The sequence below is a fragment of the Streptomyces sp. NPDC015131 genome, from assembly GCF_043079975.1.
GTDB lineage: Bacteria > Actinomycetota > Actinomycetes > Streptomycetales > Streptomycetaceae > Streptomyces.
Genome location: NZ_JBIBVB010000004.1, coordinates 855775 through 900251, shown reverse-complemented (window position 1 = coordinate 900251; position 44477 = coordinate 855775). Strand labels below are relative to the sequence as shown.

Annotated in this window: 42 protein-coding genes, 1 rRNA gene and 1 riboswitch (1 of these 44 running past the window's edge); of the genes, 29 read left to right on the top strand and 14 right to left on the bottom strand. The window is 72.8% G+C overall.

Translation table 11 applies throughout. The features are described from left to right. Positions 1-10: 10 nt before the first annotated feature. The 11 genes from rrf (at position 11) to ACF08D_RS20120 (ending at position 10600) form a co-directional block, all read left to right on the top strand. Positions 11-127, top strand: a 5S ribosomal RNA gene (gene rrf, locus ACF08D_RS20170). Between the two features lie 148 nt (positions 128-275). Beyond that, entirely contained in the window at positions 276-884 is a 609-nt protein-coding gene (locus ACF08D_RS20165; protein WP_073755560.1) for a CDP-alcohol phosphatidyltransferase family protein, read from the top strand. Between the two features lie 117 nt (positions 885-1001). Continuing rightward, entirely contained in the window at positions 1002-3497 is a 2496-nt protein-coding gene (locus ACF08D_RS20160) for a sugar phosphate nucleotidyltransferase (RefSeq protein WP_392224072.1), read from the top strand. Positions 3498-3607: 110 nt separating this feature from the next. Then, a complete protein-coding gene (locus ACF08D_RS20155) occupies positions 3608-4537 on the top strand; it encodes a DUF881 domain-containing protein (RefSeq protein WP_392224071.1) in 930 nt (309 codons plus the stop codon). Further along, positions 4534-4866: a small basic family protein gene (locus tag ACF08D_RS20150; RefSeq protein ID WP_064068997.1), complete on the top strand. Its 333-nt coding sequence runs from the start codon at positions 4534-4536 to the stop codon at positions 4864-4866. Before ACF08D_RS20155 ends, ACF08D_RS20150 begins: the two co-directional genes overlap by 4 nt. A gap of 5 nt (positions 4867-4871) precedes the next feature. Continuing rightward, on the top strand, positions 4872-5711 hold the full coding sequence (locus ACF08D_RS20145; protein WP_392224070.1) for a DUF881 domain-containing protein: 840 nt from the start codon (positions 4872-4874) through the stop codon (positions 5709-5711). A 166-nt stretch (positions 5712-5877) separates the two neighbouring features. Beyond that, positions 5878-6807, top strand: a complete 930-nt coding sequence (locus tag ACF08D_RS20140) for an FHA domain-containing protein (protein WP_392224111.1) — start codon at positions 5878-5880, stop codon at positions 6805-6807. A 17-nt stretch (positions 6808-6824) separates the two neighbouring features. Beyond that, positions 6825-7577, top strand: coding sequence for a MerR family transcriptional regulator (locus ACF08D_RS20135; RefSeq protein ID WP_392224069.1), 753 nt, complete (start codon positions 6825-6827; stop codon positions 7575-7577). Between the two features lie 54 nt (positions 7578-7631). Beyond that, positions 7632-8105, top strand: coding sequence for a bifunctional nuclease family protein (locus tag ACF08D_RS20130; protein WP_004002801.1), 474 nt, complete (start codon positions 7632-7634; stop codon positions 8103-8105). A 212-nt stretch (positions 8106-8317) separates the two neighbouring features. Then, positions 8318-8971 carry a MerR family transcriptional regulator gene (locus ACF08D_RS20125; RefSeq protein WP_392224068.1) on the top strand — a complete coding sequence of 218 codons (654 nt, stop codon included), beginning with the start codon at positions 8318-8320 and terminating at the stop codon, positions 8969-8971. 108 nt (positions 8972-9079) lie between these two features. Beyond that, positions 9080-10600, top strand: coding sequence for a DNA polymerase IV (locus ACF08D_RS20120; RefSeq protein ID WP_392224067.1), 1521 nt, complete (start codon positions 9080-9082; stop codon positions 10598-10600). 243 nt (positions 10601-10843) lie between these two features. On the opposite strand, the gene ACF08D_RS20115 is transcribed toward ACF08D_RS20120, so the two are convergent. Next, on the bottom strand, positions 10844-11209 hold the full coding sequence (locus ACF08D_RS20115) for a PRC-barrel domain-containing protein (RefSeq protein ID WP_392224066.1): 366 nt from the start codon (positions 11207-11209) through the stop codon (positions 10844-10846). A 114-nt stretch (positions 11210-11323) separates the two neighbouring features. After that, positions 11324-11423: riboswitch (glycine riboswitch) on the top strand. Between the two features lie 179 nt (positions 11424-11602). Between ACF08D_RS20115 and gcvP the strand changes: the two genes are divergently transcribed. Further along, positions 11603-14488, top strand: a complete 2886-nt coding sequence (gene gcvP / locus ACF08D_RS20110) for an aminomethyl-transferring glycine dehydrogenase (protein ID WP_392224065.1) — start codon at positions 11603-11605, stop codon at positions 14486-14488. Positions 14489-14768: 280 nt separating this feature from the next. On the opposite strand, the gene ACF08D_RS20105 is transcribed toward gcvP, so the two are convergent. Both ACF08D_RS20105 and ACF08D_RS20100 read right to left on the bottom strand, forming a co-directional pair. Further along, positions 14769-14975 carry a DUF5999 family protein gene (locus tag ACF08D_RS20105; protein WP_392224064.1) on the bottom strand — a complete coding sequence of 69 codons (207 nt, stop codon included), beginning with the start codon at positions 14973-14975 and terminating at the stop codon, positions 14769-14771. A gap of 248 nt (positions 14976-15223) precedes the next feature. Then, a complete protein-coding gene (locus tag ACF08D_RS20100) occupies positions 15224-15838 on the bottom strand; it encodes a hypothetical protein (protein WP_392224110.1) in 615 nt (204 codons plus the stop codon). Between the two features lie 546 nt (positions 15839-16384). Between ACF08D_RS20100 and ACF08D_RS20095 the strand changes: the two genes are divergently transcribed. After that, a complete protein-coding gene (locus ACF08D_RS20095) occupies positions 16385-17908 on the top strand; it encodes a glutamate-cysteine ligase family protein (protein ID WP_392224063.1) in 1524 nt (507 codons plus the stop codon). Between the two features lie 267 nt (positions 17909-18175). Continuing rightward, positions 18176-18976: a CPBP family intramembrane glutamic endopeptidase gene (locus tag ACF08D_RS20090; RefSeq protein ID WP_392224062.1), complete on the top strand. Its 801-nt coding sequence runs from the start codon at positions 18176-18178 to the stop codon at positions 18974-18976. A 120-nt stretch (positions 18977-19096) separates the two neighbouring features. Here ACF08D_RS20090 and ACF08D_RS20085 read toward each other — a convergent pair whose 3' ends face one another. Beyond that, positions 19097-19906, bottom strand: coding sequence for a PhzF family phenazine biosynthesis protein (locus ACF08D_RS20085; protein WP_392224061.1), 810 nt, complete (start codon positions 19904-19906; stop codon positions 19097-19099). Between the two features lie 321 nt (positions 19907-20227). Between ACF08D_RS20085 and ACF08D_RS20080 the strand changes: the two genes are divergently transcribed. Together ACF08D_RS20080 and ACF08D_RS20075 are read left to right on the top strand one after the other, a co-directional pair. After that, positions 20228-20854, top strand: coding sequence for a PadR family transcriptional regulator (locus ACF08D_RS20080; protein WP_392224060.1), 627 nt, complete (start codon positions 20228-20230; stop codon positions 20852-20854). Between the two features lie 156 nt (positions 20855-21010). Then, positions 21011-21994 carry a DMT family transporter gene (locus ACF08D_RS20075; RefSeq protein WP_392224059.1) on the top strand — a complete coding sequence of 328 codons (984 nt, stop codon included), beginning with the start codon at positions 21011-21013 and terminating at the stop codon, positions 21992-21994. A gap of 30 nt (positions 21995-22024) precedes the next feature. Here ACF08D_RS20075 and ACF08D_RS20070 read toward each other — a convergent pair whose 3' ends face one another. Further along, positions 22025-22720: a pyridoxamine 5'-phosphate oxidase family protein gene (locus ACF08D_RS20070; protein WP_392224058.1), complete on the bottom strand. Its 696-nt coding sequence runs from the start codon at positions 22718-22720 to the stop codon at positions 22025-22027. 62 nt (positions 22721-22782) lie between these two features. Between ACF08D_RS20070 and ACF08D_RS20065 the strand changes: the two genes are divergently transcribed. Beyond that, complete coding sequence (locus tag ACF08D_RS20065; protein ID WP_392224057.1) at positions 22783-24117, top strand: aminotransferase class I/II-fold pyridoxal phosphate-dependent enzyme; 1335 nt, start codon at positions 22783-22785, stop codon at positions 24115-24117. Between the two features lie 142 nt (positions 24118-24259). On the opposite strand, the gene ACF08D_RS20060 is transcribed toward ACF08D_RS20065, so the two are convergent. Beyond that, positions 24260-25306 (bottom strand): DMT family transporter, encoded by a 1047-nt coding sequence (locus tag ACF08D_RS20060; RefSeq protein WP_392224109.1) that lies wholly within the window; start codon positions 25304-25306, stop codon positions 24260-24262. Between the two features lie 74 nt (positions 25307-25380). Between ACF08D_RS20060 and ACF08D_RS20055 the strand changes: the two genes are divergently transcribed. Then, positions 25381-26286, top strand: a complete 906-nt coding sequence (locus ACF08D_RS20055) for a LysR family transcriptional regulator (protein WP_392224056.1) — start codon at positions 25381-25383, stop codon at positions 26284-26286. 210 nt (positions 26287-26496) lie between these two features. Next, the gene (locus tag ACF08D_RS20050) at positions 26497-27840 is read left to right on the top strand and encodes an MFS transporter (RefSeq protein ID WP_392224055.1); all 1344 of its coding nucleotides are present in this window, start codon (positions 26497-26499) and stop codon (positions 27838-27840) included. Between the two features lie 267 nt (positions 27841-28107). Here the strand turns inward: ACF08D_RS20050 and ACF08D_RS20045 are convergent, their stop codons facing one another. Then, on the bottom strand, positions 28108-28599 hold the full coding sequence (locus tag ACF08D_RS20045; RefSeq protein ID WP_392224054.1) for a Rieske (2Fe-2S) protein: 492 nt from the start codon (positions 28597-28599) through the stop codon (positions 28108-28110). Positions 28600-28731: 132 nt separating this feature from the next. Between ACF08D_RS20045 and ACF08D_RS20040 the strand changes: the two genes are divergently transcribed. Further along, a complete protein-coding gene (locus ACF08D_RS20040; RefSeq protein ID WP_392224053.1) occupies positions 28732-29367 on the top strand; it encodes a class I SAM-dependent methyltransferase in 636 nt (211 codons plus the stop codon). Positions 29368-29415: 48 nt separating this feature from the next. Here ACF08D_RS20040 and ACF08D_RS20035 read toward each other — a convergent pair whose 3' ends face one another. The 4 genes from ACF08D_RS20035 to ACF08D_RS20020 all read right to left on the bottom strand — a co-directional run bounded on the left by ACF08D_RS20035 (position 29416) and on the right by ACF08D_RS20020 (position 33574). After that, positions 29416-31569 (bottom strand): prolyl oligopeptidase family serine peptidase, encoded by a 2154-nt coding sequence (locus ACF08D_RS20035; RefSeq protein ID WP_392224052.1) that lies wholly within the window; start codon positions 31567-31569, stop codon positions 29416-29418. 57 nt (positions 31570-31626) lie between these two features. Then, complete coding sequence (locus tag ACF08D_RS20030) at positions 31627-32118, bottom strand: hypothetical protein (protein ID WP_392224051.1); 492 nt, start codon at positions 32116-32118, stop codon at positions 31627-31629. 359 nt (positions 32119-32477) lie between these two features. Then, a complete protein-coding gene (locus tag ACF08D_RS20025) occupies positions 32478-32972 on the bottom strand; it encodes a hypothetical protein (RefSeq protein ID WP_392224050.1) in 495 nt (164 codons plus the stop codon). A 56-nt stretch (positions 32973-33028) separates the two neighbouring features. Beyond that, positions 33029-33574, bottom strand: coding sequence for a hypothetical protein (locus ACF08D_RS20020; RefSeq protein WP_392224049.1), 546 nt, complete (start codon positions 33572-33574; stop codon positions 33029-33031). A gap of 365 nt (positions 33575-33939) precedes the next feature. Here ACF08D_RS20020 and ACF08D_RS20015 point away from each other — a divergent pair, with 365 nt between their 5' ends. The 7 genes from ACF08D_RS20015 to ACF08D_RS19985 all read left to right on the top strand — a co-directional run bounded on the left by ACF08D_RS20015 (position 33940) and on the right by ACF08D_RS19985 (position 40073). Continuing rightward, positions 33940-34809 carry a HipA family kinase gene (locus ACF08D_RS20015; RefSeq protein ID WP_392224048.1) on the top strand — a complete coding sequence of 290 codons (870 nt, stop codon included), beginning with the start codon at positions 33940-33942 and terminating at the stop codon, positions 34807-34809. Beyond that, positions 34806-35189, top strand: a complete 384-nt coding sequence (locus ACF08D_RS20010) for a DUF3037 domain-containing protein (RefSeq protein ID WP_392224047.1) — start codon at positions 34806-34808, stop codon at positions 35187-35189. The genes ACF08D_RS20015 and ACF08D_RS20010 overlap by 4 nt, the downstream gene beginning before the upstream one ends. Positions 35190-35333: 144 nt before the next feature. Next, entirely contained in the window at positions 35334-36095 is a 762-nt protein-coding gene (gene fabG / locus ACF08D_RS20005; protein WP_392224046.1) for a 3-oxoacyl-ACP reductase FabG, read from the top strand. A 17-nt stretch (positions 36096-36112) separates the two neighbouring features. Beyond that, positions 36113-36880 carry an SDR family oxidoreductase gene (locus ACF08D_RS20000; RefSeq protein ID WP_392224045.1) on the top strand — a complete coding sequence of 256 codons (768 nt, stop codon included), beginning with the start codon at positions 36113-36115 and terminating at the stop codon, positions 36878-36880. A 119-nt stretch (positions 36881-36999) separates the two neighbouring features. After that, a complete protein-coding gene (locus ACF08D_RS19995; RefSeq protein ID WP_392224044.1) occupies positions 37000-38580 on the top strand; it encodes an ABC transporter substrate-binding protein in 1581 nt (526 codons plus the stop codon). Between the two features lie 71 nt (positions 38581-38651). Then, a complete protein-coding gene (gene ung, locus ACF08D_RS19990; RefSeq protein ID WP_392224043.1) occupies positions 38652-39335 on the top strand; it encodes a uracil-DNA glycosylase in 684 nt (227 codons plus the stop codon). A 342-nt stretch (positions 39336-39677) separates the two neighbouring features. Next, entirely contained in the window at positions 39678-40073 is a 396-nt protein-coding gene (locus ACF08D_RS19985; protein ID WP_392224108.1) for a hypothetical protein, read from the top strand. Positions 40074-40233: 160 nt separating this feature from the next. Here ACF08D_RS19985 and ACF08D_RS19980 read toward each other — a convergent pair whose 3' ends face one another. Then, a complete protein-coding gene (locus tag ACF08D_RS19980) occupies positions 40234-40749 on the bottom strand; it encodes a hypothetical protein (RefSeq protein WP_392224042.1) in 516 nt (171 codons plus the stop codon). Between the two features lie 106 nt (positions 40750-40855). Beyond that, positions 40856-41521: a TetR/AcrR family transcriptional regulator gene (locus ACF08D_RS19975; RefSeq protein WP_392224041.1), complete on the bottom strand. Its 666-nt coding sequence runs from the start codon at positions 41519-41521 to the stop codon at positions 40856-40858. Between the two features lie 83 nt (positions 41522-41604). Here ACF08D_RS19975 and ACF08D_RS19970 point away from each other — a divergent pair, with 83 nt between their 5' ends. Both ACF08D_RS19970 and ACF08D_RS19965 read left to right on the top strand, forming a co-directional pair. Next, positions 41605-42846 (top strand): FAD-dependent monooxygenase, encoded by a 1242-nt coding sequence (locus tag ACF08D_RS19970; protein WP_392224040.1) that lies wholly within the window; start codon positions 41605-41607, stop codon positions 42844-42846. Next, positions 42843-43751: a Gfo/Idh/MocA family protein gene (locus tag ACF08D_RS19965; RefSeq protein WP_392224039.1), complete on the top strand. Its 909-nt coding sequence runs from the start codon at positions 42843-42845 to the stop codon at positions 43749-43751. The genes ACF08D_RS19970 and ACF08D_RS19965 overlap by 4 nt, the downstream gene beginning before the upstream one ends. Here the strand turns inward: ACF08D_RS19965 and lnt are convergent. Further along, on the bottom strand, positions 43672-44477 hold the 3' portion of the coding sequence (gene lnt, locus ACF08D_RS19960) for an apolipoprotein N-acyltransferase (RefSeq protein ID WP_392224038.1). The gene runs 865 nt beyond the window's last position; 806 of the gene's 1671 nt are visible here — the last part of the coding sequence; its start codon lies off the right edge, out of view; the stop codon is at positions 43672-43674. The genes ACF08D_RS19965 and lnt overlap by 80 nt on opposite strands.

Below are 44477 nucleotides of genomic sequence, written 5' to 3'. Positions count from 1 at the left end.
TTCATAGTGTTTCGGTGGTCATAGCGTTAGGGAAACGCCCGGTTACATTCCGAACCCGGAAGCTAAGCCTTTCAGCGCCGATGGTACTGCAGGGGAGACCCTGTGGGAGAGTAGGACGCCGCCGAACAATCATTGTGGGAAAGCCCCGCACCATAAGGTGCGGGGCTTTCCTGCGTTATGGGTCGTCGAGCCGGCGGGACCCCTGTGTCCGGGGCCCTCATGGCTGACGGTAAAGTCGGGGGGCATCGTCGGCACGTTCCCCAGGAGGCCCCCGGGTGGAGGTACAGGAGACTCGCGTTCAGACGGACCGGGTCCTCACCATCCCGAACATCCTCAGCATGGCCCGCCTGGCGGGTGTGCCGCTGTTCCTGTGGTTGATTCTTCGTCCGGAGTTCGGCGGGCCGAAGAGTGACGGCTGGGCCCTGCTCGTCCTGATGCTCAGCGGTGTCAGCGACTATCTGGACGGCAAGCTCGCCCGGCGCTGGAACCAGATCAGCAGCCTGGGCCGGCTGCTCGACCCGGCGGCCGACCGGCTCTACATCCTGTCGACCCTGCTCGGCCTGACATGGCGTGAGATCCTGCCGCTCTGGCTGACGGTGGCGCTTTTGGCTCGTGAGCTGATGCTGCTGGTGATGGTGGGAATCCTCCGCCGGCACGGCTATCCGCCGCCGCAGGTGAACTTCCTCGGCAAGGCGGCGACCTTCAACTTGATGTACGCGTTCCCGTTGCTGCTGCTCAGTGACGGAACGGGCTGGCTTTCGTCACTCGCTGAAGTTTTCGGGTGGGCCTTCGCCGGATGGGGTACAACTCTGTATTGGTGGGCAGGGATCCTGTATGTGGTCCAGGTCCGCCGACTGGTCAAGGCGGATACCGTGGCCGATTGACCCCGTCTTTCCGGCGCAGCGCAGTGATTGCCCGTGCCTGCTCGACGCAAGAGGATCGCTGTCCCGGACGGGTGAAGTCGGCTTGACCGTCATCTCTGCAAGGAGGACGCTTCCGACATGAAGGCCGTCGTTATGGCCGGTGGCGAAGGAACCCGCCTTCGCCCCATGACCTCGAGCATGCCCAAGCCGCTCCTGCCGGTGGCCAACCGGCCGATCATGGAGCATGTGCTGCGGCTGCTCAAGCGGCATGGGCTCAATGAGACCGTTGTTACCGTTCAGTTCCTCGCCTCGCTGGTGAAGAACTACTTCGGTGACGGCGAAGAGCTCGGCATGGAGCTCACCTATGCCAACGAGGAGAAGCCACTCGGGACCGCGGGGAGCGTCAAGAATGCCGAGGAGGCACTCAAGGACGACGCCTTCCTCGTGATTTCCGGTGACGCGCTCACGGACTTCGACCTGACCGACCTCATCGCGTTCCACAAGGAAAAGGGCGCGATGGTCACGGTGTGCCTCACCAGGGTGCCCAACCCCCTGGAATTCGGTATCACGATCGTGGACGAAGAGGGCAAGGTCGAGCGCTTCCTCGAGAAGCCCACCTGGGGTCAGGTCTTCTCCGACACGGTCAACACGGGCATCTATGTGATGGAGCCCGAGGTCTTCGACTATGTCGAGGCGGATGTGCCGGTGGACTGGTCCGGTGACGTCTTCCCTCAGCTCATGAAGGAGGGCAAGCCGATCTACGGCTATGTCGCCGAGGGCTACTGGGAGGACGTCGGCACCCACGAGAGCTACGTCAAGGCCCAGGCCGACGTCCTCGAGGGCAAGGTCGACGTCGAACTCGACGGCTTCGAGATCTCGCCCGGTGTGTGGGTCGCCGAGGGTGCGGAGGTCCACCCGGACGCCGTGCTGCGCGGGCCCCTCTACATCGGCGACTACGCCAAGGTCGAGGCCGGCGTGGAGATCCGCGAGCACACCGTCGTCGGGTCCAACGTGGTCGTAAAGAACGGGGCCTTCCTCCACAAGGCGGTGGTCCACGACAACGTCTACATCGGCCAGCACAGCAACCTTCGCGGCTGTGTGATCGGCAAGAACACCGATGTGATGCGGGCGGCGCGGATCGAGGAAGGCGCCGTCATCGGCGACGAGTGCCTCGTCGGCGAGGAAGCGATCGTCCAGGGCAATGTGCGGGTCTACCCGTTCAAGACGATCGAGGCCGGCGCCTTCGTCAACACCTCGGTGATCTGGGAGTCCCGCGGGCAGGCCCACCTGTTCGGCGCGCGTGGTGTCACCGGCATCCTCAATGTCGAGATCACCCCGGAGCTGGCGGTCCGGCTCGCCGGCGCGTACGCGACCACCCTGAAGAAGGGCGCCACGGTCACCACCGCGCGCGACCACTCCCGGGGTGCGCGTGCGCTGAAGCGGGCGGTGATCTCCGCGCTCCAGGCCAGCGCCATCGACGTACGGGACCTGGAGAACGTGCCTCTGCCCGTCGCCCGTCAGCAGACGGCCCGGGGAAGCGCCGGCGGCATCATGATCCGGACGACGCCCGGTGTGCCCGACTCGGTGGACATCATGTTTTTCGACGAGCGGGGCGCCGACCTGTCGCAGGCGGGGCAGCGGAAGCTGGACCGGGTGTACGCGCGCCAGGAGTACCGGCGGGCGTTCCCGGGCGAGATCGGCGACCTGTCCTTCCCGTCCAGCGTCTTCGACTCGTACACCGGATCGCTGCTGAAGAACGTCGACACGACGGGGATCGCCGACGCCGGCCTCAAGGTCGTCGTCGACGCGTCCAACGGCAGCGCGGGTCTGGTGCTGCCGAGCCTCCTGGGCCGGCTCGGGGTGGACTCGCTGACGATCAACCCGGGTCTGGACGAGTCGCGGCCGACCGAGTCCGCCGAGTCCCGGCGCGCCGGTCTGGTGCGGCTGGGCGAGATAGTGGCGTCGGCGCGCGCGGCGTTCGGCGTGCGGTTCGACACGGTCGGCGAGCGGCTGTCGCTGGTGGACGAGCGTGGCCGGATCATCGAGGACGACCGGGCGCTGCTGGTGCTGCTCGACCTGGTGGCGGCCGAGCGGCGCAGCGGGCGGGTGGCGCTGCCGGTGACGACGACGAGGATCGCCGAGCAGGTCGCCGCGTACCACGGTACGCAGGTGGACTGGACGACGACCTCGCCGGACGACCTGACCCGGGTCGGGCGCGAGGAGTCGACCATCTTCGGCGGTGACGGCCGCGGTGGGTTCATCGTGCCGGAGTTCAGCAGCGTCTTCGACGGTACGGCGGCGTTCGTGCGGCTGCTCGGACTGGTGGCGCGTACCCAGCTCACGCTGAGCCAGATCGACGCGCGGATTCCGCGGGCGCATGTGCTGAAGCGGGACCTGGCCACTCCGTGGGCGGTCAAGGGCCTGGTGATGCGCCGGGTCGTGGAGGCCGCCGGGGACCGGCACGTGGACACGACCGACGGTGTGCGGGTCGTGGAGGCGGACGGCCGGTGGGTGATGGTGCTGCCCGACCCGGCCGAGGCCGTCACCCATCTGTGGGCCGAGGGGCCGGACGACGCTTCGGCGGAGGCCCTGCTGGACGAGTGGGCCGGGGTGGTCGACAGCGCCGGCCGCTGACACCACCGGGCCGTGTGCACGGCCGAGCCGGGAGGCGCGTTCGTCGCGCCTCCCGGCTTTGCGGTGGGGCCATTCGGCGCAAGCCGTTCCGACGTGCGACGATGTGCGGCATGTCGCAGCAGCCCCCCGTTCGGAGCACCGGCTCCCCGCCTCCGCGTCCCGACGCGTCGATGTCGCTGCTGACCAATGTGATGGACCACGCGCTGGACGACGGGTACGCCGAGGCGTCGGCCCGCCGTGAGGCCGAGGGCGGTGGTCTGCCCCGTACGCTCCGGGCCAAACTGGGGCTGGCGGCGGGTCTGGTGCTGGCCGCGCTGGTGGTGACCCTCGGGGCGGCGCAGGCGCGGATATCGGCTCCGGTGGTGGCCAAGGAGCGGGAGGAGCTGATCGACCGCATCGGGTCGGAGACCTCCGGCGCCGACCGCCTGGAGAAGGAGATCGAGGCGCTCCGGGCCGAGGTGGGGGAGCGGCAGCGCAAGGCGCTGGAGCAGCACGGAGGGGACCAGGGGCAGCTTGTCGCGCTGCTCTCGGGGGCGACGCCGGTGCGCGGGCCGGGCGTCAAGCTGGTCGTCGACGACGCCAAGGGCACCGGCGGGGGTGGGGACGGGCCGCGCGAGAGCAGTGGCTTCGCCGACACCGGCCGGGTCAGGGACCGGGACATGCAGCGCGTGGTGAACGGGCTGTGGCAGGCGGGCGCGGAGGCGGTCTCCATCAACGGGCAGCGGCTGACCGCCCTGTCGGCGATCCGTGCGGCCGGTGACGCCATACTGGTCGACAACAAGCCGCTGGTACCGCCGTACACGGTGCTGGCGGTCGGGGACGGAAAGAAGCTGCGTACGACCTTCCAGGACAGTGCCGACGGACAGTACCTGCACGTGCTGCAGGAGAACTTCGGTATCCGCACCAGCATTTCGGACCAGGGCGAGGTGCGCCTGCCGGCCGCGCCGAGCCTGATCGTACGTACAGCACAGCCGAGCAGTGCCACGGCCGCAGAGGGAGACGGGCCGGGCACGGCCGACACAGGGAAGGGCACATCGTGATCGCCGTACTGGGCCTCGTCGTGGGAGTCGTGGTCGGACTGTTCATTCGGCCCGAGGTGCCGGCGGTGGTCGAGCCCTACCTGCCGATCGCCGTGGTGGCCGCGCTGGACGCCGTCTTCGGTGGTCTGCGGGCCATGCTCGACGGGATCTTCGTCGACAAGGTCTTCGTGGTCTCCTTCCTGTCGAACGTCGTCGTGGCCGCGTTGATCGTGTTCCTCGGCGACAAGCTGGGTGTCGGCGCGCAGCTGTCCACGGGTGTGGTCGTGGTGCTCGGCATCCGGATCTTCTCCAACGCCGCCGCCATCAGGCGGCACGTGTTCCGGGCGTGAGGCCGATGAGCGAGAACGAGCAGACCCCGCATCCCGAGAGCGGCTCCCAGAGCGGCCCCGAGCAGCGGCCCGGGCCGGGCGGCGACCGTCCGGCCGCGCCGGAGGGGCCGTCGGCGCCGGCGGCGCCCACCGGGCGGCAGCGGCTGATCGCCGGACTGTGGCCGCCGCGCGTCACCCGGGCGCAACTCATCGTGGCCCTGCTGCTGTTCGGCCTGGGCCTCGGCCTGGCCATCCAGGTCCGCTCGACCAGCGACACCGGTGCCCTGCGCGGCGCGCGCCAGGAGGATCTGGTGCGCATCCTGGACGAGCTGGACGACCGCACCCAGCGCCTGGAGGACGAGAAGGCCCGCCTGGAGGACCAGCGCACCGAGCTGGAGAACAGCTCGGACCAGGCGGAGGAGGCGCGCCGGCAGACGCTGGAGAAGGAGCGGCAGCTCGGCATCCTCGCCGGTACGGTGGCGGCCCAGGGTCCCGGGATCACGCTGACCATCGACGACGGCGCGGGGGCCGTCGAGTCGGACATGCTCCTCGACGCGATCCAGGAGCTGCGGGCGGCCGGCGCGGAGGCGATCCAGGTCAACGGGGTGCGGGTGGTCGCCGACTCGTACTTCTCCGGCGACCCGGGCGGCATCGAGGTCGACGGCCGGAAGATCAAGGCCCCGTACCGCTTCAAGGTCATCGGCAAGCCGCAGGATCTCGAGCCGGCGCTGAACATCCCCGGCGGCGTGGTGCAGACGCTGGAGAAGGAGCAGGCCACCGCCACGGTCGCCCGGTCGGAGAAGATCGTTGTGGACGCCTTGCGACCGGTGGAGCGGCCTGACTACGCTCGGTCGTCATCCCAGTGAATCGGGGGTACATGGGGGTCAGGCGTCCAGGGCGCGCCGGCGGCGGCGGGCCGAGCAGGGGAGCGGGGTCCGGCGTGCGCACAGGGATGGCGGCAACCGGAATACCGGCGCCGGGCCGGGAGGTTGCGGGGGGTCGGCGCATCACAGAGGTGGTGCGTGATGGAAACTGTCCGGAGGTCACGGACGTTGTGATGGTGTCCGGGTCGGCAGGTGTGTTCATTCAGGATGTGTCCTGCCCCACGGGCGGGTCTGTTTCGTTCAAGGGGAATCGCCCGTGAAGTTGTTTGCGAAGTTGTTCGGCAAGAGCGCACGCGAGGACGGCGGCAACGCCCGGCACCGCGCGCCGCGCCATGGCCAGAGTGAGGAGCAGGGCGGCGAGCGCCCCCTCTTCCGTGACGAGGTGGCCGGTGACATTCCGGGGGGTCAGGGCGCGTCTGTTGACCCTGCCGGTTCCGGCCGCATAGGTTTCGGGGAACCATCAACCTCGGGTACGGGTGGAGGGTTTGCGCCCGACCCGTACGCGACGAACGCCCACGCGGGCCAGCCGCGGCAGGAGGATTCGTCCATGCCGGTGTGTACGAGGTGCGGGCACCGCAACGCCGAGGCGAGCCGGTTCTGCTCCAATTGCGGTGCGCCGCTGCGTGGCGGGGTGCCGGCGGAGCGCGCGTCCGAGACGACGTCCACGATCTCGATCTCCGGCCTGGAGGCGTACGACTCCGAGGTCACCGGCCAGACGCAGCTGCCGTCGCTGTCCCCCGAGGCCCAGGCGGCCGTGGAGGCCCTGCCGCTCGGCTCGGCGCTCCTGGTGGTGCGCCGCGGTCCGAACTCGGGCAGCCGCTTCCTGCTGGACGGTGATCTGACGACCGCCGGGCGGCATCCGCAGAGCGACATCTTCCTGGACGACGTGACGGTGTCGCGTCGCCATGTGGAGTTCCGCAGGTCGCCCGACGGCAGCTTCACCGTCTCGGACGTGGGCAGCCTCAACGGCACCTATGTCAACCGTGAGCGCATCGACTCGGTGCCGCTGGCGAACGGTGACGAGGTGCAGATCGGCAAGTACCGGCTGGTCTTCTACGCGAGCCAGCGGGGCGTGTGATCCGGCAGGGGAGGCCCATGCTGCGAACCACCGGCGGCGGTGCCGGCAACGGCACCGCCGGCGCGTCCGACCAGCTGGTGAGCATCGGGACGGTGCTCAACCAGCTGCGCGAGGAGTTTCCCGAGGTCACCATCTCCAAGATCAGGTTCCTGGAGGCGGAGGGCCTGGTCGAGCCGCAGCGGACGGCGTCCGGTTACCGGAAGTTCTCGCCGCGCGACGTCGAGCGGCTGGCGAGGATCCTGCGCATGCAGCGGGACCACTATCTGCCGCTGAAGGTCATCCGGGAGCACCTGGACGCGGTGGAGCGCGGCGAGCAGGTGGAACTTCCGTCCGGGCCCCCGCCGCAGCGGGAGGCCCTGGACGGCGAGCCCTGGGAGGTGCCGGAGCAGGACCGGCCCACCGCCGCCCGGGTCGGCCGGGCCGAGCTTCTGGCGGCGGCGGGCGCCGGTGAGGACGAGCTGGCCGAGTGGGAGTCGTACGGCCTGGTCGTCCAGGGTGTGGACGGCGGGTACGACGCGGAGGCGGTGACGGTCGCCCGGCTCGTCGCCGAGATGGGCAGATTCGGCCTCGAACCGCGGCACCTGCGGGCGGTGAAAGCCGCCGCGGAACGCGAGGCGGGGCTGGTCGAACAGGTGGTCGCACCGCTGCGCCGGCACCGGAATCCGCAGACCAGGGCCCATGCCGAGGCCACCGCGAAGGAGCTGGCGGCGCTGTCCGTCCGGCTGCACGCGGCGCTGGTGCAGACGGCTCTCGGCGTCCGATTGCACTGATCTTGACAGGGGCCCGACTATCCAAACCGGTCCGGCACGTCCTAGGGTTGCAATGTGAACGAGCTCGATGTTGTCGGTGTCCGGGTGGAAATGCCGTCCAACCAGCCGATCGTGCTCCTGCGTGAAGTGGGAGGCGACCGGTACCTCCCGATTTGGATCGGACCGGGTGAGGCCACGGCGATCGCCTTCGCGCAGCAGGGGATGGCCCCCGCTCGGCCGCTCACTCATGACCTTTTCAAGGACGTGCTCGAGGCCGTGGGCCAGGAGCTGACCGAGGTCCGCATCACGGACCTCCGGGAAGGCGTCTTCTACGCGGAGCTGGTCTTCGCCAGTGGCGTGGAGGTGAGCGCGAGGCCGTCCGACGCCATAGCGCTGGCCCTGCGCACCGGGACGCCGATCTACGGCAGCGACGGCGTGCTGGACGACGCCGGGATCGCGATTCCGGACGAGCAGGAGGACGAGGTGGAGAAGTTCCGCGAGTTCCTCGACCAGATCTCGCCCGAGGACTTCGGCACCAGCAGCCAGTGAGCCGTACGGCCCGCCGCTGACCCCCCTGCCGCTCTGCCAGGAGCCCCCTGGCGGCGTCTGAAGCCCAATCGGCTTGACCTACCCGCTTTCGGGATACGGGAAACCACTCTCAGGGTGATTATCACTCGGCGTGCCGAGTGTGGCGATCGTTGACGCACCCCTGGTGACTGCCTACCGTCGACATGGCAGGTCAAGGACGGAGGGTCGGCGTGATGAGCAGCGGCGACGGTGCGACTGGGGGCCTCCCCGGACGAAGTCTGGGGAAGAGCGGGCCGTATCCGCTTCACGGGGGTGCGGCCGGACCGGCGCGCATGCACGAGGCCGATCGGGTGCGTGACGAGGGGGCTTCCGGCGACGCCGAGGAGGCCGGCGAGACGGTCGGCTACCGGGGACCCACCGCGTGCGCCGCGGCGGGGATCACCTACCGGCAGCTCGACTACTGGGCCCGTACCGGGCTGGTCGAGCCGAGCGTGCGGCCCGCCTACGGGTCGGGGACGCAGCGGCTGTACAGCTTCCGCGACGTCGTGGTCCTCAAGATCGTCAAGCGCTTCCTCGACACGGGTGTCGCCCTGCAGAACATCCGCGCGGCCGTGCAGCACCTCCGGGCGCGCGGCTTTCGCGACCTGGAGCGCATGACGCTGATGAGCGACGGCGCGACCGTCTACGAGTGCTCCTCGCCCGACGAGGTCGTCGACCTGCTCCAGGGTGGCCAGGGGGTCTTCGGGATCGCCGTGGGCGTGGTCTGGCGGGACGTGGAGGCGGCGCTGTCGCAGCTCCACGGGGAGCGCGTGGACACCGGGGAGACCCTGGTCGGGCACAACCCGACGGACGAGCTGGCGCGCCGGCGCCGTGACCGGGCCGTCTGAGCCCGCCGTGCCCGTCCTCGGACCGCGTGCGCGGCTGTCGGCCGCCCGAGGCCGGGGTCCGCACGTCTGTGCGAGCGATTGTCAGTGGCGTAGGGCAGCATCGGTGATGTGAGACCAGCGCCGACGATCCTGCATCTGGACATGGATGCCTTCTTCGCCGCCGCCGAGCAGGCGACGAAGCCGAGTCTGCGCGGAAAGCCGGTGGTCGTGGGCGGCCTGGGCCCGCGTGGTGTGGTCGCCACCGCCTCGTACGAGGCCCGGCGGTTCGGGGTGCACTCGGCGATGCCGATGGCCCAGGCGCGCCGGCTGGCGCCGAACGCCGCGTATCTGGTGCCGCGCTTCTCGCTCTACCGCTCGGTGAGCGACCGGGTCATGGAGCTGCTGCGGGAGCTGTCGCCGCTCGTGGAGCCGCTGAGCCTCGACGAGGCGTTCGTCGACCTGGAGGCCGGAGGGTGCGCCTTCGACGCGGCGGGCGCGCGGGCGGCCGGGGAGCGGCTGCGCGCCGACATCCGGGCGGTGACGGGGCTGACCGGCTCGGTGGGGCTCGCCGGCTCCAAGATGATCGCCAAGATCGCGTCCGAGGAGGCCAAGCCCGACGGCCTGGTGATGATCGCACCGGGCACGGAGCGGGAGCTGCTGGGGCCCAAGTCGGTGCGCATTCTGCCGGGCGTGGGGCCCGCCACCGGGGAGCATCTGCGGCGCGCCGGCATGACGACGGTCGCGGACCTGGCGGCGGCGGGGGAGGACGAGCTGGTCCGGCTCCTGGGGAAGGCCCATGGCGAGTCCCTGTACCGGATGGCGCTGGGGTACGACGACCGGCCGGTCGTCGCGGAGCGGGATGCCAAGTCGGTGTCGGTGGAGGACACCTTCGACGTGGACCTGCACGACCGGGTGCGGGTGCGGACCGAGGTGGAGCGGCTGGCCGAGCGGTGTGTGCAGCGCCTGCGGAGCGCGGGACGCTCGGGGCGGACGGTGGTGCTGAAGGTGCGGAGGTACGACTTCTCGACGCTGACGCGCTCCGAGACGCTGCGTGGCCCGACGGACGACCCGGTGGTGGTGCGGGAGGCCGCGGCGCGGCTGCTGGAGGCGGTGGACACCACGGGCGGTGTCCGGCTGCTGGGCGTGGGGGTGTCGGGGCTCGCGGACTACACCCAGGAGGACCTGTTCGCCCAGGCCGCCGCGGAGAAGGCGCCCCCCGCCGCTCCGGGGCCGTCGGCGGAGGCGGCGGGTGGCCTGGGTGCGGGCAAGCCGGGTGCGGGCGGCCGGGCGCTGGTCGTGGCGTCCGGCGGTGGCACGGAGGCCCCTGGCGCGGACGGTCCGCCGGTGGGCGTCGCGGGTGCGGCCGGGCCCGGCCGGGAGCCGCCGACTGGGGCGGCCGTGGGCGCGGAGGGCGCGGCCGGTCCCGGGGGGCCGGGCGCGGAGGGGGGCGGGCGGAGATGGGCCGCCGGACAGGACGTACGGCACACCGAGTACGGCCCCGGGTGGGTGCAGGGGAGCGGGCTGGGGCGGGTGACCGTGCGGTTCGAGGAGCCGGGGTCGCCCCCGGGGCGGGTGCGGACCTTCCGGGCGGACGACCCGGAGCTGGCCCCGTCGGACCCGCTGCCCCTGGTACCGGGTCGGTCGTCGTGACGGGTGGCGCCCGCGGTTGGTCGTCGTGACCGGTGGTGCCCGCGGTTGGTCGTCGTGGCCGGTCGTACCGGCGGTTGGTCATCGTGGCCGGTGGTGCCCGCGGTTGGTGGGCGTGGCCGGTGGTGCCCGCGGTGGGTCGTCGTGGCCGGTCGTACCGGCGGCTGGTCGTGGTGACCGGTCGTACCGGGTCCGTCGTCCTGGCCGTCGTCCCGCGGTTGGTCGTCGTGGCCGTCGTACCTGTGGTCAGTCGTCGTGACCGGCTATCGTCCCGAAGTCGCGGTCGGCGGCGGGCGGGGGCGGAAGCGCGATGCCGTAGTGGTGGTAGAGCTGGACCTCCTGCTCGGGCGACAGATGGCGGCCGACGCCGAAGTCGGGGGCGTCCTTGATCAGGGCGCGCTCGTATGGGACGTGCAGGCCGTCGTCCGCGAGGTCGCTGGGCTCCAGGGGGACGAAGGCGTCACGGCTGAACAGGCCCGTGCGGACGGCGGCCCACTCCGGGACGCCGGTCGCGTCGTCCAGGTACACCTCGTCGATGGTGCCGATCTTGTTGCCGTCGCGGTCGAACGCCTTGCGGCCGATCAGGCTGCGCGGGTCGATGTCGGTCTGCACGGTCCCTCCAACGGGTCGCAACCGCTGCGTCAAACACTACGAAAGTGCACTTCGGTGACGTCGGCCACTCGAGGGATCCGCGAGGGACCGCGCTGGTAGGCTGGCTACGGCCGCTGACCCCGTGCGGGAGAGTCCTCCGGAGAAACCTTTCGGAGGCGCCGAAGGAGCAAATCCTCCCCGGAATCTCTCAGGCACCCGGTACCGCACGGACGAGGTCACTCTGGAAAGCAGGGCGGGCGTCGGACGGCATCCGCCCTCACCGACGGTGAAAGCCGGCCCGCCCCTCGGGGAGGTCCGGTGAAGCTCTCAGGTCGAGATGACAGAGGGGGAGGCCGTCCGGGCACCCGCGCCGCGGTGCCCCTCGCAGGTCGCATCGACCAGGAGGCCCCCGCCATGACCGCCAACCGCACTCCGCTCTCCGTACTCGAACAGGGCATCCCGTTCGAGCAGCGGCACATCGGGCCCGACGACGAGGCCCGCGCCAAGATGCTCGCGCAGGTCGGCTACGGTTCGCTCGACGAGCTCACGGCTGCCGCGGTCCCGGATGTCATCAAGAGCGCCGGCGCCCTCGGGCTGCCCGACGCGCGCACCGAGGCGGAGGTGCTGGCCGAACTCCGTTCGCTGGCCGACCGCAACCAGGTCCTCGCGCCCATGATCGGTCTCGGCTACCACGGCACCTTCACGCCGCCGGTGATCCTGCGCAACGTCATGGAGAACCCGGCCTGGTACACCGCGTACACGCCGTACCAGCCGGAGATCTCCCAGGGCCGCCTGGAGGCCCTGCTCAACTTCCAGACCATGGTCGCCGACCTGACCGGGCTGCCCACCTCCGGCGCCTCGCTGCTCGACGAGGGCACCGCGGCCGCCGAGGCCATGTCGCTGGCCCGCCGGGTCGGCAAGGTCAAGAACGGTGTCTTCCTGGTCGACGCCGACGCGCTGCCCCAGACCGTCGCCGTCATCCAGACCCGCGCCGAGCCGACCGGTGTCGAGGTCGTCGTCGCCGACCTGAGCGAGGGCATCCCCGCCGAGGTGGCCAAGCGCGGCGTGTTCGGCGTGCTGCTCCAGTACCCGGGTGCCTCCGGTGCCGTCCGGGACATCAAGGCCGTCATCGACCAGGCGCACGAGCTGGGCGCGATCGTCACCGTCGCCGCCGACCTGCTGGCGCTGACCCTGCTCACCTCGCCCGGCGAGCTGGGCGCCGACATCGCGGTCGGCACCACCCAGCGCTTCGGCGTCCCCATGGGCTTCGGCGGCCCGCACGCCGGGTACATGGCCGTCCGCGACACCTACGCCCGCAGCCTGCCCGGCCGGCTCGTCGGCGTCTCCGTGGACGCCGACGGTGACAAGGCGTACCGCCTGGCCCTCCAGACCCGCGAGCAGCACATCCGCCGCGAGAAGGCCACCAGCAACATCTGCACCGCGCAGGTGCTGCTCGCCGTGATGGCGGGCATGTACGCCGTCTACCACGGCCCCGAGGGCCTGAAGACGATCGCCCGGCGCACCCACCGGTACGCCGTCGTCCTGGCGGAGGGTCTGCGCGCGGGCGGTGTGGAGGTCGTGCACGGCGCGTTCTTCGACACCGTGACCGTCCGCGTCCCCGGCCGGGCCGCCGAGGCGGTCGCCGCCGCCCGGGAGAACGGGGTGAACCTCCGCCTCGTCGACGCCGACCACGTCTCCGCCGCCTGCGACGAGACCACCGGGCGCGCGCAGATCGCCGCCGTGTGGGACGCCTTCGGCGTGACGGGCGACATCGAGGCGCTGGACGCGTCCACCGACGACGTGCTGCCCGCGGCGCTGCTGCGCTCCGACGCGTACCTCACCCACCCCGTCTTCCACGCGCACCGCTCCGAGACCGCGATGCTGCGCTACCTGCGCAAGCTCGCCGACCGCGACTACGCGCTGGACCGCGGCATGATCCCGCTCGGCTCCTGCACCATGAAGCTGAACGCGACCACCGAGATGGAGCCGGTGACCTGGCCCGAGTTCGGCCAGATCCACCCCTTCGCGCCGGTCGACCAGGCGCAGGGCTACCTGACCCTGATCCGCGAGCTGGAGGAGCGCCTCGCCGAGGTCACCGGCTACGACAAGGTCTCCATCCAGCCCAACGCCGGCTCGCAGGGCGAGCTGGCCGGGCTGCTCGCCGTCCGCGCGTACCACCGCGCCAACGGCGACACGCAGCGCACGGTCTGCCTCATCCCCTCCTCCGCGCACGGCACCAATGCCGCCAGCGCCGTGATGGCCGGGATGAAGGTCGTCGTCGTCAAGACGGCCGACGACGGCGAGATCGACGTCGAGGACCTGCGCGCCAAGATCGAGCAGTACCGCGACGAGCTGTCCGTGCTGATGATCACCTACCCGTCCACGCACGGGGTGTTCGAGGAGCACGTCGCCGACATCTGCGCCCAGGTGCACGAGGCGGGCGGCCAGGTGTACGTGGACGGCGCCAACCTCAACGCCCTGGTCGGCCTCGCGAAGCCGGGCCACTTCGGCGGTGACGTCTCGCACCTGAACCTGCACAAGACCTTCTGCATCCCGCACGGCGGCGGCGGCCCGGGCGTCGGCCCGGTCGGCGTGCGCGAGCACCTCGCCCCGTACCTGCCCAACCACCCGCTCCAGCCGAGCGCCGGCCCGGAGACCGGTGTCGGTCCCATCTCGGCCGCCCCGTGGGGCTCGGCGGGCATCCTGCCGATCTCCTGGGCGTACGTCCGGCTGATGGGCGGCGAGGGCCTCAAGCGCGCGACCCAGGTCGCCGTCCTCGCGGCCAACTACATCGCCAAGCGCCTGGAGCCGCACTACCCGGTGCTCTACACGGGCCCGGCCGGGCTGGTCGCCCACGAGTGCATCGTGGACCTCCGCCCGCTCGCCAAGGCGACCGGCGTCAGCGTCGACGACATCGCCAAGCGCCTGATCGACTACGGCTTCCACGCGCCCACCATGTCCTTCCCGGTGGCCGGCACACTGATGATCGAGCCGACCGAGAGCGAGGACCTGACCGAACTCGACCGCTTCTGCGACACGATGATCGCGATCCGGGCGGAGATCGAGAAGGTCGCCTCGGGCGAGTGGCCCGCCGACGACAACCCGCTGCGCAACGCCCCGCACACGGCGAACGCGCTGGGCGGCGAGTGGAACCACGCCTACAGCCGCGAGGAGGCCGTCTTCCCGGCCGGTGTCTCGGCCGCCGACAAGTACTGGCCGCCGGTGCGCCGCATCGACGGCGCGTTCGGCGACCGCAACCTGGTCTGCTCCTGCCCGCCCATGGACGAGTACGAGGGCTGACGGACCGACCCGCCGGGTCTCCGCCGAGCCCGGTGGAGACCCGGCGGGGCCGGCGTAGGGCCGGTGGACATGGCGTAGGACCGACGGGGTCGGCGTGGGGCCGACGGGGTCGGCCTAGGACCGGTGGACACGGCGTAGGCCGGTGGACACGCGGACCCGGTGGACATGGCGAAGGGCCGGTACGGATCTGGTGTCCGTACCGGCCCTTCGCCGTGCTCGCGGTGCTCGCGCGGTGGTACCCGTGCCCGCCCGTGCCTGGCCGGTGGCGCCGCGGGACCGCTCAGGCCGCGGTGACGACCTTCGACGCGCTCAGCGGCCGGTTCGGCGCGATGATCTGGCCGTCCGGCAGCAGTTCGCCGGTGTCCTCGAAGAGCAGGACACCGTTGCACAGCAGGCTCCAGCCCTGCTCCGGGTGGTGGGCCACCAGACGGGCCGCCTCCCTGTCGGCGGAGTCGGCGGTCGGACAGGCTGGCTGGTGCTGGCACATGGGTCGGTTCTTTCGCTGCGGTGTGGTGTGAGTCCTGCGGCTCGATGCGGTGCTCATGGCCGCCCCCCGTTGGTCGGTCGGTCCGTTCCCAGTGTTGCCCCACGGGCGTCAATCCGCAGGGATTTCGCTACAGCGCTTCCTACTGCTTAATGACGTATCACCCGCCCGGATGGTTCAGGTCAACCGCACTGCCTCTTCGGGTGGTTCGGGATGGCCTCCCTGGACTAGTCCGATCGGACGGGTACCCCTCAGGCCGTTGACTCCAGCGAGTCGAGCGACTCCAGCAACGGCGGCACCAGGCGCAACGTCAGCATCGGAAGCAGGTCCGCGACCCGGTACGGCAGGTGCGGGGCGATCCCCGGCGGCGCCGGCGCGAGCGGGATCAGGACGTCCGCGGGCGCCGGGGCGCCGGTGGCCGGATCGGCCTCCGGGTCGCCGTGCAGCCACAGCGTCAGCATGTACAGATCCGGTACCGAGAGCAGCCGCGCCTGGTGCCGGGTGGCCATCGCGTCGGCCTGGCGCAGCGCCCGCTCCGTCGAGGCGAGATAGGGCCCCTCGAAGAAGTGCGAGAACGCCCAGCCGTCCGCGGTGAGCATCGTGTCCGCCCCGGCGACCGGGCGGTCGCCGGAGCGGATCAGGAAGCGCCAGCCGGCCAGCCGGGTCCGCGGCGCGCCGCCGGCGGCGGGCGGCACGGCCGGGTCCCGGACGTCCAGGACGTGGACGGGCAGCGGGAGTTCGGGGCTCAGCGGTCCCTGGACGGACCGGAGAGCGGGGGTGTGCGCCTCACGGACGGCGGGGGAGCCGAGCGCCGCGAGGACACTGCGCAGGGCAGGCGCGGGGGCAGGGGAGACGTGCAGCGGCATGGTGGGTCGCCTCTCAGTCAAGAGACAGGGTGATGCGAGGGAGGTGCGGACGGCGGTGTCAGCTTCGGGGTCAGAGGATGCCGGAAGGCCGACGGGCCGTGGCCGGGCTCGACTCTCTGCCTCGTTTCGCGGAGTTTATACGACACGTGTTCACGCGATGTTTCCGCTAGCCGTCGGCGACGTTACCCACAAGGCTGAAACGGGACTTCAAATTGCGGCGTATCTGTGGATTTCCCGTGCCGCCCAAGGCCCCGGCCTGCGCTCCCGGCCCGCGCGCGGTAGGCCGAATGCCGACCCTCTTTACGCCGTCCCGGCGCGCCGCCCCGAGGCCCGGTGCGAACACCGCGCGGCCGGGTCGGCCGCGCATCGGACGGCGGTAACTGCCCGCTGCCTCATGCCTCCGGAATGTGCCGGACAAACAATGTATCCAGCCTACCGTCCAACGTCTGTCCATGTGGGCGTTACAGATCACTCCGGCTGGGCATTATCGTCCGTGACGCGAGCGGACGATGCCGCGCGCCCGCCCACTCGAGGAGGGACACTTCGATGGGGGAGAAGATCGCGGCAGGCCGCTTCGACCTGTCCGATCGGCAGAGGTACCGCAGGAAACTTCAGCAGTGCCTGACGGGACTGGAGCGCCTCCTTGCCGACAAACGGTTCGACCGGCCGCGCAATCTCGTGGGGCTGGAGATCGAGCTGAATCTCGCGGGTGCCGACGGCATGCCGCGGATGATGAATGCCGAAGTGCTGGAGCGCATCGCCAGCCGGGATTTCCAGACGGAACTGGGAATGTTCAACCTCGAGGTGAACATCGCCCCGCACCGGCTCGGCGGCCGGGTCTTCGACCAGCTCGCCGAGGAGCTGCGCACCGGCCTGGCATATGCGCACCGGAAGGCGCAGGAAGTCGACGCCGGCATCGTCATGGTCGGTATTCTTCCCACGCTCTCCCAGGACGACCTGGTGTCGTCGAACCTCTCGGACGTCGACCGCTACCGGCTGCTCAACGACGAGATCGTGGCGGCCCGCGGCGAGGACTTCACCCTGGAGATCGACGGCGTCGAACGGCTCAGCTGCACGGCGGGCTCCATCGTGCCGGAGGCCGCCTGCACCTCCGTACAGCTCCACCTCCAGATCACGCCCGAGCGCTTCGCCGACGTGTGGAACGCCGCCCAGGCCATCGCCGCCGTGCAGATCGCCCTGGGGGCCAACGCCCCCTTCCTCTTCGGCAAGGAGCTGTGGCGCGAGTCCCGCCCGCCGCTGTTCACCCAGGCCACCGACACCCGCCCGCCGGAGCTCCAGGCGCAGGGCGTGCGCCCGCGCACCTGGTTCGGGGAGCGGTGGGTCTCCTCGGCGTACGAACTCTTCGAGGAGAACGTCCGCTACTTCCCCGCGCTGCTGCCGATCTGCGACGACGAGGACCCGCTGCGCGTGCTCGACGAGGGCGGCGTCCCCGCGCTCCAGGAGCTGACCCTGCACAACGGCACGGTCTACCGCTGGAACCGGCCGGTGTACGGGGTCGTCGACGGCGTACCGCACCTGCGCGTGGAGAACAGGGTGCTGCCCGCCGGGCCGACGGTCGACGACGTCCTCGCCAACGCCGCCTTCTACTACGGGCTGGTGCGCGCCCTCGCCGAGGACGCCCGGCCGGTGTGGAAGCGGCTCCCCTTCGAAGACGCCGCCGCGAACTTCGACGCCGCCTGCCGGTACGGCATCGACGCCGAGCTGCGCTGGCCCCGGCCCGGGCGCGGCGGGGTGACGACGGTGCCCGCGGTGAAGCTCGTACGGGACGAACTGCTGCCGCTGGCCGCCGCCGGGCTCGACGCGTGGGGCGTGGAGCCGTCCGACCGCACCAAGTACCTCGGCATCATCGAAGGGCGCTGCAAGCGGCGGGTGAACGGGGCGTCCTGGCAGGTGGAGGCCTTCCACCGGGCGCTGGACACCGGGCTGGGCCGCGAGGCGGCGCTGGCGGCGACCACCCGCCAGTACTGCCGCCTGATGCGCAAGGGCGACCCGGTGCACACCTGGCCGGCCGGCTTCCCCGGCCACCCCGAGGCGCAGCTGGAGGGCTAGCGGGGGAGGGGGAGGGCTCCTCCGAAGCTGGGGTTCCGGGCAGGGGGAGGCGAGGTCCGGCCGCGCGGTGGGCGTGGGGTTGTTGCGGATTGCGGTTGCGGGTTGCGGGTTGCGGGTTGCGGTTTGCGGTGGGTCGGCGTGGGGCGCTGTGTCGTCGCGGGGTGCCGGGGCTGTCTTAGGGCGTGCGGGCCCGGCTGGGCCGGGGGTGCGATCGTCGGGCAAGCTGTGACGTCCCAGGGCGGTCGACCGAGGCAGGTGTGCGCGTACGTGGCTGGAACTCTTCCCGCGGAGGGCGTGGGGCGGAAAACCCTGCGGTCCGAGACGGTCATCGTCCTGGCGCTCTCGCTCGGGGCGAGCGGCGTCTCGGCGCTGATCAGCTTCATCGGGTCGCTCACCCGGCCGGGCGGGCTGAAGGACCAGGCGGCGACGCTCAACGGCTCGTACGCGCCCGGGCGGCCGTGGCTCGACCTGGCCTGGCAGCTGTTCGGTATCGCCACGGCGCTGGTGCCGGTGGTGCTGGTGGCGCACCTGCTGACCCGGGAGCCGGCGGGCCCGGCCCGGGAGGGCGGCGGGCTGCGGCTGATCGGCTTCGACCGCAGCCGCCCCTGGCCGGACCTCGGGCGCGGTGCGCTGGTCGCCGCCGGCATCGGCAGCGCCGGGCTCGCCTTCTACCTGGCCGCGCGCCAGACCGGGGCCAACCTGACGGTGGTGCCGGAGGCCCTGCCGGACGTGTGGTGGAAGTACCCGGTGCTGATCCTGTCGGCGGTCCAGAACTCCGTACTGGAGGAGGTCGTCGTGGTCGGCTACCTCCTGCGGAGGCTGGACCAGCTGGGCTGGACGCCCATGGCGGCGCTGGTGACGAGTGCGGTGCTGCGCGGTTCGTACCACCTCTACCAGGGGATCGGCGGCTTCATCGGCAACATGGTGATGGGCGCGGTCTTCGTGCTGCTCTACCGCCGGTGGGGGCGGGTCGGGCCGCTGGTCGTCGCCCACGCCCTGCTCGACATCGTGGCGTTCGTCGGCTACGCGCTGCTGGCCGGCCGGGTGGGGTGGCTGCCGACGGCGTGACGTGAGGGCGGGCGAGGGAGCGTCCGGCGGGCGAGGGGCGAGGGGCGTGGGAGCGGCGGGGTGCGCGGGTGAGGCCCGTGCACCCCGCCGCTCCGTGGGGCCGGACCGGCGTCCGGTGGGTCAGACCAGCAGGTCGCCCTCGATCACGGTGACCGCCGTGCCGGTCAGCAGCGTCCGCTCGCCGCGCAGCGCCGTACGCACCAGGCCCGTGCGCGACCCGCCCTGAAGGCCGGTCAGGTCGTCCCGCCCCAGCCGGGCGGACCAGAAGGGGGCGAGCGCGGTGTGCGCGCTCCCGGTCACCGGGTCCTCGTCGATGCCGACCGCCGGGAAGAAGCACCGGGAGACGAAGTCGTGGCCGCGCCCCGGCTCCCCGGCCGCGGCGGTGGCGATGACGCCCCGGTCCGACAGGGTCGCCAGGGCCGCGAAGTCGGGGGAAAGGGCGCGTACGACTGCCTCGTCCGCCAGCTCCACCAGCAGGTCGCCGATGTGCGCCGACGTGTCGTGGACGCTCACGACCTCGGCACCGAGCGCCTTGGCCAGCCCGTCGGGGGCGGGGACGGGGGTCAGGGCCGAGGTCGGGAAGTCGAGCGTGAGCGAGCCGTCCGCGGCGGCCGTGGCGGCGAGGATGCCGCAGCGCGCGGCGAACCGGACGGTCCCGGTCGCCCGGCCCGTGGTGTGCAGGACGTGCGCGGTGGCGAGGGTGGCGTGGCCGCACATGTCCACCTCGGTGACCGGCGTGAACCAGCGCAGCGCCCAGTCGGCTTCGCCGCCCGGCGGCAGCGGGTGGGCGAAGGCCGTCTCGGAGAGGTTGACCTCGGCGGCGACCTTCTGGAGCCAGTGGTCGTCCGGGAAGGCGTCCAGGAGGACGACCCCCGCGGGGTTGCCGGAGAAGGGACGGTCGGTGAAGGCGTCGACGTTTCGGATCCGCATGCCCCGACAGTAGGCGGGGCCGCGAGCCCGGGACCAAGGCCAATCCGCGGTGTGCGGCCTGTTCGGTGGCGCGGCGACCCTGCGGCGCGGCCTGTTCGGTGATGCGGTCCTCTGCGGCGCGGCCTGTTCGGTGGCGGGGCCACCCTGTGGCGCGGCCGGCCCGCGGCGCGATCACCCCGCGGGTGGCTTCCGGGCGGTGCGTCGAGGCCGCCATACAGCCGATTGCTCTGCGAGCTGTTCCGATATATCGTTGAAGTGTCACGACGGATTGACGACAGATTGACGTCACATTGATGATCGACGATGGAAGGAGCGTGCGACATGCGTACGCACGGGAACTGCGGACCCGGCCATCGAGGCTGGGGCGGCGAACGACAGGGTGACTTCGACGCGCGGCGCGGGGCCTTCGGCCCGTTCGGCCCCGGCTTCGGTGGCGGGTTCGGCGGCGGCGGTCCGTTCGGCGGAGGTCCCTTCGGGGGCGGACGCGGCCGGGGCGGCGGACGGGGGCGCGCGCGGCGCGGCGACGTCCGAGCCTCGATCCTCGCACTGCTGAACGACCGTCCGATGCACGGCTACGAGATGATCCAGGAGATCGCCGAGCGCAGCGGCGGGGCCTGGCGCCCCAGCCCCGGCTCGGTGTACCCGACCCTCCAGCTCCTGGAGGACGAGGGGCTGATCGTCAGCCGCAGCGAGGGCGGCAAGAAGCTCTTCACGCTGACCGAGGCCGGGACGGCCGAGGCCGAGGCCGGGCCCGACGCCCCCTGGGAAGAGGCGGGGCGCGGCATCGACTGGGAGGCCATGCACGAGGTCCGGCAGGCCGGGTTCGGGCTGTTCGAGGCGTTCGGGCAGGTGTGGAAGACCGGGGACGCCGACCAGCGGCAGAAGGCACTGGCCGTCGTCAACGAGGCCCGCAAGAAGCTGTACCTGATCCTGGCCGACGAGGACTGACCGGGAGCGGTGTGGCGGCGAGGGCCCCGCGGTGTCGTACCGCGGGGCCCTTCCTGTCGTTCGCGTGCGTTCGTTTTCGGGCCCACGGGGCCGGGGTCCGTCTCATCAGGTGTCACGGCCTTTACGCTCCTGACGTCCTGCTGCCATGCTGTGCCGATGCACGCGTCTCAGGGGAGAAGCGCCGGCCTGGGACTCGCCCTGGCCTCGGCGTTCGCATTCGGTGGATCAGGTGTCGCGGCCAAGCCGCTGATCGAGGCGGGCCTCGACCCGCTGCACGTCGTATGGCTGCGGGCCACCGGCGCCGCCCTCATCATGCTGCCGGTCGCCTGGCGCCACCGCGACCTGCTGCGCCGCAAGCCGGCGCTGCTCGCCGGCTTCGGCCTGCTCGCGGTCGCGGGTGTCCAGGCCTGCTACTTCGCCGCCCTCTCCCGTATCCCGGTCGGGGTGGCGCTCCTGATCGAGTACCTCGCGCCGGCCCTGGTCCTGGGATGGGTGCGCTTCGTCCAGCGCAGGCCGGTGACGCGCGCCGCCGCGCTCGGCGTGGTGCTCGCGGTCGGCGGTCTCGCGTGCGTGGTCGAGGTGTGGTCCGGGCTGAGCTTCGACCTGCTCGGGCTGCTCCTCGCGCTGGGCGCGGCGTGCTGCCAGGTCGGGTACTTCGTCCTGTCCGACCAGGGCAGTGACGAGGCCGAGCCGGTCGATCCGCTGGGCGTCATCGCGTACGGGCTGCTCTTCGGGGCGCTGGTGCTCACCGTCGTCGCGCGCCCCTGGGGGCTCGACTGGTCGGTGCTGGGCGGCGGCGCGGACCTGGGCGGCACCACGCTGCCGGCCGGACTGCTGCTCGGGTGGATCGTGCTGATCGCCACCGTCCTCGCGTACGTCACCGGCATCATCGCGGTGCGCAGGCTGTCCCCGCAGGTGGCGGGCGTGGTGGCCTGCCTGGAGGCGGTCATCGCCACCGTACTGGCCTGGGTGCTGCTCAAGGAGCACCTGTCGGCGCCGCAGATCGTGGGCGGTGCAGTGGTGCTGGTCGGTGCGTTCATCGCGCAGAGCTCGACGCCGAAGCCGCCCTCCGGTCCCGTGGCCGGGTCCGACGTCCTGCCCGTGGCGGACGGGCTCCCGGCCGGTCGCGCCGCCTCGTAGGAGCGCGGCGGACCGGCGCGGCCGGCGGCTTCAGAGCGCGGTGAGGTAGTCCGGTACGGGCACGGCCGGGTCCTGGTCGGCGGACGGGACCGGGGTGCCGTGGGCCGTGTGCACGGGCAGGACGCCCGCCCAGTGGGGCAGTGCCAGGTCCCTCGGCTCGTCGTTGGGGCCGCCGGTGCGGAGCTTGGCGGACACCTCGCGCAGGTCCAGGCGGAGTACGGCGGTCGCGGCCAGTTCCTTGGCGTCGGCGGGGCGCGAATCGGCCGAGCGGCCCGGGACGACGTGGTCGACCAGGGCGTCCAGCGCGAGACGCTTCTCCTCCGGGTCGGTCACCTGGAGGGCGGTGCCGTGCACCACCACCGAGCGGTAGTTGATCGAGTGGTGGAAGGCGGACCGGGCGAGGACCAGCCCGTCGACATGGGTGACGGTCAGGCAGACGGCCAGCCCCGGGTCGGCCTGGCCCGCCGCGCGCAGCGGGCGCGAGCCGGTCGAGCCGTGGACGTAGAGCCGCTCGCCGACCCGGCCGTAGAGGGTGGGCAGGACGACGGGCGCGCCGTCGCGGACGAAGCCCAGATGGCACACGTACCCCTCGTCGAGTATCGCGTGCACCAGCTCACGGTCGTACGAGGCCCGCTCCCGGGAGCGGGTGGGCACCGTGCGGTCGGTGGGCTCGTACGAGGCCGGGGGCGCCGGCGGGGAGGTCGTCGGTGCGAGCTGCTCGCTCATGGCGGTCTCCATGGTGGTGGTGGCGGTGGCGATCTACATTGCACTAGTGCATAATGTGTTTTGTGCTAGGAGACTATCGGATCGTCGGGCGGCGTGCATCGGACATTGCCGCCAGCATCGAGCGGGGAGTCGGTTCCGGCGACCTCGAACCGGGCCAACTGCTCCCACCCATGCGGGAGTTGGCCGTCGAACTGGGGGTCAACCCCAACACGGTCGCCGCCGCCTACCGGACCCTGCGTGAGCGGGGGGTGATCGAGACGGCGGGCCGCCGGGGCAGCCGGGTGCGCCCGCGCCCCGCCACCACCGCGCGTGAGGCGATCCGGGTCGAGGCGCCGGAGGGCGTACGGGACGTGGGGAAGGGCAACCCCGATCCGGCGCTGCTGCCGCCGCTCGGCGAGGCGCTCGCCGCGGCGGCCCACCGTGCCGCCGCGGCGCCCGTGCTGTACGGGCAGGCGCCCGTGGACCAGGACTTCGCGCGCCTCGCCCGCGCCGCGCTGGACGCCGACGGGGTGCCGGACGGGCCGGTCGCCGTCACCTCCGGCGCGCTGGACGCCATCGAGCGCGTCCTCTCCGCCCACCTCCGGCCGGGCGACGCGGTGGCCGTGGAGGACCCCGGCTGGGCGGCCGTCCTCGACCTCGTCCCCGCGCTGGGGCTGCGGGCCGTGCCGGTCGCCGTCGACGACGACGGGCCGCTCCCCGACGCGGTCGCCCGCGCGCTTCGGGACGGCGGGGCCCGCGCCCTGGTCGTGACCGGCCGCGCCCAGAACCCGACCGGAGCGGCGGTCGGCGCCGCCCGGGCGGACGAGCTGCGGCGGGTGTTGGCCGCGTACCCGGACGTCCTGATGATCGAGGACGACCATGGGCACGGGTTCGTGGACCTGCCGCTGCACACGCTCTGCGGGCCGACCCGCCGCTGGGCGCTGGTGCGGTCGGTGGCCAAGGCGTACGGGCCCGACCTGCGCGTCGCCGCCCTGACCGGGGACACCGTCACCGTGGACCGGGTGCTCGGCCGTCAGCGCCTCGGGCCCGGCTGGGTGAGCGGGCTCCTCCAGCGCGCCGTGGTGCACCTGTGGGAGAGCGGCGCGGTGGATCCCCGCGCGGTCGCAGCGGCGTACGCGGAACGGCGTGACGCGCTGGTGGGAGCCCTGGCCCGGCGGGGTGTCCGGGCGCACGGGCGCAGCGGGATGAACGTCTGGGTCCCGGTCGCGGACGAGACCGCGACGGTGGCCCGGCTGCTGCACGCCGGGTGGGCGGTGGCGCCCGGAGCCCGGTTCCGGACGGCCACCGGACCGGGCGTACGGATCACCGTTTCGGGCCTGGCCCCCGACGAACTGGCGGCGATCGCCGCGACAGTCGCGGAGCCGGGTGGCCCGGCGGGAGCGGGGGGTTACGGCTGACGGGCGATGGTTGTGGCTGACGCGGGCGGGGCGTGCGGGGTTGGCGGCGAGTGTGGCGGGCGGGCGCGGTTGTCCGGGTTCGGCTGGCTGCGGCTGGCGGCGCGGGGGGTTACGGCTGGTCACGGTCGGCGGGCGCGGTGAGTTACGGCTGACGGGGGCGTGGTGCGCGGCGGCGGGTGAGCGGTCCGGGGCGGCGGGTCTTGGCCAGGGGTGAGTCGGGCCGAGGGCGGCGGCTCTGGGTGAGGGCCGCTCCGGCCAGGACGATCAGCGCGCCCACCGGGGTGTTCCAGGTCAGTGCCTCGCCCAGCAGCGTGACGCCGGCGGCGGTGGCGATGACCGGGATGAAGTAGGTGACCATCTGGCCGGTCGTCGGGCCGACCTCGGCGACGATCCCGTACTGGAGCAGTACCGCCAGGCCGGTGCCGAGCGCGCCGAGCGCGACCACGGCGAGCAGCGGCACCACCGGGAAGGCGGTCGGCCACGTGGTGAACAGCGGTGTGACGACCGCCAGTTGCAGGGTCGCCAGGAAGAGCTGGGCCCCGGTCAGGGAGAGGTGCGACTCGGGGCGCCCGGCCAGGGTGCGGCGTACGTAGATCCAGCCGATCGGGTAGCTGAGAGACGCCAGCAGCGCCATCGCCGTACCCGTCATGTCGAGACCCGAGAACCCCTGCCAGGCCCCGAGCACGGTCAGGACACCGAGGAAGCCGATCCCCAGACCCGCCACCCTGCGGCGCGTGGGGCGGTCCTCCGACAGGGCCACCAGGGAGAGGGCCATGCCCCACAGCGGCGAGGTGGCGTTGCAGATGCCGGCCAGGGTCGAAGGGATGGTCAGCTCGGCGTACGCGAAGAGGGAGAAGGGCAGGGCGTTGAGGAAGAAGCCCGCCACCGCCAGGTGACCCCATGTCCGGGCGCCGCGCGGGAGGCCCGCGCGCTTCACCGTCATGGCGACGGCCAGGACCGCCGTGCCGAACAGCAGGCGGCCGAAGGTCACCTGAAACGGGGCGTACGCGTGCGTGCCCACCTTGATGAGCAGGAAGCTGAACCCCCAGACCAGGGAGAGCAGGCCGAAGCGGATGCGCCAGTCGAGCGCGCGGCGGGGCGCGGGCGGTGCGGCCGGTGCGGCCGAGGCGGGGGAGGAAGGGGAGGACGGAGGGGATGAACGGCGGGAGGATGCGGTGGCGGTGCCCATGACGACCACGATGGTCCTCATGACGTCGTAGGACAAGCGAGATTTTGTCAGACCCTTCGCTTAGCATTGCTTACATGTTGAATCTGGAGCGCCTCCGCACGCTCGACGCCCTCGCCCGCCACGGTTCGGTCAGCGGCGCGGCCGACGGGCTGCATGTCACCACCTCGGCGGTCTCGCAGCAGCTCTCCAAGCTGGAGCGGGAGGTCGGGCAGCAGCTCGTGGCGAAGAACGGCCGGGGGGTGCGGCTGACGGACGCCGGCCTGCTGCTGGCCGACCACGCGGCGCGCATCCTGTCGCAGGTGGAGCTGGCGCAGGCGGACATCGAGGCCCAGCGCGGACAGGTGGTGGGGGAGGTCCGGATGGCGGGCTTCCCGACGGCGGCCCGAGGACTGTTCCCCGAGGCGATATCCACGCTGCGCCGGGACCACCCGGACCTGGTGGTCCGCACCAGCGAGCTGGAGCCCGAGCACGGCGTGCGCCAGGTGATGCGCGGTGACATGGACCTCGCGGTGGTGCTGGACTGGAGCAACCGACGGCTGCCTGTGCCCGCCGGGCTCGCCAGGGCCGAGCTGCTGGACGACGCCGCGGACGTGGCGCTGCCCGCCGGGCACCCGCTCGCCGGGCGCGCGGAGCTGGACCTGGAGGAGCTGGCGGACGAGGACTGGGTGTCCTGGCCGGAGGGCGAGTTCTGCTACGAGTGGCTGATGTTCACGCTGCGCTCCCACGGCGTCGAGCCCCGGATCGCGCACCTCGCGGGCGAGCACCACACCCAGCTCGCCCTCATCCGGGCGGGGCTCGGCGTGTGCGTCACGCCCCGGCTGGGCCGCGGCGCCGTGCCCGACGGTGTCGCTCTCGTGCCCGTACGGCACCAGATGCGGCGCCACATCTACGCGGTGTGGCGGACCGACGCGGACCGGCGCCCCTCGATCAGGGCGGCGGTGGACGCGCTGCGGGAGGTGGGCCGTACGGTGACGAGCTGAGCATGCCGAGGACGGGTGCGCGGGCGGGGCGGGCGATCGTGGTGGCGGGCGGGGGCGGGCGGTGCCTCGGGTCGGTGCCGGTGGTCGGGTGCCCGGGGGATGGTGCTGGTGGACTGGTGGGTTGGGGCTAGCGGCCGGGTGTCGCGGGTTGGGTGCCTTGGTTGGCGCCGGTGGTCGGGTGGCGGTGATGGGCGAGTGGGGGAGCAGGGCGTGCGGGAGACGGGCGGGGCCGGGCGCGACGAGGCGCGGCCGGCCACGGGGAGGGGAGGCCGGCGCCTGGGGCGGCGGTTCGGGCGGTTGTGGGCGGCCTACGCCATCAGCGCGTACGGCACATCGCTCCAGTTCGGCGCCTTCCCGCTGATCGCCGTCCTGGTGCTGGACTCCGGGCCGGCGCAGGTGGCCGCGCTGGCCGCGGCGGGGCGTGCGGTGGGCGCCGTGGTGGCGGTGCCGCTCGGCCCCTGGGTGGAGTTCCGCCGCAAGCGGCCGGTCATGGTGGCGATGGACCTGGTCCGCTGTGCGGCGCTGCTGAGCGTCCCCGCCGCGTATGCGCTCGGGCTGCTCGGCTTCACCCAGCTCTTGGTCGTGTCCATCGTCGTGGCCGCGGCCGACATCGCCTTCAGGGCGGCGAGCGGCGCGTTCCTCAAGGGGCTGCTGCCGCCGGAGGACCTGCTCGTGGCCAACAGCCGGTTCGAAGCCACGACGGGGACCGCCACGATGGCCGGACCGCCGCTCGGCGGGGCGGTCATCGGGCTGTTCGGGCCCGTGGTGACCGTGGCCGCGAACGCCGTCAGCCACCTGCTCTCGGCGCTGGGCATACGCGCCGTCGGCGGCACGGAACTGCTCCCCGGGAAACGGGCCGCCGCCGGGCGCCGGATGAGGGCGGGCGAGCTGTTCGAGGGGTGGCGGCACATCCTCGGCGACCCCACGCTGCGTCCGCTGTTCCTCAACGCGGTCGCGGTCAACGGCCTGATCATGGCCTCCGAACCGCTGATGGCGCTGCTCCTGCTCCGCGACCTCGGCTTCGCTCCCTGGCAGTACGGTCTCGTCTTCGCGCTCCCCTGCGTGGGCGGCCTCATCGGCTCACGTCTCGCGCGCCGGCTGGTGGCGCGCTTCGGGCAGGACCGGGTGCTACGGGTCGCCGGGACCCTGCGCGCGTGCTGGTCGCTTCCCCTGGCGTTCGTCCAGCCCGGACCGGCGGGGATGGCGCTGGTCCTCGTCGTCCAGTTCGGCCTGGTGACCTGCTGCGGATTGTTCAACCCGGTGCTCGCCACCCACCGGCTGACCCACACGGATCCCGGCCGGGTCGCCCGGACGCTGACGGCCTGGTCGGTCGGCACCAGCGCGGGCATCGCGGTCCTGACCGCCGCGTGGGGTCTGCTGGCCGTCCTCACCGGCCCCCGCACCGCCATCGCCGCCGCGGGGATGCTGCTCCTCGCCACACCGCTCCTGCTGCCGGGCCGGGATTGGGGCGGAAAGCGGGGCCCGAAGGGGGGCCAGAGGTGGGGCACATGGGGCCGCAAGCGGGCGGCCGTCGGTTCCGGAGACCACGGGTGACCGTGGCCGGGGGTGCCGGGGCCGCAGGGGTGGCGGTGCCTGCCGTGGCCGGGGCTGAGCGGAGTGGCCGTGGCCGCCGTGGCCGGGGCTGAGCAGGGGTGGCGGTGCCTGCCGAGGCCGGGGGCTGAAACGGGGTGGCTGCGGTCGCCGTGGCCGGGGCTGGGGGAGGGCCCTGACCGCCGAGGCCGTGCCGCAGGGTGGCTGGCCGCCAGGGGGCCTGGGCCGCGCAACGCCGGTCGGTGGCGGCCGTACGGCCGGTGGGTCGCGTCACGCGAGCCGGATCATGTCGCCCTCCACCGTGATGGACGCGGCAGCCAGGGCCGTGGTCGCCGGGCCGGCCTTCACACTGCCGTCGGTCGCGTCGAACTTGCTGCCGTGACAGGGGCAGTTGATGACCCCGTCGGCCACGTCCTTGACCGCGCAGCCCGCGTGCGTGCACTTCGACGAGAACGCCTTGAACTCGCCCGCCGTCGGCTGGGTCACCACCACGTCCCCGACCACCATGCCGCCGCCCTCGGGGATGTCGGTCGTCTTCGCCAGCGCCTTGCCCCCGCCGCCTCCGGCCGTACCTGATGGTGCGTCACCACCGGAACCGGGCGAAGCGGCTCCGGCACCCGGATCGGCCGGTCCGGCCGAGTCGGCCGAGCCGCCGCACGCGGTCAGGACGGCGGCGAGCCCCGCCCCGCCCGCCGCGACGACGGTGCGGCGCGCCACCCCCTTGCCGAGCCCCTGCGGTCCGGTCGTGTGCGGTCCGGTCATCACGGTGTCCCTTCCACGGTCGTTCGCGTCAGGGGGGAGTACGAGGCGGTGGCACGGGGCGTTCAGCCCCGCGTAGATTCACGCGTAGGTTCACGCGTAGATTCGCGCGTAGATCACGCGTAGGTTCACACCGTGGACTATCTCTCCCGCACCCTCGCCGCCTATGAGCGGAGCACCGGCCGGTACGAGACGGCGACCAAGGGCATGGTTCCGGACGCCGAACTCGACCTGTTCACCAGCCTGTTGCGCGATTCGGCGGGTCCGGTCCTCGACGCCGGCTGCGCCTTCGGGCGGGACACCGCCCTGCTCGCGGCGCGCGGGGTGCGGGTCACCGGTGTGGACCTGAGCGAGCCCTTCCTCGCCCGGGCGCGGTCGCTGCACCCGGCCCTGGACTTCCGCCGCATGGACGTCTGTGCCCTGGACCTGCCCGACGGCGCCTTCGCCGGAGTGTGGAGCCAGGCCACCCTGCTGCACCTCAAGGACGAGGACGTGAGGACCGCGCTGGCCGAGTTCCATCGGGTACTGCGGCCCGGTGGGGCCCTGTTCGTCAGTTTCAAGGAGGGGGAGGGCGAGGAGGAGATCGTCGAGTCGTTCAGCGCCGACACCGCCCGCTTCTTCCGCTACCAGACCGCCGAGCGCGTAGACGTGATGCTCCGGTCGGCCGAGTTCACCGGCGTCGACGTGCGCGTCGTCAACGAACGTGAGCGGTACGGACCCGGCCACCGCGACCTGGACTGGGTGACCGCGTACGCCCAGAAGAAGCACTGACCTCGACTCTTCCGCCGCCGTCGGCGCCCCGGCACAGGCGCGGCCCCGTCACCGGCGTGCCAGGGCCTGCTTCAGGAACGCCACCTCGGCCACCGGCAGGCTGCTCGCCACGTCCTCCCGCGTCACTCGGTGGGAGGCTCCCGGCAGCGGCAGCACACTGTGCGGCCGCCCCGCCGCCAGCAGCGCCGCCGAGAATCGCAGGGTGTGGGCGGGCACCACGTTGTCGTCGGCGAGCCCGTGCACCAGGAGCAGGGGCCGGGACAGCAGGTGTGCCGAGGGCACATGGGAGGAGCGTTCGTAGTCCTCCGGGCTCACATCCGGGTGGCCGAGGAAGCGTTCCTCCCAGTGCGTGTCGTAGAGCCGGCGGTCGGTGGGCGCGGCGCCCGCGACGGCGGCGTGGAACACATCGGGCCGGTGCAGTACGGCCCCGATAGCGAGGTAACCGCCGTACGACCAGCCCCGGACGCCCACCCGTGTCAGGTCCAGCTCCGGGTGGACGGCGGCGGCCGCGTGCAGGGCGTCCACCTGGTCCTGGAGGGGCGCGGTCAGCCGGTCGCCGCGGATCGCCGTCTCCCACGCCCGGCCGCGCCCCGGCGTTCCGCGCCCGTCGGCGACCAGCACCGCGAAGCCCTGCTCGGCGAACCACTGGGCCACCGTCCCGGGCCAGCCGCTCGCCCGTACGGCCAGCTGGAGCCCGTAACCGGCGTACGGGCTCAGCAGCACGGGCAGCCGGCCCGAGCCCGGTGCGTGCCACGACGGCAGGTGGAGGTGGCCGCGCAACCGCCGGGCGCCCAGCTCCAGTTCGCGGGGGCGAGCCGTGACGACGGGCGTCTCGGCCAGCACCCCGATGCTCCCGGCGGGCCGCCCGTCCCGCAGCACGGTGACGCTCCGCCCCTCCGGCGTCCGGCTGTCGAGGACCACCGTGTCCCCGCCGGCCGAGGCCGTGTGGACGCCCGGTCGCGCGCTCACGCGCCGGAAGCCGCCGTCCGGCTCGTACACCCACGCATGCGTCTCGGCCGAGTCCTCGCTCGCGGTGAACAGCACCCGCTCGCCCTCCGTGCCGAGGACGGCGCGCACCTCCAGCCCCGGCGGGCTCGCCACGGCGCCGACCCGCAGGACGCGCACGTCGTCCCGTACGCCGGTGGTGACGACCTCTCCGGAGGCGGTACGGGTGGGGGTGCCCGGGGTGAGCTCCACCCAGGCCGGGTCGTGGCGCCGGAGCAGCGGGCGGGTGTCGCCCGTCACCGGGTCGACGGCCAGCAGGACGGCGGTGCGCTGGTCGCGGGTCTGCACCTCGGCGAAGGGGCCGTGCGCGTCCCACCCGGCGGCGGTGACGTACTCGAAGCGCGGGTCCGTCCACGCCCCGGACGGGTGCGTGCCGGTGTCGGCACGTGCCGGCGTACGGACGGGCGTCCGCGTCCCGTCCAGGCGCAGCACGTGCAGCGACACCTCCGGGTTGGCCGTTCCGGCGGCCGGGTAGCGGATCGTGCGCGGCGGCCGGGAGGGGTCGGCCGGGTCGGAGAGGTACCAGCGGGCCACGCGCGCGTGGCCCGTCCGCGTCACCAGCAGGGCGTCCCCGTCCGGCGACCACCAGTGGCCGCGCGAGCGCCCGATGGACTCGGCCGACACATGGTCCGGCAGCCCGTAGGTGATCTCCGGCCCCTCGGGCGCGGCCAGCAAGAGGTCCTGCCCGCCCGCGACGGGCGCCACCCGGACGGCGCCCCCGGTGACGTACGCGACCAGCGTCCCGTCCGGCGAGGGCCGGGGGTCGACGGCCGGGCCCGCCGTGGGCACCCGCCACGGGGCGCCGCCCCCGGTGCGTACCGCCCACAGCGCGCCGCCGTACGCGCACACCGCCACGCGCGCGTGCCGGTCGGTCGCGTACCCGGTCACCCCGGTCGTCGTCGTACCGGCCCGCTCCCGCCGTATCCGCTCCGCATCGGGGACGCCCTCCTCGCCGTCACCGCCCAGCTCGCGCGGGTCCAGCAGCAGCCGTTCGCGGCCGTTCTCGTATGCCCACAGCAGCCCGCACGGGTCGCTGCCCGAGACGGACCGGACGAACAGCACCCGCGCACCGTCGGGGGAGACCGTGAAGGAGCCCGGGACACCCAGCGAGAAACGTCGGGTACGGGCCAACTGGCGGGGCAGATCAGGTGCGTGGAGGGCGGTGGCGGTACTGGTGGGACTGGCGGGGTTCTCCATGGGACGGATCTTGACAGGTACGGCTGCGCCGGTGGGTCGGCCGGGCTCCGGCGCGTTCTAGTCCCAGCGGCTCGTATCGTGAACGGCGCGGGACCACTGGGCCTCGAACTCCTCCTGGCCGATCACGAACGGCACCCACGCGGGGTCGTAGCGGTCCACCCACGGGGGGTTGAAGGGCCAGTCCTCCGGGGTGCTCAGGTACGCCGTCCCGTCCTCGGTCAGCTCCACCATGCGGAGCCGACGACCGTCGGGGCCGACCTCCACCAGGTAGACCACAGGGTCGTCGTCCTCGTCCCAACGTCGGCTCAGATACAGCGGCTCCCGGCCGGCCAGGGCGCCGAAGCCCGGCTTGCCGCGCTGGGCGTCCCGTTCGGCTCGGGCCTCCGCCAAGCCGGGGGGTGTGGCCGTTCCGTCGACGTCGGCCTCGTCCAGGCCCCATGTCTCGGCCTCCGCGCGCGTGGCCTCGGTGTGCACGACCTCCACGCCGGCGAAAGTCTCCAGGACCTCCTGCTCGGACCGGGCATGGACCCACCACCAGGTCCCGCCCATGCCATAGTCGTGCAGTTACAGAAAACGCGTCTTGGGCGCGGCGTCGGAGGGGTCCACCCGCACAGCCTAGGGCGCTCGCACTCATGAACGTACGGCCGCTGCCGACAGCGGGCGCCCGGCCCAGGGTCTGTCCGGCGGATCTTGCGGGCCATGCCGGCGCGAGGTGGTGGTTGCACGCGTTCCTGTGCGGCTTCCACAGCACGCGACACCGCCTCCGGGCTGCGAGAACCTCACCAGCGGCCGCTGCGCTTCCCGGACTTCGGCAGATGCGGCTCGGCCGGGCCCCACTCCGCATGCGTGCAATCCACCCGCACCATGCCCATGCCGACGACCCAGGGCCGAGACGGTCACCGGATCCGTCAGGTCTGGTTGGGGCTGAGGGAACGGGCCCTGTCCCTGCGGCTGTTGCGCGTGGCGGAGACGGTGGCGGCGGTCCAGGCCGTCGCCCATACGGTGCCGACGAGCAACGCCGCGAGCGCGGTGGGCACATGGGGAGGGGTGGCGCCCAGGCTCGGTGCCAGCCCCGCGGCGCGGGCGCCGAAGCCGAGGACGCCTGCCCCCACCATGGCGATGCCCGCCCAGGAGACGACGAGCACCGGCCATCGGAGCAGCGGGGTCCGCGGCAGACGCACGAGGAGCAGCGCGACGACGGCCATGAGCAGACCGAGAGCCGCGTTCCCCAGTTGGGCTGTCTCGACGTCGGCGACGCCGGAGTAGGCGTCAGCTGGTGCGGGGTAACCCGGCATGCCCAGCTCTCCCTCTCTTGCCAGGTGCACCTTGCTGACGGTGTAGGCGACGGCACCGAGGCAGGCGGTGAAGGCCGCGGCCATGTGCTTCGTACTCGATCGGGGCATGGGTTCATCCTCCAGAGAGCAGCGGCGGGGTCACCCCCCCCGCCTGGGCGAGGGAGTCAGCGTTCTGCGGGCTGCCCCGGGGCAGCTCCCGCTCCACGGGGCCACGCCGCCCGGTGCCGCTTCCCATAGGACCACGTCACCGCCGTCATCAGGACCGGGATGGCGGCCAACGGGGCGAAGACGAGGCCCCAGACGATCTGTGCCGCACCGCTTGCCAGGTAGGTCTGGCTCTCGACGGTGAGGGCGACCACGAGTTGCCACAGTGCCACCAGGACCAGGGCGGCCGAGGCGGTCCAGGCCAGCGAGGCGAGGGTGCGGGGGCGCAGTGGCCGCCATCGGTCGGTGACGAGGAGCAGCGGGAGCAGGGCGGCCAGCTCAGCGATGACGGACAGGCCGACGACGTACGCGATGCCCCACCCCGGGATGCCGTAGATGTCGCGCAGGACTTGGTCGCTGTAACCCACGTACACACCGGATGCCATGGCGATGCGCCACAGACCGGACGGGACGGCGCACAAGGCGATGGCGTGAGCGGCGCGGCGTGCCCAGAGGGGCGCTGGGACGGTGGTGCCGACAGGGAGGGGAGCGGAGGCTGTCGTCATGGCTCCATGCTGGCCGTGAGCATGGCAACCAGGCGTCGCCCGTCACGGCAGACCGTGTCCCCCCGGCGGAGGAGACTCACGTTGCCGACGTACCGCCTGAGCGGGATGCAGAGGTGGTCGGCGTCATCCCCTGGTGCGGAGGCGCCGAGGGGCCGGAGAGTCCGTTGTCGCGCCGGCCGGTGGCTCGGGTACTCCTCGCTGGTATCACTCGCGGTCACTATGCTCCCTTCGTACCGGAGGAGGCAGGCGGCAAGGGGTGCGGCGGCGCGCCGGCCGGAACCCTCCCGGATTCTCCCGAGCGGCGATGACCGTCGATGACCGATGATTCCGGGAACGCAGTCCGTAGAGATGGGTGGCCTGGAAAAGTGTTGAAAGAGGTCGTCGCGACCCGCTATGTCACGCCCTTGCGTGAGGGCGGCTCGCTTCCCGGGATCGTCGAGGCCGACGATCTCGGTACGTACGTCATGAAGTTCACCGGCGCGGGCCAGGGCCGCAAGACCCTCGTCGCCGAGGTCGTCTGCGGGCAGCTGGGGCGCCGGCTCGGGCTGCGTGTGCCGGAGCTGGCCGCCATCCAGCTCGACCCCGTCATCGGCCTCGGGGAGCCCGACCAGGAGGTCCAGGAGCTGCTCAAGGCGAGCGGCGGGCTGAACCTCGGCATGGACTACCTCCCCGGCTCGATCGGCTTCGACCCGCTCGCCTACGCGATGGACCCGCGCGAGGCGGGCCGGGTGGTCTGGTTCGACGCGCTGATCAACAACGTCGACCGCTCCTGGCGCAACCCCAACATGCTGGTCTGGCACGGCCAGCCCTGGCTGATCGACCACGGCGCCACCATGATCTGGCACCACAACTGGCCCGGCGCCCGTGCCTCCGCCGCCAAGCCGTACGACGCCTCCGACCACGTCCTCGCCTCCTTCGGCCCCGACGTCGAGGCCGCGGCGGCCGAGCTGGCCCCGCTGGTCACCGAGGAGCTGCTGACCGAGGTGGCCGCCGACGTGCCCGACGAGTGGCTGGTCGACGAGCCCGGCTTCGACACGCCCGACGCGCTGCGCCGCGCCTATGTGGAGGCCCTGCTGTCCCGCGCCGCGACGATCCACGCGCGCGTGACCCTGGGCGAGCGGACCGAGCAGCGGCCGTCGCAGGCCCCCGGATGGCTCACCGATCACCTGGCGCCCTGGCCGCACCCGACCCGGGAGAGCGCCGGGAAGGACCGTACGAAGGACAGTGGCCAGTGACCGACCGGGACGTCTTCGAGTACGCGCTGCTGCGCGTCGTGCCGCGCGTCGAGCGCGGCGAGTGCTTCAACGCGGGCGTGGTGGTCTACTGCCGGGCCCGGTCCTTCGTGTGCGCCCGTACGCACCTCGACGAGGCCAAGCTGCGGGCGCTGGACCCTGCGGCCGACGTGACCGGCGTACGGGCCGCCCTGCGCGCCGTCGAGGGCGTGTGCGCGGGCGGTGAGCCCGCCGGACAGGCGGCGCGCGACGACGCGGGCCGGCGCTTCCGGTGGCTGATCGCGCCGCGCTCCACGGTCGTCCAGCCCGGGCCGGTGCACACCGGGCTCACCGCCGATCCGCTGCGGGAGGCGGAGCGCCTGCTCGACCTGCTGGTCCGCTGAGTGACCGGCCGCACCCGGTGTGCCGTTGACACCGGGTGCCAGGGTCTCTAGCGTCTCGTCTGCTGAAGGTACTAAGCGGTCGCTCACCGGCATGGCGTGCCGGCCGGACCGCTCCACCGGGATCCAAGGGCGAGGAGAACCAGCATGTCCACCACCGAGCAGCGCGTCGCCGTCGTCACGGGCGGCGCGCGCGGCATTGGCGCCGCCACCGCGATCCGGCTCGCCGCCGAGGGCCGCGCCGTCGCCGTACTCGACCTCGACGAGGCGGCCTGCAAGGACACCGTCGAGAAGATCACCGCGGCCGGCGGCCGGGCCGTGGCGGTCGGGTGCGACGTGTCCGACGCCGCCCAGGTGGAGGCCGCCGTCGCGCGCGTGGCCACCGAGCTGGGCGCGCCGACGATCCTCGTCAACAACGCGGGCGTGCTGCGCGACAACCTGCTCTTCAAGATGAGCGAGTCCGACTGGGACACGGTCATGAACGTGCACCTCAAGGGCGCCTTCCTGATGGCCAAGGCGTGCCAGAAGCACATGGTCGACGCCGGCTTCGGCCGGATCGTCAGCCTCTCCTCGTCCTCGGCGCTCGGCAACCGGGGCCAGGCCAACTACGCGGCCGTCAAGGCCGGCCTCCAGGGCTTCACCAAGACCCTCGCCAAGGAGCTGGGGAAGTTCGGCATCACGGCCAACGCCGTGGCGCCCGGCTTCATCGTCACCGAGATGACCGCGCAGACCGCCGCGCGCGTGGGCATGGGTTTCGAGGACTTCCAGGCCGCCGCGGCCACCCAGATCCCCGTCCAGCGCGTCGGCCGGCCCGAGGACGTCGCCAACGCGATCGCCTTCTTCACGGGCGACGACGCCGGATTCGTCTCGGGCCAGGTCATGTACGTGGCCGGCGGCCCGCTCAACTGAAGGACGGGGTCGCGGACATGACCACCACAGAACTGCCCCCGCTCTCCGGGAGGGCCGCGCTCGTCACGGGCGCCAGCCGCGGCATCGGCTACGGCGTGGCGGAGGCGCTCGTCGCCCGCGGCGACCGGGTCTGCATCACCGGGCGCAACGAGGACGCGCTCAAGGAGGCCGTGGAGCGGCTCGGCGCCGACCGGGTGATCGGCGTCGCCGGCAAGGCCCACGACGAGGCGCACCAGGCGGTCGCCGTCGAGCGTGCCATGGACGCCTTCGGCCGCGTCGACTTCCTGGTGAACAACGCCGGGACCAACCCGGTCTTCGGCCCGATCGCCGAGATGGACCTCAACGTCGCCCGCAAGGTCTTCGAGACCAACGTGATCTCGGCCCTCGGCTTCGCCCAGCAGGCCTGGCGGGCGTGGCAGAAGGACAACGGCGGTGCGATCGTGAACATCGCGTCGGTGGCCGGAATGACCCCTTCGCCCTTCATCGGCGCGTACGGCATCAGCAAGGCCGCCATGATCAATCTGACCCTCCAGCTGGCCCATGAATTCGCCCCGAAGGTCCGGGTCAACACGATTGCCCCGGCCGTCGTGAAGACCAAATTCGCCCAGGCTCTCTACGAGGGCCGGGAGGCGGAGGCGGCGGCCGCGTATCCGCTCGGCAGGCTGGGCGTACCGGAGGACATCGGAGGTGCCGCCGCATTTCTCACCTCCGCCCAGTCGGACTGGATCACCGGACAGACTCTGGTGGTCGACGGAGGAATTTTCCTCAATGCCGGAGTCGGCTGATCCCGATTTTCCCGTTTGACCGCACAATGCCTCAAGTGCCCCGCCCGGCCGACACATTGACCTGGCGGGGCACTGCGGTATGGTCGGCCGACCCATGGCTGAACGAGGAGCGTGCGCACGTGTTCAACCGGACCAGTCTGCGGCAGGCGACCGTGGCCCTTGCGTCCATGTCCCTGCTGGCGGGATGCGGCCTCTTCTCGGGCGAGGACGCCGATGGGGAGAAGAAGATCGTCGTCGGTACGACGAGCGCTCCCAGCACGCTCGACCCGGCCGCCGCCTGGGACGGTTCCTGGGAGCTGTACCGGAATGTCTTCCAGACCCTGCTCGCCTTTCCCACCGGTAGTGCCACGCCTCAGCCCGACGCGGCCGACTGCAAATTCACCGACACGGTGAGCAAAGTCTATGAATGCCGTCTGAAGGACGGACTGGAATTCTCCGACGGGACCCGGCTGGACGCCGCCGCCGTCAAGCACTCCATCGACCGCATACGAAAGATCAACGCAAAGGGCGGACCGGGCCCGCTCCTCGGTTCGCTCGACCGGATCGCGGTCGGCGGGGATTCCACGGTCACCTTCCACCTGAAGGAACCCGACGCCACCTTCCCGTACATCCTGGCCACGCCCGCCATGTCCATCGTCCCGCCCGGCAAGTACCCGGCGGGCGCGCTGCGCGAGGACGGCCGGCTGACCGGATCCGGCCCCTACGTGCTCGACTCCTACCAGGAGGGGACCGAGGCCGTCCTGACCAGGAACCCCACCTACAAGGGGTTCGCCGACCGCAAGAACGACGCCGTCACCATCCGGTACTTCTCGGAGTCCGAGGCGATGGTGGCCGCCCTGCACGACAAGAAGATCGACGTCACCTACCGCGGTCTGACGGCCGAGGAGGTCGTCGGGCTCCAGGGCGACAAGCCGGAGAACGAGGGCCTCCAGCTGGTCGAGTCGACCGGCGCGGACATCCGCTACCTGGTCTTCAACGCCCAGGACCCGTCCGTGAGCAAGCTCGCCGTGCGCCAGGCGGTCGCCCAGGTCGTCGACCGCGACGCGCTGGTCGCCAAGGTCTACCAGGGCACGGCGGAGCCGCTGTACTCGATGGTCCCCAAGGGCATCGCCGGGCACACCACCGCCTACTTCGACCGGTACGGCGAGCCGAACGCCGAGAAGGCGCGCACGCTGCTGGAGGAGGCCGGCGTGGACGGGCCCGTCGCCCTGACGCTCTGGTACACCACCGACCGCTACGGCTCCGCCACCAAGGCCGAGTTCGAGGAGCTGAAGCGGCAGCTGGAGGCGTCCGGGCTGTTCAAGGTCACCCTGAACGGCAAGCCGTGGAAGGACTTCCAGAGCGGTTACCAGAAGGGCCAGTACCCGGCCTTCGGCCGCGGCTGGTTCCCCGACTTCCCGGACCCCGACAACTTCATCGCCCCGTTCGTCGGCAAGGAGAACGTGCTCTCCACGCCGTACGTCCGGCCGGAGATCACCGACCAGCTGCTGCCCAGGTCCCGCAAGGTCAGCGACCGGGGAGCGGTGACGGGCGACTTCGAGCGGGCGCAGGAGCTTCTGGTGGACGACGTCCGGCTGCTGCCGCTGTGGCAGGGCAAGCTGCACATCGCGTCCAGCGAGGAGATCGCCGGTGGTGAGCGGGCGCTGGACCCGCAGACGGTCATGCAGATGTGGGAGCTCCAGCGGAAGACCAGCTGGTAGCACCGGTTGTCAGTGGTCGCCGGTAAGTTCTCTCAGCAGACAAGGCGATCACCCCACCGGAGGTTGTTCACGTGACCGACACCGACATGCTGCCCGAGTCCTGGCGCGGCGTTCTCGGCGACGAGCTGCAGAAGCCCTACTTCGCCCAGCTCACCGAGTTCGTCGAGGAGGAGCGGGCCAAGGGGCCGGTCTACCCCCCGCGCGAGGAGGTGTTCGCCGCCCTCGACGCCACCCCGTACGACAAGGTGAAGGTCCTGGTCCTCGGCCAGGACCCCTACCACGGTGAGGGCCAGGGGCACGGGCTCTGCTTCTCCGTGCGGCCGGGCGTCAGGACCCCGCCCTCCCTGCGCAACATCTACAAGGAGATGCAGGAGGAGCTGGGGCACCCCGTGCCCGACAACGGTTACCTGATGCCCTGGGCCCGGCAGGGCGTTCTGCTGCTCAACGCGGTGCTGACGGTCCGGGCCGGCGAGCCGAACTCGCACAAGGGCAAGGGCTGGGAGAAGTTCACCGACGCGGTGATCAGGGCCGTGGCCGAGCGCCCCGACCCGTGCGTCTTCGTGCTGTGGGGCAACTACGCGCAGAAGAAGCTGCCGCTCATCGACGAGACCCGGCACGTGGTGGTCAAGGGCGCGCACCCCTCGCCGCTGTCGGCGAAGAAGTTCTTCGGCTCCCGGCCCTTTACCCAGATCGACAAGGCCGTCGCCGACCAGGGGCACACGCCCATCGACTGGCGCATCCCCAACATCGGCTGACACCCCCGCGGCTGACGCGCCCCCTCGCCGCCGATCGTCCCCGGTCCGGCGCACGCACCCGTCCTCCTGCGTCGCCGGTCGTCCCGGGTCCCGCGGCCTCCCGCGTCGCCCATGCCTCCTCGCCGCTGGCCGTCACCGGTCCGCGGGTGCCCCCGCCCCGCGCCGGACCCCGCCTGACCGGGAAAGGGGGCCGCTGCGGCTAGCGTCGTCGGCACCGGCCCCGGGACCTCGCCGTCCCGGCCCGGGTCGCCGACCGACCAGTGGAGGCCGCACGTGCGGGAGCAGCAGCAGGACGCGCCGGACGCGTCGGAGGACGCCGTCCTGACCAGGATAGGGCAGACGATGATGCTGCTCCACGGAGGCGACCGGGAGGAGGCGCGCAACCGCTTCGGCGAGCTGTGGCAGCAGCTCGGGGCGGACGGCGACGCCTTCCAGCGGTGCACGCTGGCGCACTGCATGGCCGGTGCCCAGGACGACCCGTACGACGAGCTGGCCTGGGACCTCCGGGCGCTGACCGCCGCCGAGGGGGTGGGCGGCCGGCCCGTGGCGGTGCGGGCCCTCTACCCCTCGTTGCACCTCAACCTGGCCGCCGACTACGCCCGGCTGCGGCGCCCGGACGCCGCGCGCGCCCACCTCGACCGCGCCCGCGCCGCGTCGGCGGTCCTGGCCCACGACCGGTACGGCGACGGTGTCCGGGCCGCCATCGCCCGGCTGGCGGAGCGCCTCGCGGGGGAGTGAGGCGACCGCACGCGCGACCGCCCCGCCCCGCCGGGCCTCAAGGCGGGGCATCCTCTCGCGCGGCGGGGTGCGCAGCGCGGCCGGGCCGCCGGGCCCCGAGGTGGGGCATCCTCTCGCGCGGCGGGGTGATGCGCAGCGCGGACAGGTCGGCCTGGGTGCTTCAGTGGCCGAGGGCCTCGCGGCAGAGGCGGGCCCGCCGGCTGTCGGGGTCCCAGCCGCCCTGGTCGCGGCCGAACTCGCAGACGTCCGGCACATTGTCCGGCACGGACGGCGGCAGCTCCGGGGCGGCGGCGGGGACGTGCTCCCGGACGGCGCCCGGCAGCCGGTCGCGCAGCCGCTCGGCGGAGGGGAGCCGGGCGGGCCGGTCGTCCCCGGCACCCCGCGGCGGAGCGGCGGGCGGCACGGCGGCCGGTGCGGCACGGTCCGGGGCGTCCGCGGCGTCCGGCCCGCGCGGCGGCCGGGGCCCGGGCGAGGACGGCTCCGGCGGCAGCGCCGCCTCCAGGGCCTCCCGGGCGGGCCCCGGCACGATCTGGGGTGCGGCGCCCGGCCGGTCGGGCAGGCTCGCCGTGGTGCCGGCCGGCACGGTCGGGGCGTCCGAGTCCACCGCCACGCAGCCGGAGACGGCCGCCACCGCCACGGTCACCAGGACCTTCGCTGTGATTCTCGTTCGTTGCACCCCGTAACTGTGGTCGTTGCGGCGGCCGTTGGGGATCTCTACCCGCGGTTATTGATCCACACGGGTGATGGGTATGACCGGCCGATGATCGGTCCCGGGCGCCGAGTCACCCGCGCCGGGGCTCCCCGCCGAGCATCCCGCCGAGCAACTCGGTCAGGCCCGCGCGCAGTTCCCCCTCGGACGGTACGGCGGAGTGGAACGACCCGACCGCGCAGTGGAACATGACGCCCTCGCACCAGGCCACCAGGGACAGGGCGTGCTGTTCCGGCCGGGCCGAACCGGCCGCCCGCATCAGCGCGGTCAGCGGGACGGTGAACCGCCGGCCGGTGTCGTCGTAGAACGCGCGCAGCTCCGGGCGCCGGGTGGCCTCCAGCCCCAGTTCGTAGCGCGCGACCAGCAGGTCCCGGTGGTCGGTCAGATACCGGTGCAGGGCGGCGGCGAGCGCCCCGGTCAGCGCGTCGGGCCCGGCCGGACCCGGCCCGCCGTCCGCGGGCGCCGGGTCCGGCAGCGGGGCGAGCAGCTGGTCCACGGCCAGGACGCGCGCCTCCCGGTCGGCGAGCCGCCGCACCGCCGTCTCCAGCAGCGCCTGGCGGGTGCGGGCGCAGTTGGAGGTCGACCCCTGCGGGAGCCCGGCGGCCTCGTCCACCGCGCGGTGGGTCAGACCCCGCATGCCCCGCTCCACCAGCAGGGACAGGGCGGTGTCGGCGATCAGCTCCACGCGGGCGGCGCGGGCGGCGCGTGGGGTGCCCTCGCGGGCCGGACGTGCGGTCATGGCCCCAACCTACCGCTCTCACTACAGCCGTAGTACGGTGACCGTGTCACTACAGGTGTAGTTAAGAGACGCCGGGAGCAGCCATGCCCATACGGACCACCCCGCCCCACGCCGTCGTCATCGGCAGCGGCATCGGCGGCCTGACCGCCGCCGCGGCCCTCCACCGGCGCGGCTGGCGCGTCACCGTCCTGGAGCGCGCCGCCTCGCTCGCGCCCGTCGGCGCCGGCATCGGCCTCGCCCCCAACGCGCTGCGCGCCCTGGACGTCATCGGCCTCGGCGACGAGATCCGCGCCCTCGCCACCTGGCAGGGCGACGGCGGGATGCGCACCCCGTCGGGCCGCTGGCTCTCCCGTACGGACGCCCGGGCCGCCGCCGACCGGTTCGGCGACCCGCTCGTCCCGGTCCACCGGGCCACGCTCGTGGACGCGCTCGCCGCCCGGCTCCCGGACGGCGTCATCCGCACCGGATCGCCCGCCACGCTCACCGACCCGGGAGCGGCGGCGACCGGCCGCCCGGCCGTCGTCACCACACCCGACGGCGACCTGGAGGCCGACCTGGTCGTCGGCGCGGACGGCATCGGCTCCGCGGTCCGGCCCGCCCTCTTCCCCCGGCACCCGGAGCCCGCCCACGCGGGCTTCACCACCTGGCGCGTCGTGATCCCCGCCCCCGGGCGGCCCTTCGCCCCGCACGAGACCTGGGGCCGGGGCGCCCTCTGGGGCACCCAGCCCCTCAAGGACGGCCGTGTCTACGCGTACGCCGCGGCCGCCGCCCCCGCCGGAGGCCACGCGCCCGACGACGAGCGTGCCGAACTCCTGCGCCGCTTCGGCACCTGGCACGACCCGATCCCCGCGATCCTCGACGCGGTCGCCCCCGGCGAGGTCCTGCGCCACGACGTCCGCCACCTCACCACCCCGCTGCCCGCCTTCCACCACGGCCGCACCGCGCTCCTCGGCGACGCCGCCCACCCCATGGCGCCCACCCTCGGGCAGGGCGGCAACCAGGCCATCGAGGACGGCGTCGTACTCGCCCACCACCTGCCGCCCACCGCCGACACGGGCGCGGGCCTCGCCGCCTACTCGGCCGCCCGGCTCCCCCGGACGACCGCCGTCGTCCGCAGGTCCGCGCGCGTCGCCCGGCTGCTCACCCTCACCAGCGCCCCCGCCGTCGCCGTCCGGGAAACCCTGATGACGCTCGCCCGGTTCGGGCCCGGCCTCGCCCTGCGCGCCTTCGACGGCATTGCCGACTGGCGCCCTCCCCAGCACCCGTATGCTGACCGGGCGGCCGGGCACCCGGGCGTGGGAGCGGGCGGGGAGAGGGCACTGTGAAGATCGGCTGCATCGGGCTCGGCGACATCGCGCGGAAGGCGTACCTGCCGGTCCTCGCCACCCTGCCGGGCACCGAACTGCACCTCCAGACCCGCACCCCGGAGACCCTCGCGCGCGTGGGCGACGCCCACCACGTCCCCGGCGCACGGCGCCACACCGATCTCGACGCGCTGCTCGCCGCCTCGCCCGACGCCGTGTTCGTGCACGCCCCGACCTCCGTCCACGCCGAGATCGTCACCCGCCTGCTGGAGGCGGGCGTGCCCACCTACGTCGACAAGCCCCTGGCGTACGAACTCGACACGTCACGGCGCCTGGTGGAGCTGGCCGAGCGCCGGGGCACCGCCCTCGCCGTCGGCTTCAACCGCCGCCACGCGCCCGCCTACGCCCAGTGCCTGGACCACCCGCGCGACCTGATCCTGATGCAGAAGAACCGGGTCGGCATGCCGGAGGACCCGCGCACCCTGGTCCTCGACGACTTCATCCACGTCGTGGACACCCTGCGCTTCCTGCTCCCCGGCGAGGTCGAGCACACCGACGTACGCGCCCGGGTGCGCGACGGACTGCTGCACCACGTCGTGCTCCAGCTGTCCGGGGACGGCTTCACCGCCATCGGCACCATGAACCGGATGAGCGGCTCGACCGAGGAGATCCTGGAGATCTCCGGCCGGGACACCAAGCGCCAGGTGCTCAACCTCGCCGACGTCGTCGACCACAAGGGCCAGCCGACCGTCCGGCGGCGCGGCGACTGGGTCCCGGTCGCCCGCCAGCGCGGCATCGAGCAGTGCGTGCACGCCTTCCTCGACGCCGTACGCGCCGGTACGCCCCTCAGCGCCCGGGACGCACTCGCGACCCACGAGCTGTGCGAGCGGGTCGTACGGGAGTGCCGGGAGCAGACCTCCGTATGACCGCCCGGCGCCCGTCGGCGGCGCCGAACACGGCCAGCACCGCCAGCGCCGCGTACACCGCCCAGTCCCCGTACCGCACATAGGGCGTCGTCCCCCCGGCCGGCGGGACGTCGTACACCTCGACGTCACTGCGGTCCGTACCGAGCGGGGAACCGATACGCCCGCCGTCCGGCCCGTACACCGCGCTCACCCCGGTCAGCGTCGCGTGCACCATCGGACGGCCCGTCTCCGCCGCCCGCAGCGCCGCCAGCGACGCGTGCTGCCCGGGCGCCCAGCTCTCCTGGAACGTCGACGTCGCCGACTGTGCCACCAGCACCTGCGCCCCCTCCCGGGCCAGGTGCCGGCTCATGTCCGGGAACGCCGACTCGAAGCAGACCAGCGGGCCCAGCCGCAGCCCCCGCTCGCCGACCGTCATCACCACCGGCCGCTCACCCCGCCTGCGGTCCTCGTCGGCCGCCCTGCCGACCGAGGTGGCCCAGCCCAGGACGGAGCGGAAGGGCACGTACTCCCCGAAGGGCACCAGCCGCATCTTGTCGTACCGGTCCCCGGTGGTGCCCTCCGGCCCGACCAGCACGCTGCTCTTGTAGATGCCCGGCCGGTCCGAGCGGCGCGCGTCCACATTGACCAGCACCTCGGCGCCCACCTGACGGGAGAGCGCCGCCAGCCGCCGGGTGTACTCGGGGCGGGCCGTCAGATCGGCGCCCACACTGCTCTCGCCCCACACCA

Bases quoted from the DNA above. Each gene is read 5' to 3' on its own strand.
- ACF08D_RS20160 (WP_392224072.1), top strand. From the start codon at position 1,002: ATGAAGGCCGTCGTTATGGCCGGTGGCGAAGGAACCCGCCTTCGCCCC.
- ACF08D_RS20155 (WP_392224071.1), top strand. From the start codon at position 3,608: ATGTCGCAGCAGCCCCCCGTTCGGAGCACCGGCTCCCCGCCTCCGCGT.
- ACF08D_RS20145 (WP_392224070.1), top strand. From the start codon at position 4,872: ATGAGCGAGAACGAGCAGACCCCGCATCCCGAGAGCGGCTCCCAGAGC.
- ACF08D_RS20135 (WP_392224069.1), top strand. From the start codon at position 6,825: ATGCTGCGAACCACCGGCGGCGGTGCCGGCAACGGCACCGCCGGCGCG.
- ACF08D_RS20125 (WP_392224068.1), top strand. From the start codon at position 8,318: ATGAGCAGCGGCGACGGTGCGACTGGGGGCCTCCCCGGACGAAGTCTG.
- gcvP (WP_392224065.1), top strand. From the start codon at position 11,603: ATGACCGCCAACCGCACTCCGCTCTCCGTACTCGAACAGGGCATCCCG.
- ACF08D_RS20105 (WP_392224064.1), bottom strand. From the start codon at position 14,975: ATGTGCCAGCACCAGCCAGCCTGTCCGACCGCCGACTCCGCCGACAGG.
- ACF08D_RS20100 (WP_392224110.1), bottom strand. From the start codon at position 15,838: ATGCCGCTGCACGTCTCCCCTGCCCCCGCGCCTGCCCTGCGCAGTGTC.
- ACF08D_RS20095 (WP_392224063.1), top strand. From the start codon at position 16,385: ATGGGGGAGAAGATCGCGGCAGGCCGCTTCGACCTGTCCGATCGGCAG.
- ACF08D_RS20085 (WP_392224061.1), bottom strand. From the start codon at position 19,906: ATGCGGATCCGAAACGTCGACGCCTTCACCGACCGTCCCTTCTCCGGC.
- ACF08D_RS20080 (WP_392224060.1), top strand. From the start codon at position 20,228: ATGCGTACGCACGGGAACTGCGGACCCGGCCATCGAGGCTGGGGCGGC.
- ACF08D_RS20075 (WP_392224059.1), top strand. From the start codon at position 21,011: ATGCACGCGTCTCAGGGGAGAAGCGCCGGCCTGGGACTCGCCCTGGCC.
- ACF08D_RS20070 (WP_392224058.1), bottom strand. From the start codon at position 22,720: ATGAGCGAGCAGCTCGCACCGACGACCTCCCCGCCGGCGCCCCCGGCC.
- ACF08D_RS20060 (WP_392224109.1), bottom strand. From the start codon at position 25,306: ATGGGCACCGCCACCGCATCCTCCCGCCGTTCATCCCCTCCGTCCTCC.
- ACF08D_RS20055 (WP_392224056.1), top strand. From the start codon at position 25,381: ATGTTGAATCTGGAGCGCCTCCGCACGCTCGACGCCCTCGCCCGCCAC.
- ACF08D_RS20045 (WP_392224054.1), bottom strand. From the start codon at position 28,599: ATGACCGGACCGCACACGACCGGACCGCAGGGGCTCGGCAAGGGGGTG.
- ACF08D_RS20035 (WP_392224052.1), bottom strand. From the start codon at position 31,569: ATGGAGAACCCCGCCAGTCCCACCAGTACCGCCACCGCCCTCCACGCA.
- ACF08D_RS20030 (WP_392224051.1), bottom strand. From the start codon at position 32,118: ATGGGCGGGACCTGGTGGTGGGTCCATGCCCGGTCCGAGCAGGAGGTC.
- ACF08D_RS20025 (WP_392224050.1), bottom strand. From the start codon at position 32,972: ATGCCCCGATCGAGTACGAAGCACATGGCCGCGGCCTTCACCGCCTGC.
- ACF08D_RS20020 (WP_392224049.1), bottom strand. From the start codon at position 33,574: ATGACGACAGCCTCCGCTCCCCTCCCTGTCGGCACCACCGTCCCAGCG.
- fabG (WP_392224046.1), top strand. From the start codon at position 35,334: ATGTCCACCACCGAGCAGCGCGTCGCCGTCGTCACGGGCGGCGCGCGC.
- ACF08D_RS20000 (WP_392224045.1), top strand. From the start codon at position 36,113: ATGACCACCACAGAACTGCCCCCGCTCTCCGGGAGGGCCGCGCTCGTC.
- ACF08D_RS19985 (WP_392224108.1), top strand. From the start codon at position 39,678: ATGATGCTGCTCCACGGAGGCGACCGGGAGGAGGCGCGCAACCGCTTC.
- ACF08D_RS19975 (WP_392224041.1), bottom strand. From the start codon at position 41,521: ATGACCGCACGTCCGGCCCGCGAGGGCACCCCACGCGCCGCCCGCGCC.
- ACF08D_RS19970 (WP_392224040.1), top strand. From the start codon at position 41,605: ATGCCCATACGGACCACCCCGCCCCACGCCGTCGTCATCGGCAGCGGC.